This is a genomic window from Collimonas sp. GW821-FHT02H07 (assembly GCF_059421505.1).
Genome location: NZ_JBWKVC010000009.1, coordinates 170,376 through 226,996, shown reverse-complemented (window position 1 = coordinate 226,996; position 56,621 = coordinate 170,376). Strand labels below are relative to the sequence as shown.

General features: G+C 57.3%; 55 protein-coding genes, 1 tRNA gene and 1 pseudogene (1 of these 57 only partly in view). 34 read left to right on the top strand and 23 right to left on the bottom strand.

The genetic code is table 11. From position 1 onward, the window contains the following. The 16 genes and pseudogenes from AC07V8_RS15980 to AC07V8_RS15905 form a co-directional block, all read left to right on the top strand. A pseudogene (locus tag AC07V8_RS15980) lies at nt 1-309 on the top strand (hypothetical protein); the annotation flags it as partial. Nucleotides 310-312: 3 nt separating this feature from the next. Beyond that, nucleotides 313-1,206 carry a hypothetical protein gene (locus AC07V8_RS15975; RefSeq protein ID WP_494681202.1) on the top strand — a complete coding sequence of 298 codons (894 nt, stop codon included), beginning with the start codon at nt 313-315 and terminating at the stop codon, nt 1,204-1,206. 3 nt (nt 1,207-1,209) lie between these two features. Next, nucleotides 1,210-1,803, top strand: coding sequence for a phage baseplate assembly protein V (locus tag AC07V8_RS15970; protein WP_494681203.1), 594 nt, complete (start codon nt 1,210-1,212; stop codon nt 1,801-1,803). A 21-nt stretch (nt 1,804-1,824) separates the two neighbouring features. Continuing rightward, entirely contained in the window at nt 1,825-2,301 is a 477-nt protein-coding gene (locus AC07V8_RS15965; RefSeq protein WP_494721472.1) for a defense against restriction DarA-related protein, read from the top strand. Between the two features lie 129 nt (nt 2,302-2,430). Continuing rightward, the gene (locus AC07V8_RS15960; protein ID WP_494721471.1) at nt 2,431-4,104 is read left to right on the top strand and encodes a hypothetical protein; all 1,674 of its coding nucleotides are present in this window, start codon (nt 2,431-2,433) and stop codon (nt 4,102-4,104) included. Between the two features lie 27 nt (nt 4,105-4,131). Continuing rightward, the gene (locus AC07V8_RS15955) at nt 4,132-4,560 is read left to right on the top strand and encodes a hypothetical protein (protein ID WP_494679094.1); all 429 of its coding nucleotides are present in this window, start codon (nt 4,132-4,134) and stop codon (nt 4,558-4,560) included. 9 nt (nt 4,561-4,569) lie between these two features. Then, on the top strand, nt 4,570-6,189 hold the full coding sequence (locus AC07V8_RS15950; RefSeq protein WP_494679095.1) for a hypothetical protein: 1,620 nt from the start codon (nt 4,570-4,572) through the stop codon (nt 6,187-6,189). A gap of 28 nt (nt 6,190-6,217) precedes the next feature. Then, nucleotides 6,218-6,919, top strand: a complete 702-nt coding sequence (locus AC07V8_RS15945) for a hypothetical protein (protein ID WP_494679096.1) — start codon at nt 6,218-6,220, stop codon at nt 6,917-6,919. Nucleotides 6,920-7,001: 82 nt separating this feature from the next. Then, nucleotides 7,002-7,820 (top strand): hypothetical protein, encoded by an 819-nt coding sequence (locus tag AC07V8_RS15940; RefSeq protein WP_494679097.1) that lies wholly within the window; start codon nt 7,002-7,004, stop codon nt 7,818-7,820. 19 nt (nt 7,821-7,839) lie between these two features. Continuing rightward, nucleotides 7,840-8,631, top strand: a complete 792-nt coding sequence (locus tag AC07V8_RS15935) for a hypothetical protein (RefSeq protein ID WP_494679098.1) — start codon at nt 7,840-7,842, stop codon at nt 8,629-8,631. 249 nt (nt 8,632-8,880) lie between these two features. Beyond that, nucleotides 8,881-9,240, top strand: coding sequence for a holin (locus tag AC07V8_RS15930; protein WP_494679099.1), 360 nt, complete (start codon nt 8,881-8,883; stop codon nt 9,238-9,240). Then, nucleotides 9,224-9,490 (top strand): hypothetical protein, encoded by a 267-nt coding sequence (locus AC07V8_RS15925; protein ID WP_494679100.1) that lies wholly within the window; start codon nt 9,224-9,226, stop codon nt 9,488-9,490. The genes AC07V8_RS15930 and AC07V8_RS15925 overlap by 17 nt, the downstream gene beginning before the upstream one ends. Continuing rightward, on the top strand, nt 9,487-10,143 hold the full coding sequence (locus tag AC07V8_RS15920; protein WP_494679101.1) for a glycoside hydrolase family 19 protein: 657 nt from the start codon (nt 9,487-9,489) through the stop codon (nt 10,141-10,143). Before AC07V8_RS15925 ends, AC07V8_RS15920 begins: the two co-directional genes overlap by 4 nt. Beyond that, nucleotides 10,140-10,661: a hypothetical protein gene (locus AC07V8_RS15915; RefSeq protein WP_494679102.1), complete on the top strand. Its 522-nt coding sequence runs from the start codon at nt 10,140-10,142 to the stop codon at nt 10,659-10,661. Before AC07V8_RS15920 ends, AC07V8_RS15915 begins: the two co-directional genes overlap by 4 nt. A 554-nt stretch (nt 10,662-11,215) precedes the next feature. Beyond that, nucleotides 11,216-11,392: a hypothetical protein gene (locus tag AC07V8_RS15910; RefSeq protein WP_494679103.1), complete on the top strand. Its 177-nt coding sequence runs from the start codon at nt 11,216-11,218 to the stop codon at nt 11,390-11,392. A gap of 639 nt (nt 11,393-12,031) precedes the next feature. Then, the gene (locus AC07V8_RS15905) at nt 12,032-12,946 is read left to right on the top strand and encodes a hypothetical protein (protein WP_494679104.1); all 915 of its coding nucleotides are present in this window, start codon (nt 12,032-12,034) and stop codon (nt 12,944-12,946) included. Between the two features lie 161 nt (nt 12,947-13,107). On the opposite strand, the gene AC07V8_RS15900 is transcribed toward AC07V8_RS15905, so the two are convergent. The 5 genes from AC07V8_RS15900 to AC07V8_RS15880 all read right to left on the bottom strand — a co-directional run bounded on the left by AC07V8_RS15900 (nt 13,108) and on the right by AC07V8_RS15880 (nt 20,464). Further along, complete coding sequence (locus tag AC07V8_RS15900; RefSeq protein ID WP_494679105.1) at nt 13,108-14,052, bottom strand: alpha-amylase family protein; 945 nt, start codon at nt 14,050-14,052, stop codon at nt 13,108-13,110. Nucleotides 14,053-14,092: 40 nt separating this feature from the next. Continuing rightward, a complete protein-coding gene (locus AC07V8_RS15895) occupies nt 14,093-16,318 on the bottom strand; it encodes a bacteriophage N4 adsorption protein A (RefSeq protein ID WP_494679106.1) in 2,226 nt (741 codons plus the stop codon). Beyond that, entirely contained in the window at nt 16,315-18,438 is a 2,124-nt protein-coding gene (locus tag AC07V8_RS15890; RefSeq protein WP_494679107.1) for a glycosyl transferase family protein, read from the bottom strand. Before AC07V8_RS15890 ends, AC07V8_RS15895 begins: the two co-directional genes overlap by 4 nt. A gap of 62 nt (nt 18,439-18,500) precedes the next feature. Continuing rightward, complete coding sequence (gene wecB, locus AC07V8_RS15885) at nt 18,501-19,691, bottom strand: non-hydrolyzing UDP-N-acetylglucosamine 2-epimerase (protein WP_494679108.1); 1,191 nt, start codon at nt 19,689-19,691, stop codon at nt 18,501-18,503. 185 nt (nt 19,692-19,876) lie between these two features. Continuing rightward, entirely contained in the window at nt 19,877-20,464 is a 588-nt protein-coding gene (locus AC07V8_RS15880; protein ID WP_494679109.1) for a type II secretion system protein N, read from the bottom strand. A 1,052-nt stretch (nt 20,465-21,516) separates the two neighbouring features. Here AC07V8_RS15880 and AC07V8_RS15875 point away from each other — a divergent pair. From AC07V8_RS15875 to AC07V8_RS15845, 7 genes are all read left to right on the top strand, one after another. Continuing rightward, the gene (locus AC07V8_RS15875) at nt 21,517-21,777 is read left to right on the top strand and encodes a hypothetical protein (protein WP_494679110.1); all 261 of its coding nucleotides are present in this window, start codon (nt 21,517-21,519) and stop codon (nt 21,775-21,777) included. Further along, on the top strand, nt 21,774-23,432 hold the full coding sequence (locus AC07V8_RS15870) for a DUF2334 domain-containing protein (RefSeq protein WP_494679111.1): 1,659 nt from the start codon (nt 21,774-21,776) through the stop codon (nt 23,430-23,432). The genes AC07V8_RS15875 and AC07V8_RS15870 overlap by 4 nt, the downstream gene beginning before the upstream one ends. A gap of 1,164 nt (nt 23,433-24,596) precedes the next feature. Beyond that, nucleotides 24,597-24,673 (top strand) — tRNA-Arg (locus tag AC07V8_RS15865). A gap of 483 nt (nt 24,674-25,156) precedes the next feature. Next, a complete protein-coding gene (locus AC07V8_RS15860; protein ID WP_494679112.1) occupies nt 25,157-25,456 on the top strand; it encodes a hypothetical protein in 300 nt (99 codons plus the stop codon). 24 nt (nt 25,457-25,480) lie between these two features. Further along, on the top strand, nt 25,481-27,316 hold the full coding sequence (locus tag AC07V8_RS15855) for a hypothetical protein (protein ID WP_494679113.1): 1,836 nt from the start codon (nt 25,481-25,483) through the stop codon (nt 27,314-27,316). 95 nt (nt 27,317-27,411) lie between these two features. Continuing rightward, nucleotides 27,412-27,999, top strand: coding sequence for a Csu type fimbrial protein (locus tag AC07V8_RS15850; protein ID WP_494679114.1), 588 nt, complete (start codon nt 27,412-27,414; stop codon nt 27,997-27,999). 395 nt (nt 28,000-28,394) lie between these two features. After that, nucleotides 28,395-28,961: a hypothetical protein gene (locus tag AC07V8_RS15845; RefSeq protein WP_494679115.1), complete on the top strand. Its 567-nt coding sequence runs from the start codon at nt 28,395-28,397 to the stop codon at nt 28,959-28,961. Nucleotides 28,962-29,167: 206 nt separating this feature from the next. On the opposite strand, the gene AC07V8_RS15840 is transcribed toward AC07V8_RS15845, so the two are convergent. From AC07V8_RS15840 to AC07V8_RS15830, 3 genes are all read right to left on the bottom strand, one after another. Beyond that, nucleotides 29,168-30,514: a DEAD/DEAH box helicase gene (locus AC07V8_RS15840; RefSeq protein ID WP_494679116.1), complete on the bottom strand. Its 1,347-nt coding sequence runs from the start codon at nt 30,512-30,514 to the stop codon at nt 29,168-29,170. A gap of 288 nt (nt 30,515-30,802) precedes the next feature. Further along, the gene (locus AC07V8_RS15835) at nt 30,803-31,261 is read right to left on the bottom strand and encodes a VOC family protein (protein ID WP_494679117.1); all 459 of its coding nucleotides are present in this window, start codon (nt 31,259-31,261) and stop codon (nt 30,803-30,805) included. A 157-nt stretch (nt 31,262-31,418) separates the two neighbouring features. Further along, on the bottom strand, nt 31,419-32,222 hold the full coding sequence (locus AC07V8_RS15830; protein ID WP_494679118.1) for an inositol monophosphatase family protein: 804 nt from the start codon (nt 32,220-32,222) through the stop codon (nt 31,419-31,421). A 262-nt stretch (nt 32,223-32,484) separates the two neighbouring features. Here AC07V8_RS15830 and AC07V8_RS15825 point away from each other — a divergent pair, with 262 nt between their 5' ends. Continuing rightward, nucleotides 32,485-33,261, top strand: coding sequence for an RNA methyltransferase (locus AC07V8_RS15825; RefSeq protein WP_494679119.1), 777 nt, complete (start codon nt 32,485-32,487; stop codon nt 33,259-33,261). A 47-nt stretch (nt 33,262-33,308) separates the two neighbouring features. On the opposite strand, the gene lexA is transcribed toward AC07V8_RS15825, so the two are convergent. Further along, nucleotides 33,309-33,956, bottom strand: a complete 648-nt coding sequence (gene lexA / locus AC07V8_RS15820; RefSeq protein ID WP_494679120.1) for a transcriptional repressor LexA — start codon at nt 33,954-33,956, stop codon at nt 33,309-33,311. Between the two features lie 312 nt (nt 33,957-34,268). Here lexA and rpsF point away from each other — a divergent pair, with 312 nt between their 5' ends. The 4 genes from rpsF to rplI are packed head-to-tail and all read left to right on the top strand — an operon-like array spanning nt 34,269 to nt 35,815. Next, a complete protein-coding gene (gene rpsF, locus AC07V8_RS15815) occupies nt 34,269-34,637 on the top strand; it encodes a 30S ribosomal protein S6 (protein WP_038488331.1) in 369 nt (122 codons plus the stop codon). Between the two features lie 46 nt (nt 34,638-34,683). Then, the gene (gene priB, locus AC07V8_RS15810) at nt 34,684-35,001 is read left to right on the top strand and encodes a primosomal replication protein N (protein ID WP_199111001.1); all 318 of its coding nucleotides are present in this window, start codon (nt 34,684-34,686) and stop codon (nt 34,999-35,001) included. 50 nt (nt 35,002-35,051) lie between these two features. Then, entirely contained in the window at nt 35,052-35,336 is a 285-nt protein-coding gene (rpsR, locus tag AC07V8_RS15805; protein WP_038488337.1) for a 30S ribosomal protein S18, read from the top strand. Between the two features lie 26 nt (nt 35,337-35,362). Continuing rightward, entirely contained in the window at nt 35,363-35,815 is a 453-nt protein-coding gene (gene rplI / locus AC07V8_RS15800) for a 50S ribosomal protein L9 (RefSeq protein WP_211441614.1), read from the top strand. Here the strand turns inward: rplI and AC07V8_RS15795 are convergent. Next, nucleotides 35,812-35,934: a hypothetical protein gene (locus AC07V8_RS15795; protein WP_494679121.1), complete on the bottom strand. Its 123-nt coding sequence runs from the start codon at nt 35,932-35,934 to the stop codon at nt 35,812-35,814. The genes rplI and AC07V8_RS15795 overlap by 4 nt on opposite strands. Between AC07V8_RS15795 and AC07V8_RS15790 the strand changes: the two genes are divergently transcribed. The 3 genes from AC07V8_RS15790 (at nt 35,933) to AC07V8_RS15780 (ending at nt 39,234) form a co-directional block, all read left to right on the top strand. Beyond that, nucleotides 35,933-37,333, top strand: a complete 1,401-nt coding sequence (locus tag AC07V8_RS15790) for a replicative DNA helicase (RefSeq protein WP_211441613.1) — start codon at nt 35,933-35,935, stop codon at nt 37,331-37,333. The two genes, AC07V8_RS15795 and AC07V8_RS15790, sit on opposite strands and share 2 nt — an antisense overlap. Nucleotides 37,334-37,521: 188 nt before the next feature. Next, the gene (locus AC07V8_RS15785; protein ID WP_211441612.1) at nt 37,522-38,148 is read left to right on the top strand and encodes a DUF47 domain-containing protein; all 627 of its coding nucleotides are present in this window, start codon (nt 37,522-37,524) and stop codon (nt 38,146-38,148) included. A 75-nt stretch (nt 38,149-38,223) separates the two neighbouring features. Next, a complete protein-coding gene (locus tag AC07V8_RS15780) occupies nt 38,224-39,234 on the top strand; it encodes an inorganic phosphate transporter (protein WP_211441611.1) in 1,011 nt (336 codons plus the stop codon). A 120-nt stretch (nt 39,235-39,354) separates the two neighbouring features. Here the strand turns inward: AC07V8_RS15780 and AC07V8_RS15775 are convergent, their stop codons facing one another. The 6 genes from AC07V8_RS15775 to AC07V8_RS15750 form a co-directional block, all read right to left on the bottom strand. After that, on the bottom strand, nt 39,355-40,932 hold the full coding sequence (locus AC07V8_RS15775) for a DHA2 family efflux MFS transporter permease subunit (RefSeq protein ID WP_494679122.1): 1,578 nt from the start codon (nt 40,930-40,932) through the stop codon (nt 39,355-39,357). A 99-nt stretch (nt 40,933-41,031) separates the two neighbouring features. Beyond that, entirely contained in the window at nt 41,032-42,240 is a 1,209-nt protein-coding gene (locus AC07V8_RS15770) for an EmrA/EmrK family multidrug efflux transporter periplasmic adaptor subunit (protein WP_494679123.1), read from the bottom strand. Between the two features lie 40 nt (nt 42,241-42,280). Continuing rightward, nucleotides 42,281-43,795 (bottom strand): efflux transporter outer membrane subunit, encoded by a 1,515-nt coding sequence (locus AC07V8_RS15765; protein WP_494679124.1) that lies wholly within the window; start codon nt 43,793-43,795, stop codon nt 42,281-42,283. Nucleotides 43,796-43,922: 127 nt separating this feature from the next. Continuing rightward, nucleotides 43,923-44,396, bottom strand: coding sequence for a MarR family winged helix-turn-helix transcriptional regulator (locus AC07V8_RS15760; protein ID WP_494679125.1), 474 nt, complete (start codon nt 44,394-44,396; stop codon nt 43,923-43,925). Nucleotides 44,397-44,544: 148 nt separating this feature from the next. After that, nucleotides 44,545-45,945 (bottom strand): sensor histidine kinase, encoded by a 1,401-nt coding sequence (locus AC07V8_RS15755; protein ID WP_494679126.1) that lies wholly within the window; start codon nt 45,943-45,945, stop codon nt 44,545-44,547. Then, nucleotides 45,942-46,616, bottom strand: coding sequence for a response regulator (locus AC07V8_RS15750; RefSeq protein ID WP_494679127.1), 675 nt, complete (start codon nt 46,614-46,616; stop codon nt 45,942-45,944). The genes AC07V8_RS15755 and AC07V8_RS15750 overlap by 4 nt, the downstream gene beginning before the upstream one ends. A 159-nt stretch (nt 46,617-46,775) precedes the next feature. Here AC07V8_RS15750 and AC07V8_RS15745 point away from each other — a divergent pair, with 159 nt between their 5' ends. The 3 genes from AC07V8_RS15745 to AC07V8_RS15735 all read left to right on the top strand — a co-directional run bounded on the left by AC07V8_RS15745 (nt 46,776) and on the right by AC07V8_RS15735 (nt 49,702). Continuing rightward, nucleotides 46,776-47,792 (top strand): ABC transporter substrate-binding protein, encoded by a 1,017-nt coding sequence (locus AC07V8_RS15745; protein ID WP_494679128.1) that lies wholly within the window; start codon nt 46,776-46,778, stop codon nt 47,790-47,792. A gap of 133 nt (nt 47,793-47,925) precedes the next feature. Continuing rightward, a complete protein-coding gene (locus AC07V8_RS15740; RefSeq protein ID WP_494679129.1) occupies nt 47,926-48,774 on the top strand; it encodes an ABC transporter ATP-binding protein in 849 nt (282 codons plus the stop codon). A gap of 73 nt (nt 48,775-48,847) precedes the next feature. Next, nucleotides 48,848-49,702 carry an ABC transporter permease gene (locus AC07V8_RS15735; protein WP_211441605.1) on the top strand — a complete coding sequence of 285 codons (855 nt, stop codon included), beginning with the start codon at nt 48,848-48,850 and terminating at the stop codon, nt 49,700-49,702. 208 nt (nt 49,703-49,910) lie between these two features. Here the strand turns inward: AC07V8_RS15735 and AC07V8_RS15730 are convergent, their stop codons facing one another. The 7 genes from AC07V8_RS15730 to AC07V8_RS15700 all read right to left on the bottom strand — a co-directional run. Next, a complete protein-coding gene (locus tag AC07V8_RS15730) occupies nt 49,911-50,651 on the bottom strand; it encodes a metallophosphoesterase family protein (RefSeq protein WP_494679130.1) in 741 nt (246 codons plus the stop codon). 154 nt (nt 50,652-50,805) lie between these two features. After that, complete coding sequence (locus tag AC07V8_RS15725; protein WP_494679131.1) at nt 50,806-52,515, bottom strand: PhoH family protein; 1,710 nt, start codon at nt 52,513-52,515, stop codon at nt 50,806-50,808. Between the two features lie 239 nt (nt 52,516-52,754). Then, nucleotides 52,755-53,171, bottom strand: a complete 417-nt coding sequence (locus AC07V8_RS15720) for a peroxiredoxin (RefSeq protein WP_494679269.1) — start codon at nt 53,169-53,171, stop codon at nt 52,755-52,757. A gap of 118 nt (nt 53,172-53,289) precedes the next feature. Then, nucleotides 53,290-54,231, bottom strand: coding sequence for a polysaccharide deacetylase family protein (locus AC07V8_RS15715; protein ID WP_494679132.1), 942 nt, complete (start codon nt 54,229-54,231; stop codon nt 53,290-53,292). An 85-nt stretch (nt 54,232-54,316) separates the two neighbouring features. Beyond that, nucleotides 54,317-55,372 (bottom strand): bifunctional UDP-4-keto-pentose/UDP-xylose synthase, encoded by a 1,056-nt coding sequence (locus tag AC07V8_RS15710; RefSeq protein WP_211441600.1) that lies wholly within the window; start codon nt 55,370-55,372, stop codon nt 54,317-54,319. A gap of 124 nt (nt 55,373-55,496) precedes the next feature. Further along, nucleotides 55,497-56,405 (bottom strand): formyltransferase, encoded by a 909-nt coding sequence (locus AC07V8_RS15705; protein ID WP_494679133.1) that lies wholly within the window; start codon nt 56,403-56,405, stop codon nt 55,497-55,499. After that, nucleotides 56,402-56,621, bottom strand: partial view of a glycosyltransferase gene (locus AC07V8_RS15700; protein ID WP_211474049.1) — the final stretch only. 737 nt of this gene lie beyond the right edge of the window; the window shows 220 of its 957 coding nt (coding positions 738-957); its start codon lies beyond the right edge, outside the window — the gene reads right to left on this strand; the stop codon is at nt 56,402-56,404. Before AC07V8_RS15700 ends, AC07V8_RS15705 begins: the two co-directional genes overlap by 4 nt.

The window sequence follows — 56,621 nt, the reverse complement described above, 5'->3', positions numbered from 1 at the left end:
ATGTCGTCGGAAGCACGTGATCCCTGGGAGTCTTCATCGTCGTACCCACGTTTTCCTGTTCCGGACAACCTGTATCCAACGAGTGATTTTGTTGAGATCGACACGCCGTTGACGCAGAGCGAATGGGCGATTGTGCGTCCGTTGTTCATTCTCTACGTCGAGCGCGAAAACGCTGTCTACCTGGAGGCGTCGCGCTCCCTTGGCGTCGATGTCTATGGCCGCTCGGCCTCTGAAATCGCCCAGGATATCGTTCAAAGGGAGGCGGACGTGCAGCGCCTGATGTTCTGCATGCCTATCGTGACGGTGTAGGGCATGCAATTGATCCTGTCATCGGGCACGGTGCTGCGCGGCGATCTGCTGCTGAGCGCCTGTCTGCATTCTGATCTGGCGCCGGTGCCGATGACGCTGGAAGCGGTCGTCAGGGCGACAGAGGCAACGGTAGCGGGGCTCCAGCAAGGTGAAACCATCAGCATCGCCAGTGAGGGCTACGTATTTCGCATCGTCCAGGTTCAGCGCAGCAAGGTGTCGGCCAACGTCCAGGGCAGCGACCAGATGGCCGCATTACACATCGTGGCGCTGTTTGAGCCTTGTCATCAGATCGCATTCCGTCGCAAGACCGCTGTGATTAAGGAAGGGGCGACGCTAGGCAGTATCTATGGCGCGTGCGGCGCGCGCGTCAAGATCAATGCGGATTACCCGATTGCGCGCTTTGCCTGTTATGCCGGCGGTGTGCCGAGCTACGAAGTCGCCAAGGTGCTGCAGGAAGAGGGCGGTGCGATTTATACCGATGGCCGTGAAGTCACGTTCATTCGCCTGCAGGACATTTTCAAGCAAGAGCCGATTTTGCGCCTGGAGCAGGATACGACTGAGAATATCGATAGTGGCTTCATGGAGCGCCACGAGGTGCCGTCTTTCTTTTCGATTGATGCGTCCGGCGCATTCGTCTATGGCAATCGTTCCAAGGTACGCGCTATCGGCTATCAGCCAAGGACCGATGCTCGCATGCTGTGGAACATGACGCGCGCCTTGATTCAGAAAAAGATCTTGAAATCCGACTATCTCCCGACCGTCCATGCCGGCAAGGTCATTCAGATAGAGCGCATCAACTACGCCATCATCACTGCCGCACATGCCTTTGAGAGTGGAGCAGACGGCGGCGACAGCCGCCTGTATTCCAAGTTCTGGCTTGGCACGCTGGAGGAATAACGCATGCTGCCTTCCCGTATCCCCGGCATCGTCCGGTCCTATCTGGCGGTTTCGCGCGAGTGTCGTGTCGAAATTCCCGGCCTGACGGATGGCGCCGATGTGCTGCCGCTGGCGGAAATTGAGTATCCGATTGGCGACAAGAGCCGTGCGGCCAGCCATGCTACCGAGATCGAGATCCTGCCAGGTGATCTTGTCTGGCTGGCATTCGAGGGCGGCGATCCGCGCTATCCGATCATTACCGGCTTTCGCAATGCTAGGGCCGGCAATGCGATCGACTGGCGGCGCTGGCATCACGCGAACATCGAATTGACCGCGGACGGGATATTTCGTGTCAACTGCGCGCGCTATGAGATCAATGCCAGTGAAATGGTCGACGTCAAGACGCCGCAGGCGACGTTTTCCGAAAAGGTGACGTCCGTTGGCCTGCTCACGTATCAAGGCGGCTTGGCCGGATCCGGCGGCAGCGGTGGGGCGTCGGCCAAGATACAAGGCGGTATCGAGAATACCGGTGGCGAGATTGTCAGCAACGGCATTGGGGTGGAATCGCACCATCACGATGAACACGATGGCCCACCGACTGGCCGGGCAAAAGCATAATTAAATTCACTTAGGGAAGAAATGGCAAAGAACCTCATTTTCAGTTTTGACGACATGGGTAGCAAGAAAGATGCGGCGACGCGCGCAGTGGTGCGCTACTTCGCCCGTGCGGGCTCCCATATCGTCCAAGGCGACGTGTCGCCCAACATCAAGCGCTCATCCGGCGTGTCCTACCGGGAAATGGTGCTGACGTTCGCCGATAGCCAGGTGGTGACGTTTTCCATTAAGCAATCGGGGGATATATTTCAAGTGAAACTGAACGGGAAGGTTGTACCGCTCAAGCACCAGGAGGACCAGGCAGCGGCCATTGGCGAGATGGTCGGCATGATGGATACCGGCCGCTCGAAATTCCAGGCCGCCATGGCGAAGGTCCGTATTCAGCTGCCGGACAGCATACGGACGGCGGCGCCAAGAATGGAAGTTGCGTTACAAGAAAAATCGGCGGCGCTGGATGTCGCCATCGCTGCCATCACGGAGGATATTGCGGCATTGGCCTAAATCCCGCGAAGATGGAAAACCGCCAAAAATAGCACTTCATCACCGCGTAATAATGGAATTGCACATACCGCGTGGGTACTTCACCTGCGCCGACATGGGGGCAAATCTTAATTACGACAAGGGTGATCTATGCCAAAGCAACATGCGGAATATAACAACGCAAAAACAGAAAAAGTCAGTACGTTTTACACGAAATTGAAGGAAACGGCGGTCAGCAGCACCGGCGTGTTTGATTCCGCCAGCGCCGGCGCATTTATTGCCGACGCGCAGAGCTTGTCCGCATCGATTACCGGCGTGGAAGTGCCTGAGAATTTGCAGATTCTCTTCGATGAGTCGGGCGATGGTCGCGCCGGCATTGCGGGCGCCATTCTGGACGGCGCCGCCTTTTACGAAGCCGAACACGGCGTGGAGCCGACCGCTGACGTGCTGGAGTGGGCCATTCACCAAGCCTATGCGACGTCGGAAAGCGCGCGCTCGAAGTACAAGCTCGACTCGGCGTCTAACCTAGCGCACGATCCGATGTCGTTGCAGCAGAACCGCGCCGTCATTTCGATCACGGCTGCCATGGCCGAAGCCATTCCGGTGGCAAACTACCTGCCAGCCGATATTGGTTCCAATGAAGCGCCGCTGGTGATCGTCTCGCATGAAGCCGGCAGCACCTTCGGCCACTATGGTGCCGGCGACCTGATGGATGGCGTCTTGAGCGGCCGTGCCTACACCTCGGCACAGCGCACCCACCTGCTGAAGCGGACTGGCGACGACTTCGGCGGCAAGGTCACGCCGATTCAACTGACTGCCGATACCTGCGACCAGGATGCGCCGTCGGCCAAGCTACTCAAGGGCCGCACCATCATCTACATCAACGGCCTGCCAGTGGCGAAAGAGACCAGCGCCGACGCGCCAGCGTCTGCCTCGCCAATTAGCGGCTATGTCCGCCTGGGCGGCACGTTGTTTACCGTGTCCGGTTCGATGAATTCGGACACCGGTGCCGTGAAAGTGACGACTGTACCGGCCTTGCCGGCGAATACGCCGGTGATTGCCGAAGCGGTCATCGATTTCGAGAACAACAAGGGCATTATTCCGATCGTCAATACCATTGCAACGCGCTTTATTTTGCGCGCCTCGCCCTGGAAAGCCAACGCCTTTGTGTCGACCGATAGCCAAACGCAGATGGCGAACGAAATAGGCTTGAATCCCATGGGCGAATCGATGCTGGTCATTCGCAATCAATTTGCCAATGAACGCCATTACCAGGTGCTGGAGAAGGCCGCGCGGATTGGCGCCAACAACGCCATGGTGTGGGATTTCAAGTGGGATACCCAAGGTCTGGAAAAGACCCGCGCGCAGATCTGGCAGGACGGCTCCTGCATCCTTGGTGCCGCTAGTCAGCAGATGGCCGAAGACACCATGGATCACGGCATCACGCATCTGTATGTATCGAAGAAGATGGCGGCGATGCTCCTGGGCTTGCCGAGCACGTTGTTTACGCCGTCGGGCGTGACTGCACGTCCCGGCATCTATCGCGTCGGTCGCCTGTTTGGCCTATACGAGGTGTACTACTCGCCGCGCATCGTGGACGTGGATCACAAAACGACCCGCATTATCTGTATCGGTCGTTCGACCCAGGTGGCGCGTAATCCGTTTGTGTTGGGTGACGCCGTGGCGCCAATGCTGATCAACATGAATGCCGACGAAGACCAGCGCTACAAGCAGGGCTTCTATGCGCGCAACTTCACGGCGGTCAATCCGCATCTCCCGTCCGCCATGGGATGCGCTGTCATTGAAGTGATCAATCTCGACTAATCCACCCACACCGAAGGAGCTGCACAAATGGCAAACACATTACATTTGGGCGCTTCTTCCCTGACGGGGAAGAGCGTCAATACATTGGTCGAAGAGGTGTTCGGCAAATCCGAATTTCCTCTGGCTTTGCGACTTACGAATCACACACCGCGCCACCTGGTGTTTCCGGATGTCCGGGCCGAGCTGAAGCCGAATTTCAGCGCGCCAGACAACCAGAGTGAGGTCACGTTCAAGGATCATGCCCAGCTGACGCGCTTTGCGTCGGACGTGGATTCCTTGGCGGAACTGAATCAATGGGCTGAAGCGCTGGCACTGGATGCATTGGACGACGGTCAGTCTGATGAAGTGGCCATAAAGGTTCCAGCTGCCGGTAAAGGCCAGAAAAAGGCTGGTGCTGAAACGAAGCCGCCGGCGGCCACGCCAGCGGACGATGCTGCCACTGCTGACAAAAAATAAGGAATCCCTATGTCTACTGCTTTTAACCGGCAGCTTGGCTCGCAATCGGGCGTGCAATTAAATCCCTTGCGCGATATGACCGATGGCTTTGCGCCGGATAATTCCGACCAGGTGTTCGGCATCATCATGCGCGCCACGCGCGGCCGCATCGATAAGCCGTTCCGGGTCAATCGCGGCAATTTCCACAAAAAGCTTGGCCGCGGCGAGTCGTTACGTGCCTCACCGCTCAATGAAGCGCATATCCACGTCTATGAAGCTTTGCAAAAGGGCGCGGCCTCAGCGGTAGTACAGCGCCTGACGACCAATGCTGCCGTGCTGTCGACCATTGTCGTGACCCAGCCGGAAGCGCCGGCGACGGATCTTGTTTTCAGCGTAGCTACTGCCGTACCGACCGATAAGCCATTCTTGTTGTCAGTAAAGCATCTTGAATGCTACAACGATGGCGTGGTGGTCGAATTGCATGCCGATGCCGTGATGGAGAACGGTGCACCAGTCGCTAATCGTCTGGTGACGCTGCGACTGCGCGACAAAGACCGCAATGCCCTCTATGAATTTGTCGGATCGCTCAATCCGGACGCGCTGGACGACTATCAGCAAAGCGCGTATCTGCCGGATGTGGTGGAGCGCACGACCGACAACGTTGAGGTGTTGGTGGGCGGTGGCGCCCAGATTGCGCCGACCTCGAATGCCTATGGCCGGGATGCCAATGGCCGCCCCAAGTTCGCCATTTCTCCGGTGATGGCCTATTTTACCGAGGGCAGTACCGCCTACGGTGTCCCGGATTTTGCGCGGGCGCGGGATTTGCTGCAGAAGACGGAGCACGACTACGCCTATATCGTCAGTGGCGGTTCGCATGCGCCAGCGCTGCTGTCTGCCTTGGCCCAGCTGGCCTATGACACCAACCGGCAGTTTGCCTGGGACGTGCCAGGCACGCTGTCGCCGGAAGCGGCGATTGCCTTCGTGGCGCAGCTAAACTTCGATTCTCACTACTGCCAGGCGTATTGGGCGCCGTTGAAGTCAGACGACCCGCTGGGCTTGAACGGCAAAGTGGTGCTCGGCACCTCGGCGTACAACGTGGCGCGCCGGTGTTTGCGTAATGCCCAGACGGATGCCAATGGCTTTGCGCCTAAAAACTATCCGATTGCCGGCAAAAACTGGCCGCTGGATAGGACGGGCATTGTGCAGATCCATACGCCTGACGATGACTTGAGCGACCTGGCCGATGCCAAGATCAATCCCGTGATCTATGTCAAATACAACGGCGGCGGCAAGTACGTGTTCAGTGATTCGCTGACCTGCGCTAAAACGGCGGTCTCCATGAAAAAGCTGATTTCGGTGGCTGATATGTCCAGCTCGATCGATGACTGGGTCACGCGCTTTGCCAAAGAGGCGTTGCAGCTGCCGATGGAGGTGTCCGTCAAGAAGACCGATGCCTTCCTCAAAAAGCTGTTCAAGGACGCCAAGACGGCCAAATGGATCGTGCCCAGCGCCGACATGGATGGGGAAGCGTTTCAGTACGTGGTGCAGCCGAATGCTTTGCGGCCGGCGGATCGCATGGATGTGTCTTATTCCTTGAAATACGACGGCACCAATCGCCAAACGTTCGTTACCCAAACACTTTCCCGCTAATCGGGCTTTACAAAATGAAAGGAAGAAGATGAGTCATTTAGCTGCAACAGCGATTCGCAATACCTTGTTTGGCAAGGATGTTGCACACAAAAACCGGCAGACGGTGCTGGATTCGGCCTCCGATGACGAAGGCGGCAATGCCGCGGCGGACTACGCCGCGACACATATCGCACTGGGCGTCGCATCAACCATCCAGGAGTGGATTGAAACCGATGATCTGGATGAAGACGAAACCTTGGCTGATCGTCTCTTGGCGAATATGGTCGGCCTGGTGGATGCGAACAAGGACGGTGAACTGAGCGACGACGAAGCCGACGTGCTGGAGACCGCATTGGAATTCGCCTGGGACTACCTGGCCGAGAAGGGTGTCTCGGATGAGGATTGCAGCAAGCTGTTGAATGATTGGGATGAAGCAGCGGCAGACCGGATCCGGGATCTTCTGGTCGCTAGCTTGCCGGATGGCGATGATGCAACGAGTGCGGATATCGACAATTTTGTGTTTGGCGACGAGGGCAGCGACGCGGTGCTGGACGCCACCTACAAGAAGCGCATGGTGATCCGCAAGGGCAAGAAGGTGCGGATCAATAAGCGCATTGCAGGTCGCGTCCGCCTGACTGCCAAGCAGAAAGTCAGCATTCGCAAGGCACAGATGAAGGCGCACACGGCCAGCGCCACCATGCGCCGCATGAAATCGCTGCGGCTGAATCGGAAGATGGGCTTGAGCAAGTAATCGTTCTCAACTTGAATTAACACTTCAATACAGCGGGCAGCCAGGTGAATCGGCTGCCCGCAATTTTATGTCAGGCGGAAATATGGCAGCACCAGGGCAGGGTACGACGGCAGCTCAGCAAATCCTCGGTTCCCAGTGGTTAGGTCTCTCGGATCATTTGATTGCCAAGATTTATCCGGTTGACAACAAGGGACTGCGTGCGGGGCAAGAGCAAATCGAAGTGCATGCGCCGGTGACCGCCGGCGGCAATATGGAAGCGACGCTGAATTGGCAGTCACCATTTGAACAAAGCAGCCCGGATAGCAAAGCGCCAGCCTTGATTGCCATGCTGCAGTCGGGCGCACTACTGCCTGGAATGAACGATTTTTACTCGTTCTTCGGCCGGAAGTCCAAGTCAGTGTCGGGGAATGCCGATGTGGGTGCCATAGAGCGCAATATCAAAAAATTTGAAGGCCGTACCGGCATCACCAAGTTGAACTCCACGCAGATCTTTACGGGCATGCCGCCTATCAAGATCAATGTGTCGTTGGTGTTTCGTGCCTTTAGCGACCCTAAAAGGGAAGTGGCGGCACCGCTGCAGCAGCTGTGGGCCTGGGCGCTACCGCAGAAACTCAGCGGCGACAGCTTGGTCGGGCGTGCCGCCGGCGGTGGCGATGGCGTCAACGGGGCCATCAACAGCATGTTCCCGTCCGTCGCGCCGCAGCTGATCGGCTTTCAGTATAAGCAGCGGACCTTGGCGCCGATGGTGATCGAGACGATCGGTGAGCCGATTGACGCCCCTATCGATCAAGACGGTTATTACACGGAAATCACCATTCCCTTAACGCTGGCGACCCTGACTGCACTGGACCGCGACGATCTGAAGAAGATCATGGGGCCAGGCTCCTATTCATCCAATTAACTAAGGATTCTCGCATCATATGATTGCTTTCTCACCTCTCAGAACCCGCCGCCTCGCCGTCAAGCTGCGCGAGCTTTCCATTGTGAACGCCGGCGCACTGGCCGCCGTGCCGCCCGAGCGTTTCGAAGAATCGACCACGACCTTCTTGCAGATGGTCATCGCGTCAGCCGATGCACCGACGGAGCGCCACGTGACCGACCCAAAAAACTGGACGGTGCAGGAGCGCATGCTGGTCGTCGGCCACTACCTTGCCCATACAACGGGCGAGGAGGGCGGCGGCGCCAATTTCATGCTGGGCGACGGCCATTACATGGATTACTTGAACGTCAGCCGCGACACACCTGACTTTCCCATCGCCCTGGGCGGCCATGGCGGCGACGAATGGCAGATCTCGCCGGTAACGGGCGCAATGGCGGAAGCCATCGAACAGTTACACGGCCATATTCCGAAAGTCGCCGGTCAGTTGCATTGGATGCTGGGCGCCATGGCTGCGCAGCTTTTACGGGTGGGCGAGCTGGCCCCGGATCCAGCGTCGGATTCGCTGAACTACCTGGAGTGGCTGAAAAATCGTATGCAGATCATCAGTGAATATCCAGAGTCCGAATTTCTTGGGCTGTACGCGATGCGCCATCGCGGGAACAAGCTGCTGATGCACTTCTTTGAGACGGTGGAAATAGATGAGGGATTCGTGGCATTACCCCATGAGGGATCGGAGGCAGAGTCGTTGCCTCCGGCCCGATTTCCAGTTTCAGCCTGCGTCAGTGAGTTCGCGAAGAGAGTTACAGGAAAACCTGCGCAATATGGCGGTTAGCTTGAGTTTATATTCAAGCACCTCGTATCCGGAGGCGATGCGCATGGGTATCTCGGATGCACGGGATTTCCTGGAATCGAAAGCGTTTGAGACCTGGGTGAAGAATCGGGAGCTGGAGCAAAAGGTGCAGCTTGCATTAGTAGGGCGCCTAGATGGCGTTATCAAGGCGATAGGGTCACTAGGCAAGGTAATCAGTCGATAGGGGCAATGTGAGGTTCCTGCCGGCGCAGATCATTGATGGGAAGAGGCATGGCAGAACCAACAAGCACGCTAGCGGCAGTATGGATAGCAATCACGAAATACCTGTTACCGCTACTGCCTGGGGCGGTGGGGTCGGCGGTTGCCCTGAAATTTCTGGGTGACGGCTTGAACTGGTGGCAGAAGCTGTCCAGTTTCACGGCCGGCCTGGCGTGCGCCGTCTACATTGCGCCGGTGCTGATCGACTGGTTCGCGATCACTGGCGCGCGGACCCATTCCGGTATCGAATTCCTGGTGGGCTTATTTGCGCTGGCCACGGCGCGCGAAGTGTTTAAGGAAATTAACGAAGCGGACATCATCGGCACGTTGAAGCGCCGCTATTTGGGAGGGAAGAATGATCCAGCTAATTAATACGGTAGCTAACTTGATACTGCTAGCGTTTTGCCTATGGGCTGTTCTGAACAAACATCTGGAAACGCAGGTGCTGGGTACTTCCGCACTCTCCCTGGTGGCGCTCACGTCCTTTGTGAGCATCATGCGGCCGGATGCCTTTGGTTTCTGGAGTGAGCATTCTGAAGTGGTGTCGAATGTGGCTGTCGCGATTCTGGCGGTATGGTTCTGGCGCCGCTGGCATCAATGCAATTGCCTGGAGAAACGATGAATCTCTCCGCGACACAGCTCTCAACGGCATTACGCATTCCTATCGCGCGCGCGATGGACTGGACGGCACCGATCAATGCGGCAATGGCCGAGTTCGGCATCAGCACGCCGGCACGGTGTGCGGCTTTCATCGCGCAGATCGGCCACGAAAGTGCCGGGCTGTCTCGCTTATCCGAGTCGTTTGATTATTCGGTGCAGGGGCTGATTGCCACCTTTGGCAAGCGTATTGCGGTGCATGCGGCTGCTCTTGGCCGCCAACCAGGAGAAAAGATGGTGCCGCTGGAACGCCAGATCCGGATTGCCAATATCGTCTACGCCAATCGCTACGGTAATGGCGATGTCGCTTCCGGTGAAGGCTGGCGCTATCGTGGTGGCGGTCTGAAGCAGATCACGTTTCACGATAACTACGCGGCGTGTTCGGCTGCGCTGGGTGTTGATTGCGTTGCTGCCCCGCAGAGGCTTTCCATGGACAGGGTGCTCGCGGCACGCTCGGCGGGATGGTTCTGGCACTCGATTGGTGGAAATGTCTATGCCGATAGAGGGGATTTTGATGGGCTTTCGACACGGATTAATGGCGTCGGCATTACTGCTGAGAGCGTGGCCGCGCGGCGCGTGCGCTGGGTGGTGTGCAAAAGTACCTTGGGGGTCGTATGAACCTTTTGAAAGAGGTATTGCCTTGGTGGGCACGCTGGCTGGCCCTCGCTTCGGCTGCCGCTGTGCTCGGGACGATCTGCTACAACAAAGGCAAGCAGGACGAGGGTGAAAAACACATTGCCTACGTCAATCAACAGGCCGAGCGCTCAATCAAAATCGTCAAGGCACAGCAGGCTGTTGTCGCGCAGACGCAGATCAAGTATGTCGATCACATCAAGACCATTTATACCAAAGGAGAAACCATTGAAAAGCAAGTACCGGTCTACATCACACAAGCGGACAGTGCTCGCTTTGCTGTCAATGCTGGCTTTGTGCGCTTGTACGACGCCGCGTGGTCAGGTGACGATCCCGGACCTGCCGCCGATTCTGACCGAGAACCCGCCGGCATTTCGCTTGCTCAGGTCGCTGCCATCGACGCCGGCAACGCCACCAGTTGCCGGGCCTGGCGGGAGTTAGTATTGGGGCTGCGCGAAAATTACATTAATTTACAATCAGTGACAGATAAGGCTGGGCGGTAAAGAAGTAGAAGACCCGGACGTATTGGCGCGCTCATTTGCTATTTTATTTGCCACGTTCTATATTGAAAATGCTTCAGATGTATTTTCCCCGTAATGCTTTGGCTCGCTCCTGTGATAGTAGTGGGCTTTTTTTTTGGGTTCTTCAGGATTGCGGGATAGGCGGCTATAATATTCAGGAAGAAGGCGCTATCCCCGGTATCCGTATGCCATTCGCTTCATTATTTTGATGCGATTTAATGCCTTCGAGCGGAATCGCAATGCAGCCATCTGTGAGCAGCAATCTATCAGGGCGGCTGATGGCTCAAAGCCCACCAGTGGAATCTCAATCCAGGACTCAACGCGTCGCAAATCTGTATGAAATCGGACTTTTTTGCATTCAAATTTTCTGCTGAATTTTGATAAAAACATCACGTAGCAGTGCGGGTTTTTCGACATCCACTGGAAAATTTTAGCAAGATTCTTAGCCAAACATTGATTAATCCATTTTGAGCGATAGCTAGAATAAATTCCTGGGGCAGTATTGTTGGGTATACTCCCGCCCATGGAAAAACAATATGAAGTCCTCTATTGTTGCCAAGGGCGATTCTCGCAAGCTGCCAAAAGGATTGCGGGAAATGCAAGCTCTTGTCAACCGGCAGGCGTCACTGTTGTTCGACCAGCGAAAACGGATGCAACTGCAAAGCAGTTTGCAGCATGACGTGGTGGGATGCTCGCTTCACTGCGCAAATTAGCTGGATTTTCTTCCGGCGCCTCTAACCTGGTCACGTTTCTGCACTCTCAAGCCAAAGATCTCCACGGAGACCATCTCAGCTGCACCAGCTTGCTATTCCATGAAGACTTCGGGGAATTGGCGGGCTATTCCGCATTGGTAAACGATTCAATTCCCCTGACGGCAATTGAAGATAGTTGGGCCACCGATCAAGCTAAATACGACAACAGAAGAAAGGAGGTCGCGAATAAAATAATCCCCCGCATTTACGCTGTGTAGCCGTGATGCCCGTGCCGCCCATGGTCTGTGGCTATCGCCACGATCTTGTTCGGTGGCGCTAGCACGCTCCTGTTTCCGCGGATCATAGTACTTTTGGGTTGCGCCTGGGTTCTCATGCGCGCCAGAAGTGTGTGCGTCCGCGCATCGGGCAGGGGAGAAGTGCTATCTGGTCGACCAGCTTCAAGATCTATCCAGGCCTGGCGATAAATTTCGATCTATCGCCCGCAGCCGTGTAAGACGTTTTTCAAGATTTTTCTTCTTCACCAAGGCGCCAGCCGTTTCTTGGTCGAACGATGCTGCCCGATGTGGAAAGGGGCTCGCATTGGACGCGGCGGTTAATGGTTGTAAATAATAAATTCTTTCTTAATCTTATGGAATAGTAATGTATAAATTGAAATCTGTCATTGTCATTTTAGGAGCCATGCTCGGCATGGTTGCGCAGGGCGAAGCAAGCGCATGGGGATCTCGGACTCCGGCGCCGACGACAACTACTACCACCTCTACTACCGCAGTCAATTACACCAATCCGCAAATGTACGGCGTGACCATTGACGACATATCGGGATTGAGCGCGACTACCACCGCTCTGTCCAAACTGGCGAAGAAGCCGACCACCCGTATTGTGTTCGACGAATGGCAGCCTGCATCCGGCTACCGTAGCGCGACTGTGGCTATCAACAAAGTCAGTTATGTGATGGGTGAGATCCTTGACTCGTCGGCGATGGATCAATACACCGTTCAGCAATACCTGAGCCGCGCAAGCGAGTACATGGCAGCTCTTGGCGACGTGGTGAATATCTGGGAAGTCGGCAACGAAATCAATGGGGAGTGGCTGGGCAAAAACGCCGATGTGGTCGCCAAGATGGCCGGCGCTTACGATCTGGCCAAAGGGCAGGGCAGGACTGCCGCTCTGACGCTGTACTACAACCAGGACTGCTGGTCCAATCCAGCGAACGAGATGTTCACCTGGGCGAATGCGAATATTCCTGCGCGCATGAAAAGCGGGCTTGACTACGTGCTGGTCAGCTATTACGAAGAGGACTGCAACGGCTTGGTTCCTGATTGGAATGCAGTGTTTACGAAGCTGTCGGCCATGTTTCCAAACTCCAAAGTCGGATTTGGCGAAACCGGCACTACCACTACCAATAAGGCTGCCTACCTGACGCGCTACTACACCTTGAAGCCACCGGTAAAAAACTATATCGGCGGCTATTTCTGGTGGTATGGCAAAGAAGACTTGGTGCCGTACACGCAACCGCTGTGGTCGACATTGAATAACGTGTTGTCGGGCAGTTGATAGCTATCTGCTCCTGCTGCCTTGAAGGACTATCTCAGGTGCGCTCGTTTCAGCGCCTCTTACCAATAACGGTCTAACAACTTCTGTTCCAGGTTAAGGGTGCTGACTTGAGTAGTCCTTCATGGTATCTACGGGCAAGGGTCTGGCTCTGCAGATTGTCCCTAGCGATTTTCCACTGAGCCTCGGCCTCCATTTTCTGCCACGTTTCCAGGACCGGCCAGCTCATTCACCAGGTCGCGGCTCACGTAATGCGGGCCATCGAACAAGTAAACGGAAAAGCCGTCATAGGCGGCAAGTTGCGGCCTGAGTTCCGCAGCTGCGGCGGGGCGGAATCCTCCTCCCTGGTGGGGGCGAAAGGCTTCGGCGATGATGCGTACCCGTTGCTTTCCAAAGCGGGAAGCCAACACGTCTGCATAATGCCGAGCCACGCTTGCCTCGCGCGCGTGGATGCCGACGCCATCCTGAAAGAAGATGCCGACGTCTGGCGGCAGCCAAGAAGCAAGCCATTGCGACAGCGTATCGGCGCCGACATTGGCGCTGTCGTACACGCTGATCCACAGTGGCCGAGGCAAAGCTGCCAGCAGCGGACCCAGGCGGGCTGCATCGGACCAGCTCGAATCGACCTCTAGCGGGAAGAACCAGCCCGCCACATGCAGCGGCGTCGGCAACGCGGCGAGCTTGCGCGATTCTTCAATTAGCGCGGCAGCATTTGCGCGGGCGGCCGTTTCGTCGAATTTGCCCGCCAATCCGACAATCACTTTGCTCGCCCAAGGTTCAGCCGCAATCCGCTGCCAATCAGGCAAATGCGCGGCAGCGGGCCCCTCGGCGCCGGGCAGATAGTTGACGCCATCCACGGCCGTCCATTGGATGAGCAGTTCACGCGCCCCGAGCCTTTCCCAGTTTCCCATAGGATGCAGCGTCTGGTCATCGAGCTGCCACACGATTCCTCGCACCCGCGTAGGCGGATATTGCTTGAGCCTGGCTTGCAGCGGGTCCTGGCAACTGCAGAGCGTTGCCACCACAAGCATGCCTAACATGCAGCGCCGATTGACCCTGCGCAAAATTGTCCTCGACTTCACATTGCAAACGGCGAGGTGCATCTTCATAGTTCGCTTCCTTGATCAGAGGCGCCGGCGCATCGCTTGCTCAATACGAGGCGCTGAGCCGGATGAACCAGCCTTCGGCCCGCTTGTCGCCAGCAATGCGCCAGCGGTACTGCAGCGACAGGTCGAAAAAGGAGCGCGGCGCGTTATAGTAATCCTGTCGGAACCAGTAACGCATACTGGTTCCGATGCCGCTTCCGATTGCTTTTTTGTCGTGCTCAATGAGAGTCGAATCATAGTCTGCCCCCATCACGAGGTGCGGAAACAGGACCAGGGTCGACCCGCTTGCGCCAAGTCGATAACTACGCCCCAATTGCCCTTCAAGGGTGGCATAATTTTGCGGATGCTGGAAGTAGTGCCCGGCTTCCGCATACAGGTGAGTGCTCAGCCAGCTGCTTTGATCCGCGTGCAAATCCAGCCCGGCATCCGAAGAGAAGCCAGCCCGGGCAAGCCAGTCACCGCTGGTAGCATTCCCCAATGGCACCAGGCGTTCGAGCGCCAGTATGGCGTTGATCTCGCTGAACGGTTTCACGCGTGCGCCGAGTGCAGCCTGGGCCGTGGCAGATCCGGTTGGGACACCCGATCCCCCACTTAATGTTTCATTGAGCCGGCCATAGATTTCCACCAGCGCCCCATTCTGCACTCCAAACGGACGCCAATACGCTTCAGCGGCGATGTCCTTGCCATCGATCGTGCCGCCATGCGGCACCCCTGTACCTGCCGCGGCCACACCTCTATCGCTCAGTGTCGCACGCACGCCCCAGCGGCGTTCCAGGTCGGCAGTTTCGCGCCGCACATCGTAGACCTGCTGCGCATCCAGCGCAAGGCGGCCTGCTTGCGCTGCGTCGACTGTCCGGTTGAAGTACCCGATTGCCTGTTCATTATGCCCCTGGCGCGCGGCGGCGTAGGCTGCGTCGTGGCGGGCGGCATCGGTGAGCGTGCCCTGTGTCTCCGCAAGGCCGAACAGGTCGAGCGCATCTTGATTGTCTCCCGCCTGAAGGGCGAGATAGGCCAGCTCTAGCTCGGATCCTTTCTCTGGCGCGCGGGCCGCCGTTGCCAGACGTTCGCGCGCGTCTTCTTTCCGGCCGAGTCCGATCAGTGCTGCGATCTCGGTCCTGGTCGTCTTGTCCGGCGCGCTCAACACGGCAGCATAATCAGCCTGAGCAGCATCCGGGTTTCCGCGGCGTTTTCGGATATTGGCGCGCGCCAGCAGCATATCGGCATTGTTTCCAAAGTCGGCCAAGGACGTATTTGCAGCCTGTTCCGCCTCGGCCAGCAATCCCTGCGCGCTTAGCGATTGCACGAGCAATCGGCGATAGCTAAGATCGTGAGGAGACAATCGGGTCGCTTCGCCGACCTTGCTGCTCGCTAGAGCGTAGTTCTTGTCGGCGAAAGCACGATACGCTTGATCGGCAAGCAGGAATCCCGGATCAGCGGACGTTGCGCCGGGATTGATGTCGCATGCTGTGACCAAGTCAGGTCCTGACGTGCAACTGACAAGCGGGAAGCTGAACGCCAGGACGGCGTGGTTGGAAGTGGATCGGCCAAGCATGATTGTCGCCAGCGCACGCCGCGCTGCCGCATCCTTGTCCTCGTCGTCTTGCAGAGGTTCGAGCAGACGCAACGTCCGCTGTGGATCGCCATTGGCCAACGCGGCGTCGGCAGCCACCAGCCGGATGCCACGCTGCGCGGCCGGGCCTGCACTCGACAGGGCTTGATCGAAGTCCGCTTGCGCAGATTCGACAGCGCCACGCTGCTGGCGTATTGCGCCGCGCAGGAGCAGCGCTTCGCTCGATGCCGTTTCTGGCTTGATCGTGTCGGAGGCTGCCTGCTCCGCTTGCTCCAGCTCCCCGTCCGCGACCAGTGCATTGACCAGGGCGATGTGAAATGCCGGCACGGAGGGCAGATAATCCGCGGCCTTGCGCGCCTGCTCTACAGCCTGCGCGAAGTCACGGCGCTCCAGGGCTCGATAAGAAGCCGCGGAAGCGTCGAAGGCAAGCTGCGCCTGCACCGTGCGACGCGCCAACTCGGCCTTTTCCAGCAGGTCGCGAAGGCGTGCGACATCCGGCCGCAAGCGGATCGCCTCGCGCGCCTTTGCCGCCGCGACATCATATTCTCCTTGCGCAAAAGCCTTGTAGGCCTGATCGGCAATCCGATAGGCCTGGCCGCTTAGCGGCCGCTCTGCGGCACCGGCGCCGGTGGCTACAAACAAGGTGACGGCAGCAAGACTACTGCCCAGGAAATGCAGCGAAACCGGATATTTTCTCATGCGACTCCCAATGCTAATCTGAGCAGGGCCATTTGCTGTTGCACAGTTTCTTCGATAACCTCGCGCGACACCAGCCCGCGACCGACGAGATAGTCGCCAATGCGCCCATGTTGCGGAGAGATATAGTGTTGCATTGCTTGTTCCAGCGATTCCCGCGTAATCTTTCCATTCTGGATCAATAGTTCGCCAAGGAGCGACGCGCCTTTAAATTCTCTTTTGACAGTACTTGCACACATTTCGGCCAAGGCCAGGCGCAATCCAGAGACTATTTCGCTATCCCGCGCAATATGTTGCACCGGCTGTGCGCCAAAGGCTGAGGCAAGCTCCCTGAGCGCATCTTCGGCAAGAGGCTTGCCGACTGCGACAATCGGCCTGCCACTGGCGTCCTGCCCTATCGGCATCGCGCCCAACCTAACGCACATTTCGAGTGATACTGGAGCCGGCAAGGGGGCCGCGATCCTGATTTCGGCGCGCGACAGATCCGACTGGAAGGCGATTGCTTCCGCCAGGGTTTCTTCGTCGATGTAGCCGCGCGACACCAATATATGTCCGAGGGGGAGGTGCATCTCCGTGTGTTCCTGCAATCCTTTTCTCATGTCGTCCTCGGTGATTGCTTGCCAGGAAACTAGCAGTTCACCTAGGCGTTGGCGCGTGCGCATGAGCCGATCGTCGGAGGGAAAATCGTGCATGGTCTTGTCCCATGCTAGGCGCTTCCCGAACAGCAGGTGCTCTAGGAACAGCTTCCAGGCTCGAGCCACTGCTACGAAGTTAATGAAATTGGCAACCACCATGCGCGGCGCGGAAAGCAATCCATGCACAGGACCGTACAAGCGATTGACAAAATAGGCTCGCTGGGAAGCACGCAACGCCAGTGCAGTCAGGTTAGCGTAGAGCACGTAATGGAGCCATGTTTGCGATTCCAGCAGCGCCCCAGGGACGGGCTTCCAGAAGCCGAAATGGCCGGCGATCCAGAACGGCAGGAACTGCAACAGCAGCAGATAGGCAGGAACGCTAACGAGGGCGGTGACGATTCCTTTGCGGTCCCGAAACAGTAAGTATTTGTTTGCAAGCGAGCCACGCCAGCCGATTTGCGCCCATCCTTGCAGGCTGATACCCAACACCCATCGCGTTTTTTGCCGGTAGGCCGTCTTGAAATGATCGGGAAAATATTCGCGCACGCAGAGCGGCATCTTGAGCGTGACCTGGCACTCTTTTCCGAAGCCGAACCAGGTTTTGCGATTGACCGAAAAATGGACGGGAAAACGGGCGAATATGGATGTCATCCCTATGTTCGCCAGGCGCGCGCCAATGTCATAGTCTTCGGTCAGAGTGTCGGTATTGAAAGGCTGGTTTTGATTCTCGCTGGTCAGCGCCTGCAGGGCGCGCCGCGAAAAACAGGTACCGACGCCAGCCGAAGGCACCATGCCACTGATACTCTCCCTGACAACGATGTCCTTGGCATGGGATTCCGCGAACTCATCCATATAGGTTCCTGCCACCAGCTCGGACCATTTGCGTTCGAGCGACATGACTGGAAGTTGGATCATGTCCTTGCGCGGCAGTAGGTAATTGAAAAATTTTAATTCAAGAGAATGCAGCACATCTTCGCTATCATGAAGAACGACGCCGGCAAATTGATAACCGCGTTTCTTTTCATGTAGGAAAATCGCGTTGATGATCCAATTCAGGCAGTTCGGCTTGCAGGTAGGGCCCGCATGTGGCACTTCGACCCGATGCAATTGCTTGTAGCGACGGCGCATCCGCTCTACCTCTGCTATGGTGCGCGCATCGTTGACATAGGTTCCAACGAAAACCACATAGTTGTGGTAGTTGAGAACCGTCACCATATTTTCGATCATTTGGGCGATCACGTCATACTCTAGCCACGCCGGCACCATGATCGCAAGCGGCTGCTCGGCGTGCTCCTCCAGTTGCCGTTCCGTGACCGGCCGATAGGTGCGCGTCCTGGTCAGCTGACGGTATGCCTGGCGGATCCAGTACCACGCGTCGACAAACAGATCGTCAGCCGCTGACACCAGAAACAATACCGCAACAACGCAGGTGGTAAGTTCCAGCAGCGTATAGTAATCGGCGAGGAAGTGTAGCCAGTATGTTGTCATGGTGCCCGGAAAATCAATGTAGGAAGACTTTACAATCGAACCAAACCCCAAGACCCGGGACACTACATAATTACGGGATCCTCTTGATCATCCACCGCGACCTGATGCGCTGCTTCCGGCTGCGCGGCGAATTCCGATACAGTCCGGTTGAGCAAGGCTGCCACGATACGCTGCGAGGCACTGCCGTCTCCGTAGGGATTGTGGCGCTGGGCAAACGACATCCATGCGGCATCATCGTCATACAGCCGGTGGACAGCCGTAACGATGCGCTCCACGTCGGTGCCTACAAGTTCGACCGTACCTGCCAGTACCGCCTCCGGTCTTTCGGTAACGTCGCGCATCACCAGCACCGGCTTGCCCAAGGACGGCGCCTCTTCCTGCACGCCGCCGGAGTCAGTGAGAACGACATGCGCGCGCTGCATCAAACGCACGAACGAGAGGTAATCCAGAGGAGCAATCAGATGTACGTTGGGCAGATGAGACAAGGCAGCCGATACCGGTTGCTGCACATTGGGATTGAGATGCACCGGATAGACGATTTCAATGTCGGCACGCGCTGACAGCTCGGCCAGCGCCGTACAAATATTCTGAAAGCCGGATCCGAAATTTTCCCTCCGGTGGCCGGTAACCAGCAGCATCTTGCGGCCCGATTGGAGAAAAGGAAATTGCGCATCGAGCCTGTTGCGCAATTCGTCGTCAAGCGAAATCCGTGTACTGGAAGCCATCAAGGCATCGATCACCGTATTGCCGGTAATATAAATCTTGCCTGCCAGATTTTCCATGCACAGGTTTTGCTTCGATCCTCCAGTCGGTGCAAACAGCATGTCGCTGACGATGTCGACGATCCTGCGATTCATCTCTTCAGGCCAGGGCTGTTTCAAATTACCGGTGCGCAAGCCAGCCTCGACATGCGCAACTGGAATCCCGCGATGGAACGCTGCAACGGCGCCCGCCATTGCCGTCGTCGTGTCTCCGTGCACCAACACGCGATCTGGCTTTATTTGCTCGATCAAGGGATCCAGCGCCGCGAAAATGCGGGAACTCAGGCCGTTCAGTGTTTGGTTCGGCAGCATCAGGTCCAGATCGAAATCGGTCTGCAATTCGAAAACGTCCAGTACCTGGCGCAGCATGCTGCGGTGTTGCCCGGTGGTGCAGACAAGGGACTCGATTTCTGGTTCCAATGCGAGACATTTGAGTACCGGCGCCATCTTGATGGCTTCCGGGCGGGTGCCGAATATGGAAAGAATTTTCATAAATCCCCCTACTCATTGAGCAAGAATTCAGAAATGCAATGCTGCCATTGCCGAGAGAACAACTGTAATTATTTGTCATTAATTGTTACCCTGATGCCAGTCTATAGGATGGATGTAATTTTTACCAATAGAATTCTTAATAACAGGCGATGCCTGCATCGATGCCTTGCTTCGATGAAAACCGACTAGTGGTTGGCATGATGCGGCCTACCGGGTCGCGTCGCAGGCACCGCAGGTGGGGCTGGTTGAGCCGCTGGCTCCCCAGCTGGAGCCGCGGGCAGAAGCGCCGGCGCCGTAAGCGGACCGGTTAACGCCATCTCCGGCGTGGTTTCAGCGTGCTCGGGCAGGATTAGCCGTTTGAGAATGCCCCCTTCCGACACCAGCACATAGGACTTACGCACCTCCTTGAGGCTAGTCCCCGGTTGCACTTCCTGGCCAACTCGGACCACTTGCGCGGGCTGGCCCTGTGCGCTCAGGATAGCCACGCTTTCCGTGGCATTTTGCGCTACCACCACGCCCATGAGCCGGTAATTGCTGGCAACCACGCTTCCATGACCACCAAACAATCCAGCCGCCTGGGAAATATCAATCTGTGGCGCCTCTGCTTGCGGTGGTAGCACGACCGCAGGTAGCGGCGGCTTGAGTAACGTCGTGCTCCAGTATGCGGCGCAGGCGCATAGCAGCATGAATAAAGCCAGACTGATAAGCGCGGGCAGGCGCGCGCTATGGCGGCGCATACTTTTGCCGATAATTCTGTTGAAATAGCCGCCCATGCTCCTGTTGCTGCTTTCTGGTCCAGCCAACAAATTCTCGACATGCTGTAGCGGCATAGCGGCATAGCGCCAGGCTTGGAACTGTTGGCGGCGGCACGGCTGCCTGGTTCGCCTGTGCTTTTCTAGGCCGCGCTGCGGCGACGGTAGCCGTTACAGTGACGGCCGCATTCGGCGGCAAATCGAGCTATTGGTAGACGCTCGATCGTCGCCATTTCAACTGGATTGACGAAGTCGTTGCTACTCAGATTGGGCCGGTTACAGCGTGACTGCGCATCGTCAGTGTCGGCAACAAGGTCGCAACGTCCTAGCGAACACGAGAATCTGCGCATCATCGGTGCGTCCCATCAGAACAGGAACAATCAGCGCCGCGAGCACTCCCTATAAGCAGCTCCACAGCCGTAATTTCGATCAGTGTCAAGCCGTACTGCGTGACAGCCGGGTGGCAATAGCGAGTAGCGGGGAATATTGCATTACGCATTTGCCCCTGTTAAAACCAACGCAGTATATTTTCCAGTTGGCATTCTATTTTAATGCGGCAACAAGCCTGCTCGTTCCTCATCAATTTGCGAAATTCAAATGTGCGGGCGTTGTCATCATGACGAGCATACTCCGATATTTATCGTGGAGAAAAATAGATCTGTTATCCACGGAAAACAATAATATCGACAACGAATTTTGCGCGAGATGTTGCATAAAATCCTAGCTAAAATGGCACCCTCACCTATACTTTAAGCTACCATTTTGCGGCAAAAAAACGGACGTTCTCATAAGAAAGAATTGGCACGTTTTTTTACCTCATCCCGTGATTGCATCGTAGAAAGACGGATCATGATTGCTGTCAAAAAAAACTCAGATGCAGGTCGATTGGGATCCGCCTTTCTTCATTTTCTCCGTCTTGTCTTGACGCATGCGAAATCAGATAACGGCCGCGCGGGACAGTCCGCGATATCCCACAAACAAAATTTGCATTGCTAGTGTCCGGATGCGATGTCCCAGTCCGATTCAAATGGGAGGACTGGCGTTGAAGTACTCATCCTCAATGGGAGGAAATCATGAAAACCACACATAAAATGCGGTCGCACATTCTCATGGCTGGTATCGGCGCGGCGATTAGTTTCGCTGCATCCGCCAATGCAGGCGATGTCAATATTGCGCCCCCTCCGAAACCAGCTTTTGACACGGTGATCACGCCGGGCCAGGTGCCTGGCAAAGACATACAGCGCGGCCATCATCATAAGGGTGATATCAAGAAGAATAAATCGAGAGATGATGAAGAGCTCAAACAAACCGGAAAAGCAGGTGGTCAATCATGAAAAAGATTGCGACTATTCTTATGCTGATCGCCGAGCTGTTTTTTCTTAGCCCGCTGCCGGCAAGTGCGCAGGTAGTGACTACGCCGATAAAAGTACTGATTGTGTACGATGCCCCTTCCCCTGATCAGTATGAGAAGCTGGGATTTGCCTACGCCATCATGCTGCGTAATCTGATCGGACACTTCAACAGTACCGTTGACCTGGTGCCGATACAAAACTATGTTGCCGGCGAAATTGAGTCATATCAGACCACCTTCTATTTGGGCTCGTATTATAACAATCCGATCCCGGCCGCATTTCTCAACGATGTTTCCGCCACCAAAAAAACCATTGTCTGGTTCAAATACAACCTGTGGCAGTTCGCGTGGAACACGGCATACAATTTCAATACACATTACGGATTCAGCTTCAGCGGCTTACAGGGATTGAATGCGCCACCCAGCTCGACCAACCCGACACCTGGCTTCTTCGATACCGTCCTGTATAAGGGTATGTCGATGGTCAAGTACTATGCCTACGATGCTACAAGCGGGACCGTGAACGCCGATCCCGACGTCGGCGTGACCCAAATCATTAATACCACCTTGGCGCAGGCAGTGGTCAATATCAAAAACAGCGTCACTTCCGCGCAGGTGCCGTACATTGTCCGCTCCGGCAATTTCTGGTATTTCGCTGACATGCCATTGTCATACATCGGCCCACGCGACCGCTATCTGGTTCTGTGCGATATATTGCACGATATATTCGCTGACAATCAACCGGTAAGTCATAAAGCTCTGGTACGACTGGAAGATGTCGATGCATTGGTGGATTACGGCACAATGAAAACGCTGTCGGATTATTTGGTGGGCAAACACATTCCATTTTCGATTGCAACCATCCCGCATTACATGGACCCGTTAGGCGTATACAACGGCGGGGTTGCGGAAGTAGTACCGCTGTCGCAGGCCGGGACGCTCAAGAGATCGTTAAATTACGCGCTGGCACGAGGCGGAAAAATCCTGATGCATGGATATACCCATCAATACGATTCAATGCGGAACAAGAATACCGGGGTCAGCGCCGATGATTTTGAATTCTGGAATGCAGTGGCGAATACCCCGGTGGCCGAAGATTCGACGGCATGGGCATTGGGACGTCTCCAGGCGGGAAAAACAGAATTCCAAAATAATGGTTACGCGCCATTTGCCTGGGAGACCCCACACTATCAGTCATCGCCGCTGACCACTAAGGCTATACCGCAGGTATTCAAAACAACCTACCAGCGCGCCGTGTATTACACCTCTGATACTCCTAACTTCACCTTGGCCCAAGGCAAGGATTTTGCAGTTGGACAGTTTTTCCCCTACACCATCAAGCAAGATTACTACGGTCAGTGGATCGTGCCGGAAAATCTAGGGAACATTGAATATGACATCAGCAGTATCGATCCGTATTCAAACGTGGTTTATACCTGGCAAGATCTTTATCTGAATGCCCAATATGCTTTGGTGGTGAGGGATGGATTCGCATCCTTCTTCTTCCATCCATTCTGGCTGGAGTCGTCGCTGGCGCCGCTGGTTACGACCGGATTCAGCGATTTCCAAAGCATAGTCCAGGGTATTACCGGATTGGGCTACACCTGGACTGATGCCAGTACACTCGGACATCCGTAAGCCATGTATTTGCCCGCCAAAGGAGGCTGATTCCTTTGGTGGGTAATGATATTTTATCCATTGCGCTATCGTGGGCGGCGGCTCATTTTATTGTCAACAAGCGATCAAATTACCGTTGACAACAACATAGGGTCCCTCCTCGCATCTCCAAGAAATAAGGTTTATTACATCGATCAAGGAGTGTTACATAAGGCTACCGACGGTCGTTGACGTCGATCGCGCCTGATCATCATTGTGGTCTGGATTAATCCGCGTCAACATCTGATGCAATTCTGGATCACCCTTTGATCGTCGTGCCAGCAGCCACATTGCGCTTTCGTTCCACCGATAAAAACGTATATAAATGCTTGTTACATTTCCGAAGTGCTTTGGCATATCGGCCCAGGCTTTGTTATTCAAGGTACGCATCTATGACACCTCCGCAAAAGCGCATGAAATAGAGGCCTTAAATTGGTTCGAGTCCAATCGCATGGGCAAGTGGTGAATTGATCGTTTGAATCATCGAAGAGGGACTGGGATAAGAGGTCCATATTCCATGGCATCGAACGGCATGAGTTCCTATGGGGTATGGCCCTTGGTTGCCTTAAAAATACCCTTGCAACAGAAATGCATTGCCGATCAAAGGTCATTTGGACAAACGATGCAAGCGGGTTTTTTGCGGAGCAAACCATGGATTGCGGAGCGCAAGAAAAAGGGCCCTCATCGCTGAGAGCCTTTTAGTAATTGGTGCCCGAGGCCGGACTTGAACCGGCACACCCTTACGAGCGAGAGATTTTAAGTCTCTTGCGACTTTAATAGGCAGAGTTGAAGCAGCCGTGTGTCAAGAGCATGGAGATCACGTTTAGTGAGAAAAAGAGGGCGTTTTATGCTGATAGGTTGTTGAATGTTTTGCGCGACTTTTGCGCGAGTCTCCTATTTTCTTCTCTGCACAGCTCTGCTATACTCCTGCAACGGGCAATAGCCAAGCCTTTGATTTATAAGACGTTCCGATTTTATTGTCTGGTTTGGGACCAGGGGGTCCAAGGTTCGAATCCTTGTACTCCGACCAATAAGTAGAAAAGGGGCTGTCTTCGGACAGCCCCTTTTTTCATTTCCGCTTGATAAAAATCAAGCACTGCAATGAATCGATCTGACGATCGGAATCAGGCATCAAAGCGTATGAATCCGGCCGTAGCTCAACTGGATAGAGCATTCGGCTTCTACCCGAAATGTTGGGGGTTCGATTCCCTCCGGCCGGACCAGTTTGTTGTTGTAAGTCAACGACTTATGCTTGTTTCATGTTTGCTGGGGATGGTTTTGGGATATTTCCCTGAATTTGAGCCTCGGTCTTGTCCAGTTCTGCAGCGTTTGCTTGCCATTAATCTACGCTGCATAGTCCTTAAAAAATACCCCACACCATTGCCCGCGCCTATGCGATATGCCGTGCGGCTCGCACTTGGCATCCCGTCATTTATCACTATTGCAGAAATCAACGGCTGCCGGCATTGGCTTGGATTGATGCGAGATCGTCTACTACTGTTTGACAGGCCCATGTCTTGATAGCGCGGTGCTTGTTGCACGATTGATTTTTCAGATGTCAATATTGACAGGTGTAGAAAAGGGGATTTGGGGATAGCCTCAAGTAACCGAATCGGATAGATCGCATCAACGTCAGTTGCCACTCCAAGAAGTTAGTCATTTACGGCGCGTCAGGAATTTCCAACTTTGAATGAAAGTATTTCAAAATGGCTCGCAATAAAACACTTTATCTTTACAACGACGCTGAGAGAGCTCAGGAATGGGCCGTCGACTCGGATGGATTTATCAGAGAAAGCTACACGGTGGAGCAAGCTCGCAAGAGTTTTACGATTGGCCTCAGCCGCAACGCAACCATCGAATTCGGAGTGGGCGACGCGGCTTATCTGACAGCGACGCATGCGTACATCACCGGCAGCTGGACCTCTCATGCAGATACCTCTAACGAAATAAACTGTGTCGCCCCACAAAGCGCAGTGAATGTGACTTCAAGTTGCACGCCAGAATAATTCTGGCAATGGCTTCCCTTGTGCGTGGAAAATCATTGGGGGGGCGACGCTTTTCGTGCCGGGGCGAAGACCGCTTCAATTGATATGCAATTGTTCTTCACCGGGATCGGCAATCAATTCAAGGAGAGCGCTCAAGTGCTTGAAAAGAAAGTGTCGTCACTGTTGGTTGTCGTTATTTTGATTCTTGCAGCTTGCGGTGGCAGCGACGACGGATCGGTGCCAGTAACGCCGATAGCAACCACGACAGCTGCAGGGAAGGCGGTAGACGGTTATTTGAACGGCGCTTCGGTTCTCTGTGATGCCAATAACAATGATGTAGCCGATGCGGGTGAAGCAGTTGTCGCTACGGATGGCCAAGGCAATTTTGCGTTTGCACCCGCATGCTCGAGCACGATAGTGGTGAGCGGCGGAACCAGCATCGACACCGGCTTGCCATTCGCGGGGACTCTGAAGGCGCCGGCCGGCAGCGTAGTAGCTACGCCGCTGACTACCCTGATGGCGAACTCCGGCATGACCGTTTCCCAGGTTGCCATTGCCTTGAACCTGCCGGCTGGTACTGACGTCAGTAAGATTGATCCGATGACCAATGCTGATCTCCATAAAAAGACTTTGGCAATGCAGCAAATCGTCCAGCAAATCGCTGATACGCTTGGGGCTCTGGCGCAAGACTCCAGTCCGGCGACCATCCAGGAAATTTACTCGCAAGTGGCAAAGGCGGTCGTGACAACGCTGACGGCAAATCCTGCCACTGCTCTGGTTGGCGGCGGCAACAGCGTCGATGCTTTGCTTGTGTCCGGCGTGGTGCGGCAGTCGATAAAAAATATTGCTGCCACCAATGACGCCTCACTGGCGGCAGCCAAGACTGGTCTAGGCGGCTTTAGTGCGAACAGCGTGGCTGTACTTATCTCGAGCGCTGTCGCCGGCCAGGCAACGGCATTGACTACAGCCAGCGACGCGAACCTGCTCAGCCAAACGCAGTCGCTTCAGTCCAATCCTACGATCGCAAACGCTGCATATGGGGTCGCAAGCTTGCTGAGTAGCGCTGTCGCCAGCAGGGTGGATTTAACGACGTTGGGGCGCGCGCTCGCGCTGCTGAATGACAACAATGCGGCGGCAGGCGCCGCGGTGTTGTCGGCTATTGCGGCGCAGGCCCAGCTTGCCGGGATTCCCGTTCCGGTAGTCGGCATCAGCGACTGGTCGCAGCCTTCCAACTACCTTGCGATTCAAAAAGACAGTATCGCCATCAACGGCAATCCCTATACCTTGGATCAGTTCTTGAGCGGTGTGACGCTGCCCGGCAAGCCGACGTCTGCCGATACGCTCAGCTTGGCATATACGGTCGTGGGCAATCCGATCCCCAAGAGTGCCGGCGGCGTCATGACGACGCGCGTGAGCCTGGGTGCAGAGATGACCGACACCGGCAGTAGCGGGCTGGTATTGCAATTAATTGTGGATCAAGCTGACCTGTCGCTGGATGGCAATCGTCAATTGTCTATTTCGGTGCCGGCAGGCGCCAGCATGTATGTGTTTGTCAAGACGGGCGGCAGTGCCGGCGCCAATTTTGCATTTACCAAAATTTCAGAAAACCAGTTCATTGAGATCGCGAACAATAATTTGACAGTCAATACGGGTACGGTGCTGAAGCACATACTCAGTCAACTAGGCGGACAATCGGGGGCGGTCCTTGCGGGCCTGAAAAATCTCAGCGGGACATTTAACATGAAATTTGTTGTATCCAACCTGAACGTCAGGAGCGAGACGGACAAATCTGCTGTGAAAGGCTTATCTGTTCTGGTCACAGGATCCGGCCAGCCCGCGGTGAGTGGCCTTGGCATTCAGGGGATTTTCACCATCCCATAAGCATGGGATTTCATGGCGAGCCGTATTGGAAGGCTGCGTACTTTCAATAAGCCATCAAGCGGTACTTGCAAAAGAGTGTCGCTGGGAAAAGCGACATGCGTAATTACAAGGTCTGGAGCGAATGGGTAGGACCCAACAAAATGTCAATCGGGAGAGCAGCTATGAAAAAATGTGTGCGGAACGGTATTTTCATCATCGCAGCGGCAATTGTTTGTAGTAGTGCGTCAGCGGGTACCGGCACCGCCACCATGACCAATACGGTCACCATTGCTAATAACTGCAGCATTTCAACGCTCGGCTTCACAACGACCTATGACCCGATCGTCACCAATGCCACGGCCAACCAGACCGCTACCGCCAGCGTTGCCACGACCTGCACCACAGGCGACAACCCTGTCATTACGCTCGGACAAGGCGCTAATGCCAATACCGGATCCACTAACGCAGTACCGTTGAGGCGACTCTCCAGCGGCGGAGGTACGCCGACATATCTCAATTACGGTTTATTTTCAGACAGCGGGTATACCGTGACATGGGGGAATACAGCGGCAACCTCGCCGGCCGCCGTTACTGCAAACGGCTCCCCCACGGCAATCACCATTTACGCCAGCGTTCCGGCAGGTCAGATTTCGGCAATTGCCGCCACCTATACCGATATTGTCGTCGCCACGGTCACTTTTTAAGACGGATGAAAGCGGCGCCTTAAATTGGTTCGAGTCCAATCGTGCCGGCATCGCGCGACCTGCGCTAACCCAGTTCCGCGCGCCGTCCTTCTTGGCGTGCAGGTTCGAGCGTGCGCGGTACGATGCTGTATCGTTTGCCGACAACAGCGACAGTAAAATTTCTGAAAAAGAAATCGCATCAGCTGGCCACCACGCGCATGAGCGAAAGGTGATGCGATGCGCCGCGCGTCAAAGTGCGCGCCGGTAAATCTTCAAGCAAGTTAGGTGCACGCTTAGGGCGGCTCGTTTCTGGTCGACATTATGATTGTGTTATTGGCATCTCTCTGGTGTCAAATATCCGGCGCTGCATATCCGCCGCGGCGCCTTCATGATCATCTGTCATTGAGGAGAATTGCATGCATGCTTTAGCCAATCCGTTCGCAACCATCAAATCGGGTACTTCACATCGCACCGGGAATGATTACAAGAACACCCTGCGCGCCAGTCTTTTTCCTATGGCATTGGCGCCGATCGTCTTTGCGCTGGGTCTCGGCGCTGTGCCTGCCATGGCAACACCGGAATATGTCGATGCCGTTGATTATCCCGGCCAGGAGCAGGGCTGGGACGCATTCCATGGCCTTGAGCGGCGCCTGGTGAGGGATTTCGACGACGTCTGCGGCGACACCTTCTGCGAAGGCGAATTCAGCAACCTGCAGGCTTTGCGCTACCGCTGTTCGGTACGGCAGGCCGACAGCCTCATCGGTGAATGCATCTGGACTTTTGCTGGCAGCAATGCAGCGATCGATAGCGCTACCGGCAAGGTGATGGTAGATGCGCGGACCTGGGCATGTCGTACGCCACTGGCGCCGCAAACCCCGATAGCGACGTTCTACAGTGCGTTGTCGGTTGCAAGGCCGATGCAGGCGACGCTGCCGGCCACGACAACGACCATCCACGAGGGCTTGTCGAATTGCTTGAATTGATCGAACTAAAATATCCGGGCGTTGTATCCGCGGCGGATGGCGTTCAGGATGGGGGGAGGAACTGTATGGCCGGCTTCGCCGGAGGTCGGGGTTGATCAGGTCTGGACTGCAGGTCAGGCCCGATCGTCATGCATTATCTTTTATGCGGGATGCTGCCGGTGGCGCTGCTGACAGCGGCGCCACCGGTTTGCCTGGATTCAGCCGGTTTAACGGCCGCGTCCGCCGGAGCGGCGTGGGGCCGCCGGGCGTGCCTGTGAACCGTTGCCGCCACCGTGGCCGCGCGATGGCCCCTGGGCCGGCTTGGCGCCGCCTGGCGTGCCGCCGGGCGAACGGCCGCGTCCACCGCCACCTCCGCCGGCACGTTGACCGCCGCCGCCGCTGCGCAGCTGGATAGGCTGGGCGCGGGCGTTAGGATCCGGCTCGAAGCCGGCAATCACTTCTTTCGGCAGTTCGCGCTTGATCAGCTTCTCGATGTCTTTCAACATCTGGTGTTCGTCCACGCATACCAGCGACACAGCTTCGCCGGTGGCGCCGGCACGGCCGGTACGGCCGATCCGGTGCACATAGTCTTCCGGCACGTTAGGCAGGTCGTAATTGACCACGTGCGGCAACTGGTCGATATCGATGCCGCGGGCGGCGATGTCGGTCGCTACCAGCACTTGCAGGCTGCCGTCCTTGAACTCGGCCAGCGCGCGGGTGCGGGCAGACTGGCTCTTGTTGCCGTGGATCGCCATGCCGCTGATGCCGTCTTTTTCCAGCTGCTCGACCAGCTTGTTGGCGCCGTGCTTGGTGCGGGTAAACACCAGCACCTGCGACCATTGATGGGTCTTGATCAGATGCGCCAGCAACGGGTGCTTGCGGTCGCGGTCCACCGGATGGATCTTTTGCTGGATCACTTCCACGGTCGAATTGCGGCGCGCCACTTCGATCATGGCCGGCGAGTTCAGCAAATTGTCGGCGAGGATCTTGATCTCGTCCGAGAAGGTGGCGGAGAACAGCAGGTTCTGGCGCTTCTTCGGCAGCACCGCAAGAATCTTCTTGATGTCGCGGATGAAGCCCATGTCCAGCATGCGGTCAGCTTCGTCGAGAATCAGGATTTCCACGTGGTTCAGATTGACGGTGCCTTGCTGCATGTGATCCAGCAGGCGGCCCGGGGTGCACACCAGGATATCGACGCCATGCTTGAGTAGCTTGATTTGCGGATTGATGCCGACGCCGCCGAAAATCACGGCCGAGGTCAGCTTCAGGTATTTGCCGTACAGGCGCACGCTTTCCTCGACCTGGGCTGCCAGCTCGCGGGTCGGGGTCAGCACCAGCGCGCGGATCGGACGCTGGCTGCCGGTCGGATTGGTGGCCGAGGTCGACAGGCGGTGCAGCACCGGCAAGGTGAAGCCGGCGGTCTTGCCGGTGCCGGTCTGGGCGCCGGCCAGCAAATCGCCGCCGGCCAGCACTGCAGGAATCGCCTGCGTCTGGATTGGGGTAGGGGTGGTGTATCCGTGTTCGGTTACGGCACGAACGATGGCTTCGGACAAGCCGAGTTCAGAAAAAGACATGACAACTCAATAGAATAATATCGGCCTGTCGCCTTTTGTAAGGCGCCAGTCGCAGGCAAACGGGATTAGAGGAGATTGGAGCCACCCTGACCGAGGAATACGCTCCCGGGTCCGATAACATCCTTGACAGCAGTATTTGACTGGAGAATTTGCTGTGTCGCCGCAGAGTATAACAACGGCGCGCTACAGGCAAGCGTTTCCGCTGTATTCAGCGGGGAGCGGCGCAAAATGACCGCCGGCGCGCCGCTTGCAGAGCAAGGCGGGGCACGTCTGGCAGTCGGTAGGAACTTATTTCATTGCAGCCGCGGCACGTTCACGCAACTCTTCTTCCGAGTAATCGGCGATATGGGTGCTGACGGTCCAGACGTGGCCGAACGGATCCCTGAGGGTAGCGGAGCGGTCGCCATAGAACTGATCTTGCAGTGCCCTGACTTCTATCCCGCCGGCAGCAATTGCCTGGGGATAGGTGACATCGACATTGTCGACGTAAAGCACGATGCTCATGCTCGCTGCGCCAAGCGACTTGGGGCTGCGGATCAGCATTTCCGGACACTCATCCGCCAGCATGATGCGCGCGTTGCCGATCTGAATTTCCGCGTGGCCGATTTTTTTGTCGGGGCCTTCCATGCGCAGTATTTCTACTGCATTGAATGCTTTTTTATAGAATTCGAGTGCTGCGGCTGCGCCGTCGATAGAGAGGTAGGGAGTGACGCTGGTGTAGCCGTCGGGGATAGCTTTGACTGCCATGTTGCTCTCCTGTGGGTTGAGAAATGGTCGTTAAAAGTGTCCAATGATGTCGTTGCGCATGCATTGTAGTCTCTCAGCCGCGCAGTTGAACTGACAAAAGTATCAGTTTCCAGAATGACAGCAAGAACCAGCATTTCTTGCTGTCATCGGCAAGTTCTTATTTTGTGGCGTATGGCGACAGCAGGCTGACCATTTGTGCGAACACCTTAGGGCTGCCGGCCAGTACGTCGCCCTTGTACAGGTAATCGGACTCACCGGTGAAGTCGCCGATGATGCCGCCAGATTCGCTGATCAGCAAGGAGCCGGCAGCGATGTCCCAAGGTTTCAGGCCTTTTTCAAAGAAGCCGTCCAGGCGACCGGCCGCCAGATAGGCCAGGTCGAGTGCAGCGGAGCCGGGACGGCGCAGGCCGGCGCAGCTTTGGGTCATCACGCGGAACATCTTGATGTACTCGTCCATGACCGGGCCGTCGGTTACTCGGAACGGAAAGCCGGTGCCGATCAGGGCGTCAGCGATCTTGTCGCGCTTGCCGACGCGGATCCGCTTGTCGTTCAGGTAGGCGCCGGAGCCTTTGGTGGCGGTGAACAGATCGTTGCGGGTTGGATCGTAGACCACGGCCTGGGTGATCTGGCCGCGATGCTGCAAGGCGATAGAGACGCAATACTGCGGGAAGCCGTGGATGAAGTTGGTGGTGCCGTCGAGCGGATCGATGATCCAGACGTTTTCGTTGTCGTCGTGCAAGTTGGCGGAAGCGCCCGATTCTTCGGCCAGGATGGCGTGATCGGGATAGGCATTCTTCAATACGTCAATAATCGCGGCTTCGGCAGCCTGGTCGACTTCGGTGACGAAATCGTTGTGCTGCTTTTTGGTGACTTTCAGCAAATCGAGGTCGAAAGAGGCGCGCGAGATAACCGCGGCGCCGCGACGTGCGGCCTTGATGGCCGTATTGAGCATTGGATGCATGATCGGGTTCCGTTAAAATGGCGGCACTGTGCCAACCGGGAACAGAACCGCCTATTGATTGATAATAATGAACGATGCGGACTTTCCGGCGGCTATTGACGCTTATTTTGATAAATAAGCAGCTTTTAGTCGCAGAAATCTGCGTTATGGCGCTATTTTAAACCTAGATTGCATAATTGACCGCTTACTTTTACCCGAAAGGCCAGATGAACACAGATTTTCTTTCGTTTGATAGCGCTCGTCGCTTGAGTGGAGAGCACAAATGAACACGGCGAAAATCAATACGTCTCTTTTTCAGCGGCTGCGCTTCGTGCTGGTCGAAACCAGCAGTCCCGGCAATGTCGGCGCTGCCGCTCGCGCGATCAAAACCATGGGATTTTCCGAGCTGGTCCTGGTCAATCCGCGTTTCCCTGACGTCTTGCAGCGCGAAGAAGCCGTAGCCTTCGCCAGCGGCGCACAGGATATCCTGGCCTCGGCGCGAATCGTCGACAGCGTTGAGCAAGCCTTGGAGGGTTGTAATTTCGCGGCCGCCCTGAGCGCCCGCTTGCGCGAATTCTCGCCGCCCCTGACTGCGCCGCGCGCGCTGGCGGCGCAGCTCGCAGGCGACGTCAGCCTCAATGCCGCGGTGTTGTTTGGCAGCGAGCGTTATGGCTTGCCCAATGAAGTGGTGGAGAAGTGCAATGTCTTGCTGAATATCCCTGCCAATCCGGAATACTCGTCGCTGAATCTGGCGCAGGCGGTGCAGGTGCTGGCCTATGAATGCCGGGTTGCCGCCAGTGAAGATTTGTCGCCCGCAGGCGCCGGCGAGATTGGTTTCCAGGGCAATGCGGCCAGTCTGAGCGACATCGACGGCATGTTTGCGCATCTGGAGCAGGCTTTGATCGAAATTGAATTTCTCGATCCCGCCAGCCCGAAAAAATTGATGCCGCGCCTGAAGCGGCTGTTTTCGCGAACCCAGCTGGAAACCGAAGAGGTTAACATCCTGCGCGGCATCGCCAGCCAGATATTGACCAAGCGGCGCCGGCTCGACCGCTCCTGACGGCGGTCTGCCGTTGCGGCAGGCCCGGCCGTGTTTCTGGTTGCTCCTTAGTTCCAGCTACGCAGCAGGCCGACCGCCAGGCCTTCCAGGGCGAAGTCTTCCTGGGCGTTGACCACGATGGGCTCAAAATCGGGATTTTCGGGAAGCAGCTGGATCACCGAACCGGATTTCTGATAGCGCTTGACGGTGACGTCGTCGCCCAGCCGGGCCACGACGATCTGGCCGTTTCTTGCGCTGTCGACTTTCTTTACCGCCAGCAAGTCGCCATCCAGGATGCCGGCGTCGCGCATCGACATGCCGCGAACCTTCAGCAGATAGTCCGGCTTGGCGCTGAACAGGGCGGGGTCGACGTTGTAGCTGGCCTGGATGTGCTCCTGCGCCAGGATGGGCGAGCCGGCGGCGACGCGGCCGACCAGCGGCAGGCTGAGCTGCATCAGGGACGGGTGGGGCAGCGCCAGTTGCGTGCCCTGGCTGCGCAGCGTGGTTTCCGTCAGGCGGATGCCGCGCGAGGTGCCTGGGGCGATCACGATGGCGCCCTTGCGCGCCAGCGCCTGCAAATGTTCTTCTGCCGCATTCGCCGAACGGAAGCCGAGTTCGGTCGCGATTTCCGCACGCGTCGGTGGAAAGCCGGTGTTTTCGATGGCGTCCTTGATCAGGTCGAGGATTTGCTGTTGGCGGGCGGTCAGTTTAATCATAAGTGTTTGAAGGCTAGGTTTGACAGCCGAGGCTATCCAATTCAGATAGAGGCACAAAGCGACAAGAGCGACATAAAAGCGTTGTACTACATTTGTGCTGTGTATATCAACAGTCTGTATTTTTGTACAGTATTTGTGCAAATGCAAGATAAATTGATGCGGATTAGCCACTTCCTTATGTTTGTGCGGCCGCGAGCGCCTGAAAACATTGAGTTTTGTTGCAATTGCGCGTACTATTGCTGGTTTTCCTCTTCCCACACTCGTCTTGACGCCGAGGTGGGCGATTCTTCAATCAGTCCAAAAGGAGCTTACATGCGTCATTATGAAATCGTATTTATCGTCCATCCAGATCAAAGCGAGCAAGTGCCTGCAATGATCGAACGCTACAAAGGTATCGTCACCACACGTGGCGGCACTGTGCATCGCGTGGAAGACTGGGGCCGTCGTCAACTGGCATACCTGATCCAGAAACTGGCAAAAGCGCATTACGTTTGCCTGAACATCGAGTGCGACAGCGAAACTCTGGCTGAAATCGAAACCGGCTTCAAGTTCAATGATGCAGTATTGCGTCATCTGACCGTCAAGCTGAAGAAGGCCGAAACCGGTCCTTCGCCAATGATGAAGGCTGTGCAGAAGGAAGATGCTGCCAAGAGCCATCGCACTGAAGCGCCGGCAGCCTGATTTATCTGCCCCGCCAGCATTCTTATAGCCATCGAGTCCGTCAGGAGTGAGCCAAGCCAATAACGTGTTTCAGCTGGTTGCCGAAATTGCCGAACGTGAAGTCATACGTTATACACCGGCAGGCATTCCGATCGTATCTGCAAATCTGCAGCACCGTTCGGAGCCGATTGAAGCAGGAATCAAGCGTTTGATCGAATTCGAAATCGCCGCGCTAGCCGTCGGCGAGATTTCGGGAAGATTCAGTCAGGCGCCATTGGGGGGCACCTTCTGGTTTACCGGTTTTATGGCGCGTAAGAGCCGCAATGGCAGGAGTCTGGTATTTCACATCACGGATTTCGCTGCAATGGAAGCAGACGGTTCCTAGGGAACATAGCGGAAATTGCAGATTCATTATTTTAGATACAGGAGCCAAAAATGGCATTCGGTAAAAAGTTCGATAAAAGCAAACTGAAAAACAAGCGTCAACAACAAAACCCGCTGTTCAAGCGCAAGAAATTCTGCCGTTTCACCGCTGCACACGTTGCCAGCGTTGACTACAAGGATGTCGACACGCTCAAGGATTTTGTTCAGGAAAACGGCAAGATCATGCCAGCACGTCTGACCGGCACCAAGGCAATCTATCAACGTCAAGTGGACACTGCGATCAAGCGCGCACGTTTCCTGGCGCTGCTGCCATACACCGATCTGCACAACGCTTAATTGACGACTTGAAATAGGAGAAAAATATGCAAGTTATTCTGTTGGAAAAAGTCGTTAATCTCGGCAACCTGGGTGAAGTTGTTCGCGTCAAGGACGGTTACGCACGTAACTTCCTGATCCCGCAACGCATGGCGCGTCGTGCTACCACTACCGCCATCGCTGAATTCGAAGCGAAGCGCGCTGACCTGGAAACAGCGGCAGCAGCCAAGCTGGCTGTGGCGCAAGGCCAAGGCGAAAAACTGAACGGTCTGACTGTTCAGATCTCGCAAAAGTCGGGCGTTGACGGCCGTCTGTTCGGTTCCGTGACCAACTTCGACATCGCTGAAGCGCTGACCAAGCAAGGCTTCCCAGTTGAAAAAGCACAAGTTCGCCTGCCGAACGGCCCGCTGAAGACCACTGGCGAACACGCTGTTGCGGTTGCTCTGCACACCGACGTCGTGGTTGACATCGTCATCGCAGTGATCGGCGAACACGTTTAATACGCTGTTGGCAAAAAAATCATTGCACTTAAAAAAGCCGGGTTTTCCCGGCTTTTTTTACGCCCTTTTTCTGGCAGTGCAGCAAGACGCTTATAAGAAGCAGGTATAATTCGCGCCATGAAAGCACCTTCTAAAGCACCGTCCGATCCGCAGTTAGATTCCCTCCGCGTACCACCCCATTCGATCGAAGCAGAACAGTCCGTTTTAGGCGGATTGCTGCTGGATAATGCGGCGTGGGACAAGATCGCGGACTTCGTCAATGCCGACGATTTCTATCGCTACGATCATCGGATCATCTTCCAGCACATGGTCAAGCTGATCAACGGCAGCAGGCCTGCCGACGTGATCACGGTCTATGAATCGCTGAGCGGCACTGGCAAGGCGGAAGAAGTCGGCGGCCTGAGCTACCTCAATGCGCTGGCGCAAAATACGCCATCGGCGGCCAACATCCGCCGCTACGCCGAGATCGTGCGCGATCGCGGCGTCTTGCGCAAACTGATTACTGTCGCCGACGAAATTTCCGGCCAGGCTTTCAGCCCGCAAGGCAAGGAAGTCAAGCAGATGCTGGACGAGGCGGAATCGAAGATTTTCGCGATCGCCGAAGAGGGGGCGCGCGGCGCCCAGGGCTTCCAGGAAATCCAGCCGCTGCTGACGCAGGTGGTGGAGCGCATCGATGAGCTCTACAACCGCGACAACCAGAGCGATATCACCGGCGTTTCGACCGGCTTCATTGATCTCGACAAGATGACTTCCGGCCTGCAAAAGGGCGACCTGGTGATCGTGGCGGGACGGCCGTCCATGGGCAAGACCGCGTTCTCGGTCAACATCGGCGAGAACGTGGCGATCGACAGCGGCTTGCCGGTGGCGATCTTTTCAATGGAAATGGGCGGCGCCCAGCTCGCCATGCGTATGCTGGGTTCGGTCGGCAAGCTCGACCAGCATCGCCTGCGCACCGGCCGCCTCAACGACGAGGACTGGCCGCGCCTGACTCACGCAATCCAGAAGATGAACGATGCCCAGCTGTTCATCGATGAAACCCCGGCGCTCAGCTCGATCGAACTGCGCGCCCGCGCGCGCCGCCTGTCGCGCCAGTGCGGCACGCTGGGACTGATCATTATCGACTACCTGCAGCTGATGTCAGCCAATAACGCCGGTGAAAACCGCGCCACTGAAATTTCTGAAATCTCGCGTAACCTGAAGGGCCTGGCCAAAGAGCTGCAGTGCCCGGTGATCGCGCTGTCGCAGCTGAACCGCTCGCTGGAACAACGCCCCAACAAACGCCCGGTCATGTCCGACTTGCGCGAATCCGGCGCTATCGAGCAGGATGCCGACGTCATCCTGTTCATTTACCGCGACGAGGTATACAACCCCGATTCGCAGGAAAAGGGCACTGCGGAAATTATTATCGGCAAGCAGCGTAACGGTCCGATCGGCAGCGTGCGCCTCAGCTTCCTCGGGCAATACACCAAGTTCGACAACTATGTCGGCAATCTGGACGCGCCGTACGGCGGCGATTGATTACTGCTGCTGATTTTGTTGCATTAACGAAAAATTTACAAAAACCTGCTAAGCGCTGGTTGAGCGAGCCTGATATATTTCAGTTTCGTGACATTGTTTGCTTTAAATTAATATCCTTGGTTTAAATGTAAACGTAGTTGTAATTGTAGTTTTAGATTTAGCTTAACCCTCAACAGAGAGAATAAAACATGTTTGGACGATTGATGCCCACCGAGGGCAAATTCTTTGAGCTCTTTAATCAGCATGCAGAGCTATGCGTCAAGGGCGCCAAAGAAATGGTGGCGTTGATGACTAATTTCGACGATCTGGAAATCCGCGTGCACGCGATCGAAGGCATCGAGAAGCAGGCCGACCAGGTCACGCATCACGCGATCGACATGCTGCACAAGACCTTCATTACGCCCATCGACCGCGACGACATCCACCAGCTGATCACCCGCATGGATGACATTCTCGATCTTCTGGAAGATGCGGCACAGACCATCTCGCTGTACGACATCAAGGCCATCACGCCTGAGGCCAAGCGCCTGGCCGAGCTGTGCCTGGGCTGCGCCGAGAAGGTCAAGGCCGCGGTAGGCTTGCTGCACAATATGGACAACTCGCGCGAGATCCTGGCGATCTGCGTCGAGATCGACCGCCTGGAATCGGATGCCGACCACGTGATGCGCGCCGCCATGTCGAAACTGTTCCGTGACGAGCCTGATGTGCGCACCCTGATCAAGCTCAAGGCAATTTACGAAATCCTGGAAACAGTGACCGACCGCTGTGAAGATGTGGCCAACATCATCGAAGGCATCATCGTCGAAAATGCCTGATGCAGAGTAGGGCGACGGCGGCCGCTGGCCGCTGCCGCATCGACGTAATCCTAAAAAAAACCACTCTGGCTACTCATGCACACTCTTCAAATCAGTATTTACGCTCTCGTTTTTCTCATTGCACTGGCGCTGGTGTTCGACTTCATGAACGGCTTCCATGATGCCGCCAATGCGATCGCTACCGTGGTTTCCACCGGCGTCCTCAAGCCGCAGCAGGCGGTGGCTATGGCCGCGCTGTTCAACTTCATCGCGATTGCGGTATTCCAGCTGCACGTCGCCGCTACCGTCGGCAAGGGCACCATCGATCCCAATGTGGTTGACCATTACGTCGTCTTCGGCGCCCTGGTCGGGGCCATCTGCTGGAACATCCTGACCTGGTACTACGGCATTCCATCGTCTTCCTCGCATGCCTTGATCGGCGGCCTGGTCGGCGCCGCGGTGGCCAAGGCCGGCACCGGATCGCTGATTTCGGCCGGCTTGATCAAGACGATTGCTTTCATCGTGCTGTCGCCGCTGCTGGGCTTCGTGTTCGGCTCCATCATGATGGTCCTGGTGTCGTGGATTTTCGTGCGTTCGACGCCGCGCAAGGTCGATAAATGGTTCCGCCGCCTGCAGCTGGTGTCAGCTTCCATGTATAGCCTGGGTCACGGCGGCAACGATGCGCAAAAGACCATCGGCATCATCTGGATGCTGTTGATCGCCACCGGATTTTCGCAAGCCAGCGATGCCCTGCCGCCATGGTGGGTGATCATTTCGTGCTATAGCGCGATCAGCCTCGGCACCTTGTTCGGCGGCTGGCGCATCGTCAAGACCATGGGCCAGAAAATCACCAAGCTGAAACCGGTAGGCGGCTTCTGCGCCGAGACCGGTGGCGCCATCACGTTGTTCCTGGCGACCATGCTCGGCGTGCCGGTGTCGACTACCCACACCATCACCGGCGCCATCGTCGGCGTCGGCGCCGCGCGCCGTGTTTCTGCGGTGCGCTGGGGCGTTGCCGGCAATATCGTCTGGGCTTGGGTGCTGACGATTCCAGCTTCGGCTTTCATGGCAGCGATAGCCTGGTGGATCGGCAAGCATATCTTGTAATTGATAGACAGGGCTGGCTGGGTGAAGCGGCCTTCCAAAGCAAAACGGGCGGTGCATAGTGAATATGCGCCGCCCGTTTTTTTATCGGCCCCGCTATCGGGGCTGCCCTGCGTTTATGGCTTAGTGTGCGCCGCCGGCATCCACCGGCAGGCTGGAACGCTGCGGCTTGGTCAGCCACACCAGCGCAATCAGCATCAGGAACAGCACCGCCGAGATCCAGAAGATATCGGTCGCCCCCTGGGTGGCGGCCTTGACCGAAATCAGGCGGTCTATGGTGGCCCACGCAGCCGGTTCCGGCATCCCCTGGGCCGTCAGGCTATGCACCGCCTCGGTAAATGCCGGACTGTGCGGGCCGGTGAACTCCGTCAGCTGCGAATGGTGCAGGGAAGTGCGGCGGTCCCACAAGGTGCTGGTGATCGAGGTGCCCATGCCGCCGAACATGATCCGCACGAAGTTGGACAGGCCCGCGGCCGAAGGAATCTTGTCCGGCGGCTGGCCTGACAGGATGATCGAGGTCAGCGGAATGAAGAACATGGCCATCGCCGCACCCTGGATGATGGTCGGGATCATCAGCGTGAAGGTATCGACGTTCTCGGTGAACTGTGAACGCAGGTAGAACACGATCGCAAAGATGAAAAAGGCGGTGCTGGCGACCCAGCGCGCATCGATCTTGGGCAGCATCTTGCCGATGAAGGGCGACAGGATGATCGCAAAGATTCCCACCGGCGCCATCACTTCGCCGGCCAGCGTTGCGGTATAGCCGAGCGTGGTCTGCAGCCACAAGGGCAGGATCACCAGGCCGCCGAACATCAGGCCGTAGCCGACCGAGATGGCGATCACGCCGCCGCTGAAATTGCGGCCCTTGAACAGCCTGAGGTCGACCACCGGGTGGTCGTCGCCGAGTTCCCAGATGATGAAGTAGATAAAGGCAACCAGCGCCACCGCGCCCAGGATCACGATGGTGGAAGAGTTGAACCAGTCGAGCTCCTTGCCCTTGTCCAGCATGATCTGCAGCGAACCGACCCAGACCACCAGCAAGGCCAAGCCGACTTTGTCGATCGGCAGCTTGTAGGTGGCGGATTCGCGTTTGTGGTAGATCGACCAGGTGGCCCAGGCGGCAAACACCCCGACCGGTATGTTGATGTAGAAAATCCACGGCCAGGTGTAGTTGTCCGAGATCCAGCCGCCCAGCAGCGGCCCCATGACTGGCGCCACCAGCGTGGTCATGCCCCAGAATGATAGCGCCATCCCGCTCTTGGACGGGGTGTAACTGGACAGCAGCAGCGATTGCGACAAGGGAATCATCGGTCCGGCGACGGCGCCTTGCAGCACGCGGGCGGCGATCAGCACTTCCATGCTGGGCGCCAGGCCGCACAGGATCGAAGACAGCACGAACAGGATGATCGAGGTAACGAACAGGCGCACCTGGCCGAAGCGCTGGGTCAGCCAGCCGGTCAGCGGCACCGAGATGGCGTTGGCCACCGCGAACGAGGTGATGACCCAGGTTCCTTGCTGCGGCGAGACGCCGAGATCGCCGGAAATGGCAGGGATGGAAACGTTGGCAATCGACGAATCGAGCACGTTCATGAACACGGCGAGCGACAAGGCTACTGTACCCATGACTAGCTTGCCGCCGGTCAGCGGCGGCAGCGGTTGCGAAGGCGGCCGCGGTGGCGGCGCTGGTTTTGGGGAACTCATGAAGGCATTCCGATAAGGGTTATTGCATATCCGCTGCCGTCAGCGCAGCCGCCAGGACGGCGGCAGGCGCGACGGCATCCGCCGGCAAACTGCAGGGTGTCAGTGCGCTGCCGCTGCATTGTTGTTGGCAGCGATGATGCTGGCGATACGTGCATCGGCCTCCTGGCCGCTCTTGTCGAATACATCGGTGGTGTAGGCCGGTGCGGTGCGCGCGGTGCCTGCAGTGAGCGAAGTGCCTTCGGTTTGTGCGATGTCAACGTTGGCGTCCATCGATACGCCTATGCGCAGCGGATGGGTCTCCAGGTCTTTCGGATCCAGCGAGATGCGCACTGGAATGCGCTGCACGATCTTGATCCAGTTGCCGCTGGCGTTTTGCGCCGGCAGCAGGGCGAAAGCAGAGCCGGTGCCGGCTGCCAGGCCGACCACCTTGCCGTGATACTCGATCTTGGAACCGTACAGATCGGATTTCAAGGTCACCGGCTGGCCGATACGCATATTATTGATCTGCACTTCCTTGAAGTTGGCATCGACCCACAAGGCGTTCAGCGGCACGATCGACAGCAGCGGGCTGCCGGCGGCGACGCGCTGGCCAACCTGCACCGAGCGCTTGGCGACATAGCCGGTGGTCGGCGCCAGCAGGGTAGTGCGGGCCAGATTGATATAGGCATTGCGCAGCTGAGCGGCGGCGTTCTGCACGTTCGGATGCTGCTCAACCGAGGTGCGGTCGGTCAGCACCTTGTTGGAGGCCAGTTGCTCGCGCGCCGATTGCAAGGCTGCTTCCGCGCCCTGTACCGCAACCTTGGCGTGATCCAGTTCCTCCTTGGAGACGGCGCCGGTGCTGATCAACTGCTGGCGGCGCGTGAGGTCGGCGCGGGCGCGTTCCAGTTCTGCGCTGCGGGCAGTGACGGCGGACGCCAGGGTGTTATTGTTGACGAACAGCGTGCGCACCTGGCGCACGGTCTGGGCTAGCTGGGCTTCGGCCTGGTCCAGCGCAACCTTGGCGTCGGCCTTGTCCAGTTCCACCAGCGGCTTGCCGGCCTGCACCAGTTCGGTATCGTCGGCATTGATCGCCAGCACCGTGCCGCCGACCTGCGGCGTCACTTGCACCACATTGCCGCCGACGTATGCGTCGTCAGTGTTCTCGTAGTGGCGGGCGTAGATGAACCACCAGATGCCGTAGGCGATCAGGATAATGATCAGGGCAATGGTGACGCCGATCAGCAAGCCGCGGCGCTTGCCATTGCCGTTGCTGGCAGCGGCAGCCGGCTGCGCTGTTGCTTCTTGTTGGTTTTGATTTGATGTTGTCATGGCGCGGATTTCGCAATAAGTGAACGGTTGTTTTGGTTAATCAGTTAACAGCGCTGGCTTGCGGATTGCTGGCGGCGGCCGTCGCGGCAGGGCCCAGGCCGGCGGCGTCCGCGTCAAAGCCGCCACCGAGCGACTTGATCAGGTTGACGCGCAGGTCGGCCCGGCGCGCGCGCGTATCCAGCTCAAGCTTGCGCTGCGCCAGCCAGCCGATCTGGCTGCTCACCACCTGCAGCATGTTGGCGGTGCCGACCTGTTGCCGCTGCTCGGCCAGCTTCATGCCGCGCTCGGCTGCATCTACCGCGGTCTGCTGATTCTTGCCTTGCTCTTCCGCGGCGCGCAGCGACTGCACGCTGTCCGCCACTTCGTGGAAGGCATCGTTCAGCGCCTGGTTGTAGGTTGCCACCGCGCCGTCATAGGCGGCGACCCGCCCCTTGAGCTGGGCGCGCAGGGCGCCGCCTTCAAAGATCGGCAGATGGATGGCAGGGCCGCCGCCAACCACCTTGCTGCTGTGGTTCAGGAATTGCGAAAAGCTCAGGCTGGAAAAACCGATCATCGCCGACAGGTTGATGTCCGGATAGAACTCGGTCTTGGCTACCTTGATATCGCTTTGCGCCGCTTCTACCTGCCAGCGCGCCGCCAGCACATCCGGCCGCCGTCCCATCAGGCCCAGCGGCAGCTGGTCGGGCAGGGCGATGGCGCTGTCGGCCGGCAGCGCCGGCTGGGCAATCGCCAGGCCACGGTCCGGACCTTGGCCCATCAATGCTGCGATCTGGTTGCGGGTCAGGCCGATCGCTTCCTGCCACTGCGAGCGTTCAGCACGCAGGCCGGCCACTTGCTGGCGGCTCTGCTGGTTGTCGCTCTGAGTGTCGAGGCCAGCGGCAAAGCGCTGCTGGGTCAGCTTGTCCAGCTTGTCGCGCAATGCCAGCTGCTGGTTGGTCAAGTCCAGCTGGGCATACTGGCGCCCCAATTGCAGCCATGCTTTCGAGATGGCCGCGGTCAGCACCAGCCGCGCGGCGTAATGTTCCGCTTCCGCCGCCTTGCGCTGCGAGATGGCGGAGCGCAGCTGCTCGCTGTGCTTGCCCCAGAAATCCAGGTCGTAGCTAAAGTTCAGCGCCGTCTCATAGTCGGTCACGTACATGCCGCCGAATGGCGGCGGGTAAATGCTGTTCTCGGAAAAGCGTTCCCGCGTCGCCGACAAGCTGGCGCCGACTTGCGGCTTGCTGGTGGCGCCGGCCGCTTCCACCATCGCGCGCGAGGCGGCGATGCGGGCGGACGCCGCCTGCAGGTTCGGGTTGGTGGCCAGCGCTTCATCGACCAGTTGCTGTAGCTGGCTGCCGCCGATCGTGCTTACCCAGGAGCTGCTTGGCCACGCGCCACCCTGGCCCGGCAGGGAAGAAGCGGATGCATAGTCATCCGCGCTGTTCGAATGCGCGCTGCTGTGAATGCCGCTGAAGTTGGCGCAGGCCGCCAGCAGCAACACGGCAGCGCTGATGGCAAGGCGTTGCGTTGCGAGTTTCGGCAGGCGGCGCCTGGATGAAGATGAAAGAGGGTTCATGTCGATGTTGATTTGACGAGTTGATTTAGCGGCGACGGATAAATGACAATAAGGAATAACAACAGGGAACGACACAGGCGTTTGCTGCTTGTTTAAAAATAATACCGTATGGATAGTTCTTGCATAGTCAATGTGTTTTCTCTGTTGGCGTGTTGCTTGCCAGCAGGCGCCGCAGCATTGATTTCAAAAAGCCGATTTCTTCCGGGCTGAAATCCGAAAAGTGCTTGTTCAGTACGCCGCAAAATGCTTTCGGCATTTTTTTCGACAGCTCCAGGCCGTCGGCGGTCAGGTGCAGCTTGATCAGGCGCCTGTCGTGCGCGCAGGGTACGCGTGTGATCAGGTCGCGTGCCGCCAGGCGATCGATCATGCGTTTGGTCGATGCTGCGTCGGTATACGTCTCACGCGCCAAGTCGGCGGCAGTCGAGTATTTACCGGTTGACAGCATCAACAGAATCGCACCCTGGGCATGGGTAATGCCATATTCCGCCAGCGATTCATCCGAACTCTTGACCAGCATGGCGCGCGAGCGCGCCAGCAGATAGCCGATGCTTTCTTCTATCTGGTAGTTTTCCACGGTGAATATGGCTGCTCGCTTGCTCACGGATTGCTTGCTTTTCTTTGCTGACACATTAACTATTTGTTATTTATTTACCGCTTATTCGGGTAAATACTTGGATAAACATTCGTTGCCTAGGCAATAATGTACTGCAAAATAAATTTCTCTGCTGGCAATGTCCTAGAACTGTTGCTCAAGTTGTGTTTGCATTGCCGGACTCTGCGCAGGCCGGCAGATGCACCAGCACGGTCAGGCCGCTTTGCTGGCCGGAGGCCGCCAGCGTTACCGTGCCTTGCGCGGCGATCACGATTTCCTTGACGATGGCAAGGCCCAGGCCGGTGCCTTCCTGGCCCGGGGCGGCGTTGCGGAAGAAGCGTTCGAACACGCGGTCGCGCACTTCGGCCGGAATGCCGGGGCCGTTGTCGCTGACGCGGATGGCGACCTGTTCATGGCTGGCGGCAATGCTCACGGTGACCTTGCCGTGCGCCGGGGTGTAGCGGATGGCGTTGTCGACCAGGTTCATCATCATGGCGTTGAACAAGCCCTCGTTACCCATGACCCAGGCCTGCTCAAGCGCGGTGTCGAGGCCCAGGTCGATATTCTTGCGCTGCGCCAGGTCGACAATCTCTTCCAATACCGTGGCGGCCACCGCAATCAGGTTCACCGGATGGCGCAGGAAAGCGGTGGTGTTGGATGCTTCCGCCTGCGACAGCAGCAGCAGCTTGTTGGTCAGCTCGGTCATGTTGTGGCTGCTTTCCTGCAGCGCCAGCAGCACTTCGCCGCGCCGCTGCTCGTCGGTCAGGCGGCGGGCAAACTGGATCTGCGAATCGATCAAGGTCAGCGGCGTACGCAGCTGATGGGCGGCGTCGGCGATAAAGCGCTTTTGCGCGGCGACCTGGGTGTTGAGGCGCTGGATGGTCTGGTTGATGGCTTCGACGATGGGGCGCAGCTCCAGCTGCAACTGGCCGGCCTTGATCGGCGACAGCGAGGTGGCCTCGCGCAAGGCCAACTGGTCCTTCAGATGCATCAGCGGCCGCAGCTCCATGGTCAGGCCGATCACCACCAGGGCGATGGCCAGCAACAGCATGGCGATCTGGCCATGCAGGGCAGGGCGCCACAGATCGGCCAGCATCTGGTCGTGGGCGCGCGTGGTCTGCCCTACCAGCACGGCGATCTTGCGCAGCTGGCCGGCGTTGTAGAGGGTCCGTACCTGGCTCACCACGCGCAGCGCCTGGCCGTGATAATCGATGTTGTTGAATGCCGGCGCCGTTACCGGAAAGCGCAAGGCCGGCGGGAAATCGGGGCGTCCGGCCAGCAGGCTGTCATGATCGGTGATGACCTGGTAAAACACCTGGTCCTGTTCGGGCGAGACCAGCAGCTCCAGTGCCGCCGGCGGCACGCTGGCGTGCGGCACGCCGTCCAGCCACTGGATTTCGCCGGCGATCACCTGGGCCGCGGCCAGCAAGGCATGGTCCTGGATCAGGTCCGCAGTCTGGCGCGCGCTGCGGTACGACAGCGTGGCGCTGATGGCGACGAATAACGTCAGCGGAATCAGCAACCACAACAGTAAGCGCAGGCGCAGGCTGATGATCAAGTGAGGTCTTTCTGTTTGAGCAGATAGCCGAGCCCGCGCAAGGTCATGATGGCGGCCTGGCAGTGTTCCATTTTCTTGCGCAAGCGATGGATATAGATTTCGATGGCGTCCGCGCTCGGTTCGTCATCCAACCCGAACACGCCGTCCATCAGGGCCGTCTTCGAGACGGTCTTGCCTTGCTTGAGCATCAGGATTTCCAGCACGTCGTGCTCGCGGGCGGGCAGCGCCAGCAACTGGCCGGCGATCGAGAATTGCCGGGTGTTGCTGTCGTAGTGGAGGTCGGCGCAATGCATTTCCGCCGTCTTGTCGGACGTCTGGCGGCGGATCAGGGCCTTGATCCTGGCGACCAGTTCGCGTACTTCAAACGGCTTGACCAGGTAATCGTCGGCGCCGGCGCCCAGGCAATCGACCTTTTCGTCGATCGAGCCGCTGGCGGTCAGGATCATCACCGGCACGTTGTTGTGGCGCTGGCGCAGCCGCCGCAAGACGCTCTTGCCGTTCATTTTCGGTAGTTGCAGGTCAAGCAGGACGACATCGTAGCTTTCGCTTTGCAGCAGGCTGTCGGCCATTTCGCCATCGGTGGCGAGGTCGATGGTGAACTTGTCTTCCTTGAGTATCTTGCTGAGCCACAGTGCAAGCGGCGGATTGTCTTCGATCAGGAGTAATTTCATGGATGCTGGCTAGGTTATGTTGCACTGCAATCTAAATTGTACCGATTTGGAAAGCTGGATGAAAGTTATCGCATCCTAGAATACGCTCAAGATTGGAACAATGGCAGCCTGTCATATGTATCCAGCGATTATCCCAAAAAAACAAATGGAGACAACGCAATGCATACCCTCATCCGCGGTTCATTGATTTCTGCTGTGCTGCTGTCCGGCGCGGTACTTGGCGCCAGCCAGGCCGTCGCGGCAGATTCAGGAAAAATCACCATCATGGTCGGCGGCATCACCAAGATGATCTATCTGCCGGCCAAGCTGACTGAACAGCTCGGCTATTTCAAGGAAGAAGGACTGGACGTCGAGCTGCAATCGCAACCGGCCGGCGTCGATGCGGAAAACGAATTGCTGGCCGGCGCGGTGCAGGCGGTGGTCGGCTTCTACGACCACTCCATCGATCTGCAAAGCAAGGGTAAGGAAGTGACAGCGATCACGATCTTCGGCCAGGTTCCCGGCGAAGTCGAAATGGTCTCGACCAAGGCTGCCGCTACCATCAAGAGCATGGCCGACGTCAAGGGCAAGACCCTGGGCGTGACCGGGCTCGGTTCTTCCACCAACTTCCTGACTCAGTACCTGGCGGCCAAGAACGGCATCACCTCCAACCAGTATTCGGTGCTGCCGGTCGGCGCCGACAATACCTTCATCGTGGCGATCAAGCAGGGCCGCATCGATGCCGGCATGACCACCGAACCGACAGTTTCGCAGCTGCTGAAAACCGGCGAAGCGTCGGTGCTGGTCGACATGCGCACCGTCGAAGGCACGGTCAAGGCGCTTGGCGGCTTGTACCCGGCCTCCAGCCTGTATGTGCAGCGGCCATGGCTGAACACGCACAAGGTGGAAGCGGCCAAACTGGCGCGCGCTTTTGTCAAGACGCTGAAATTCATCAACACCCACAGCGCTGCCGAGATCGCCGACAAGATGCCGAAGGACTACTACGGCAACAACAAGCCGATGTACGTGCAGGCGCTGCAGAATTCCCTGCCGATGTTTTCCGCCGACGGAACCATGCCGGCCGGCGGCCCGGAAACCGTATTGCAGGTTCTGTCCGGATTCAATCCGAACGTCAAGGGCAAGCACATCGACCTGGCTAAAACCTATACCAACGAGTTCGTCAGCCCAGCCAAATAAACGCGACGCTGAATGTGAAGACCGGCTTCTCCTGCGCTTAGGCGCGGGCGGACCGGCAAACGGACGGCGCTGGCCGACGCGATGTTCGCGTGCGGCGGGAGTCCTGCCGTCCGGAATTAACAAGGAAACTGAAATGACCCAAACAGCATACGCCTCGGCTGCGTCAGCCTCACCCGTCAAGCTGGCGACGCCGGAACCGTCGCGCGATACGCCAGCCATCGAACTGCGCAATGTCTCCTGCCGCTTCATCTCGCCGGACGGCAAGGCGACCGTGGCCTTGCGCGACTTCACCATGAGCGTGGCGCGCGGTGAATTCGTCGCGGTGGTCGGTCCTACCGGCTGCGGCAAATCGACCACCCTGAGCATGATCACCGGTCTGCTCAAGCCGACGGTAGGCGAGGTGCGCATCATGGGCGAGCCGGTCAACGGCATCGATCCGCGCATCGGCTTTGTATTCCAGAACGATGCGGTGTTCCCGTGGCGCAGCGTGCTGCACAACGTCGCGGCGGGGCCGCTGTTCCGCGGCAAGCCGAAGGATGCTGCGTATGCCTTGGCGGAAGAATGGATACGCCGCGTCGGCCTGGAAAAATTCGGCAATCACTATCCGCACCAGTTGTCCGGCGGCATGCGCAAGCGCGTAGCGCTGGCCCAGACGTTCATCAACAGCCCTGAAATCCTGCTGATGGACGAGCCGTTCAGCGCGCTCGACATGCAGACTCGTACCCTGATGCAGGATGAGCTGCTGCAGCTGTGGTCCTCGCAAGCTGGTTCGGTAGTGTTCGTCACCCACGACCTGGAAGAAGCGATTGCGCTGGCCGACAAGGTCTATGTGCTGACCGCGCGCCCGGCCACCTTGAAGAGCGTGTATGAAATCGACTTGCCGCGGCCGCGCGTGATGTCCGAGGTGCGCTACGAACAGCGCTTCATCGATATCTCGCGCAAGATCTGGGCCGATCTGCGCGAAGAAGTGCATATCAGCTGAATCGTTTTATCCCATTTCACAGTGTCGCCTGCCGCTCTGGATTCCAGGGCAGGCGGCAGCAAAGAGGCAAACCATGAATCAAGCACAAACCGTCGACAAGCTCAGCGCCGCCAGCCTGGCTACCGTCGAACAAGAAGCACAACGAAAAATCAAGCAGCGCTACTGGCTGGTGATGTCCCTGCGCGTCGGCATCCTGATCCTGACACTGGGCGGCTGGGAGCTGGCGGCAAGGCTGCAATGGATAGACCCGTTTTTCTTTTCGCAACCTTCGCTGATCGTGATCCAGATCTACGATTGGATCAAGGACGGTACGTCGCAAGGACCGCTCTGGACTCAGGTGCTGGTGACGCTGGAAGAAACCGTGCTGGGCTTCCTGATCGGCTCGGTGGCGGGCGTGGTGTGCGGCATCCTGCTGGGCCGCAACAAACTGCTGTCGGATGTCTTCAGCATCTATATCCAGGTTGCCAATTCGATTCCGCGGGTGGTGCTGGGCTCGATTTTTGTGATCGCACTGGGCCTGGGCATGGCCTCCAAAGTGGCGCTGGCGGTGGTGATGGTGTTCTTCGTGGTGTTCGGCAATGCCTTCCAGGGCGTGCGTGAAGCCGACCGTTACATGATTGCAAATGCACAAATCCTTGGCGCATCGCCGCGCCAGGTCACCATGTCGGTCGTGATCCCGTCAGCGCTGAGCTGGATCCTGGCGAGTCTGCATGTCAGCTTCGGTTTTGCGCTGGTCGGCGCCGTGGTGGGCGAATTCCTCGGCTCCAAGCAGGGCATCGGCTTGCTGATTTCGACCGCGCAGGGCGCTTTCAACGCCAGCGGCGTGTTCGCCGCCATGATCGTGCTGGCTGTGGTGGCTCTGGCGGCAGATTATTTGCTGACTACGCTAGAAAAACGTTTGCTGAAATGGCGTCCTGTGGCATTCTAGTTTCCAAGTGCAATTTAGTGGCTTAAGGTTGCGGCGCATCGTAAGATGCGCCGTTTTTTTTTGTGGCTATTGCTTGCCGCTGCAGTCGTCATGCGAGTCAATCCCATTCGCCTTTTCGTTCTTGGGATGTGCGGCGGCCTTATGGCTTTGCTGGTCCGGCTTGCTTGTATCCCGCGATGGCGGATAGTCCGCGTTCCTGGCCGGCGGCTCAGGATGCCGCTCTTCCCGTAAGCAGCCAGCGAGCCCAGTCGTCCCGGCCGTTCCTTGCGGCCTCGGCTGCGGCTTTGTGATGGTCGTAGCCGACGCAGTGGTGGCCGACGCGCCAGCCATGCATGTCTTTTTCGCAAATCGCATAACGCGCATGCGGGCTGCCGTTTTCGACGACATGAAACCAGGGCTGGTCGTCATCGTAGGCTTGCAGGCCTACGCTGCCTGGGTTCACCACCAGCCGTCCGCCGGAAACGGCGCAGCTGCGCGGCTTGTGGCTGTGGCCGCAGATCATCAGCTGCTGGCTGACGCCGGCGGCGTGCGCTTCGATCTGTGCCGCCGGGGCCATGTGGCAGCCATGCTGATCGACTTCTTCCAGGAAATAAATCAGATCGCTGGCCGGCGTGCCGTGGCACATGTAAACGTCGTCGGCGACTGCCAGCGTGCCGGGTAATTCCTTGAGCCAGTCGCGCTGCGCCTGGGTCGTGTTTTCAAAGGCGAACTGGTCGGTCGGATGTCCGGTTTTGGTCGCGCAGGAGAGCAGCTGGCGCTCGTGGTTGCCGGCGATGGTGGGCAGGCCCAGCGACATCAGCAGATCGGCCGTGGCGGCCGGCGCCAGCGGGCCGGACAGGATGTCGCCGGCATTGACGACCAGGTCCGCGCCTTGCCGCCTGATATCCGCCAGGACGGCCTCCAGCGCCCAGATATTGGCGTGGATATCGGAAAGAATGGCGATTTTCATGATGGTATTCCTTGGCTGATGAAGTGGATATCACATCATCAAATAAAAACGGGTGTAATTCAATCAGAGCGCTCGCCGCCCGCATCGAATTACACCCGTTTGCCTGAACTAGCGACGCATCGCTGCGCCGCTTTCAAGCGTGGTTAAAGCACGATTACAGCACGTCGCTAGCGTGGTCAGCCAGACGCGAACGCTCGCCGCGCGCCAAGGTGACATGGCCGCTGTGCGACCAGCCCTTGAAGCGATCGACCACATAAGTCAGGCCGCTGGAACCCTCGGTCAGGTACGGCGTATCGATCTGCGCGATATTGCCCAGGCAGATGATCTTGGTGCCCGGACCGGCACGCGTCACCAGCGTCTTCATCTGCTTCGGCGTCAGGTTTTGCGCTTCGTCGATGATCAGGAACTTGTTGACGAAGGTGCGGCCGCGCATGAAGTTGAGCGACTTGATCTTGATGCGCGAACGTATCAGATCCTGGGTGGCGGCGCGACCCCATTCGCCGGCATCGGAATCGGATTTGTTGAGCACTTCCAGATTGTCGTCGAAGGCGCCCATCCACGGCCCCATCTTCTCTTCTTCGGTGCCTGGCAGGAAACCGATATCTTCACCGACCGGCACCGTGACGCGGGTCACGATGATTTCGTTGTAGGTCTTGGTTTCCAGCACCTGCGCCAAGCCGGCCGCCAGCGCCAGCAGGGTTTTGCCGGTGCCGGCCTGGCCCAGCAGGGTGACGAAGTCGCAGTCCGGATTCATCAACAGGTTGAGCGCAAAATTCTGCTCGCGGTTGCGGGCGGTAATGCCCCACACGCTGTTCTTGGCGTGACCGTAGTCGCGCAAGGTTTGCAGCACCGCGGTCTTGCCGTTGATCTGCGTGACCTGGCCGTAGAACGCCGGTTCGCCGTTTTTCGGTTCGATGAAAACGAACTGGTTGACCAGCAGGGTCGGCACCAGCGGTCCGCTCAGGCGGTAGTAGGTGTAACCGGTGCCATGCTTGTTTTCTTGCCAGGATTCGATGCCCTTGCCGTGCTTGATCCAGAAATCGTCCGGCAATTGCTGGATGCCCGAGTACAGCAGGTCGGTATCTTCCAGCACGTGGTCATTGAAGTAGTCTTCCGCCGGCAAGCCCATGGCGCGCGCCTTGATGCGCATGTTGATGTCTTTCGACACCAGCACCACCGCGCGTCCCGGGGTTTCCGCTTCCAGTCCGCGCACCACGCCGAGGATCTGGTTGTCGGCTTTCCCGACCGGCAAGCCTTCCGGCAGGTCGGCGTTTTGCAGCTTGGTCTGGAAGAACAGACGGCCCTTGGCATCCTTGTTGCCAAGTTTTGACAAGGGGATGCCGTGGTCGATCTGGTCGTCGCCGATATCGCCGACCAGCGCGTCCAGCGAACGCGATACCTGGCGGGCGTTGCGGGCGACTTCCGACATGCCCTTCTTGTGGTTGTCCAGCTCTTCCAGGGTCACCATCGGCAGATAGATGTCATGCTCTTCAAAGCGGAACAGCGAGCTTGGATCATGCATCAGCACGTTGGTGTCCAGCACGAACAATTTGCTGACGCCGGATTTGTCGGCGGCGCGGCTGGTGCTCGATTTCGGGCGGATATGGCCGTCGGCAGGCTTGGTGGGCTTGTCGGCGACGCTGCGGCCATTTTCCGCCGGCGCCTTGGTCTTGCGGCTTTCTACCGGCTTGACGGCGGGCTTGGCGACGGACTTGTCGCGCGCTTGTGGTGCAACTTCCTTGTTGCGGGTAATCGGTTCAACAATGGCGATACGTGGTTTGACGGCTTTGCCGGCTTCCGCTTTTGGGTAATCTTGAACGGACAGTAAAGCAGCGGGTTTGGTCGGTAATTTTGGTAAGGGCATCAGAACCTCGCTTTAAAGATGAAAAAAGGTTCGCTTGGGTGGCAACGCGAACTGGACCAAACAGATGAAGCTACGGCTGGAACAACAATATTGGTAAGGAACATCAGCGATCACTCACGATAAACAGGCCAATACGGCAGGCCCGGCCGGTAAATTACAAATTAAAAAGTAAAAAAGCCGTTTGGGAAGGCCCTCGGGCATTTTCCTCAAACGGCTTAACAAAATAATTTTTTGTGAATTCAATGACTTACAAACTCCAATACTTCCTCAACATGCGCAGGCACCTTCACTCCACGCCATTCTTTCACCAATGTGCCGGCGGCGTCAATCACAAACGTGCTGCGCTCGATGCCGCGTACTTGCTTGCCGTACATGTTTTTCATTTTCATGACGTTGAACATGGCGCATAGCGTTTCATCCGGATCGGCAATCAGCTCGAAGGGGAGATCCAGCTTGGCTTTGAAACCGTCGTGCGAGCGAATGCTGTCGCGGCTGACGCCGAATATGACAGTATTGTGACCTTGGAATTCCTGGTGCAGGTCGCGGAACTGGATGGCTTCGGTAGTGCAGCCTGGCGTGTTGTCTTTAGGGTAAAAATACAACACTATTTTCTTGCCATGATAGTCCGACAACTTGAATGTCTGTGCACCTGTCATGGCTGCAGAGAAGTCGGGCACCGTCATGTTGATGATGGAAGGATGGTCTGCCACTTTCTTGTCCTGTTCACTAAAGATTATGATGAATCGGTTGCCAATCAAGGGCTTGATCCGCTGGTCAGGTTTCCTGCATGATCATTTCGCCTGAACGTCCGGGCAACTCCGCCCACGTGAGCGGTGCGACGGGTAACACCTGGTCCTTGACGTGCCGATAGTAATCTTCCATCGAGACCAGATCGTAGCCTTGCGCCTGCCAGCCCTGCAGCAACCGCTCGAATATGGGGGCGAGTTTTTGCCCTTCAAGCTCTGCGTGCAGAGTAAATACATGATCGCGCGACGTGGCTGTCAACGCCAGGATGTGATCGGCGATATTCGCCGGCGTCAGCTCGACGCCGTTGAAGCTGCGGCCCAGCAGTTCGTCCAGCGTCGGCAGGGTGGTCGGCAGCTGGATGCATGCCAGCGTCTTGCCATCGACCTGCAGGCGATGCGGCCCGGCGGCCTGGTCGGCCAGCGCGCCGTCGTCGGTGAGCATGGCGCGGCCGTCGGAGGCGTAGGCCATGCCGAATTTTTCCAGCTGTTCGAATGCGTAGGGATTCATCTGCCAGCCGGCGGCGCCATGGGTCAGCGGCGCCCGGCCGAAGATCTGGCGAAAGCGGTCGAACGAGCGTTGCATCTGCTGGCTGGTCCAGTCGGCGTCGCGTTGCCGCACATGGTCTTGCCAGACGCGGTGGTCCCAGGTGTGGATGCCGCACTCGAAACCGGCGGCGTCCACTGCCTGCATGTATGTGGCGCAGGTCTTGCCGATATCCGGCGCCGGCAGAAGAACGCCATACATCAAGGTCTTGAGGCCGTAGTGCTCGACCACCGAGGTGCGCGATACTTTCTGGAAGAAGCCGGGACGGAACACCTGCTTCAAGGCCCAGCCGGTATGGTCGTAGCCGAGTGAAAATAGAAAAGTGGCGCGCGCCTGGTATTTGCTTAGCAGGCGCACCAGGTTGGGTACCCCTTCACGGGTGCCGCGATAGGTGTCGGCGTCGATTTTTAGGGTGAGGAGAGGCAAGTTGTCTGGTCTGGCTGTAGTAAGGAAAAACAGCGTCCGGGCAAGACATGAGCACGTCGTGTCTTGCCCGGACCTTGGGTAAAACTTAGTCCATCAGGGCGCGTGCTTCGGCCACCTGGCCACGGTACGCATCGAAAATATTGCGCAGGGTGTCGGCCATGGTGGTGGTCGGCTGCCAGTTCAGTTCGTCGCAAGTGTTGGTGATTTTCGGCACACGGTTCTGCACGTCCTGGTAGCCCTTGCCGTAGTAGGCGGCGGAAGTCGTCTCGACCAGCTTGACCTTCTTGGCGGAGTCGGCGTACTCAGGGTATTCCGCTGCCAGCTTCAGCATCATGTCGGCCAGGTCGCGGATCGAATAGTTGTTGACCGGATTGCCGATGTTATAGATCTTGCCGCTGGCGACGCCGTCCTTGTTGGCGATGATCTTGATCAGGGCATCGATGCCGTCGTCGATATAAGTGAACGCACGTTTTTGCTGGCCGCCGTCGACCAGCGAGATGTTCTCGCCGCGCACGATGTGGCCGAAGAATTGCGTTACAACGCGCGAGCTGCCTTCTTTCGGCGTGTGGATCGAATCGAGGCCGGCGCCGATCCAGTTGAACGGACGGAACAGGGTGAAGTTCAAGCCTTCTTCCATGCCGTAGCCCCAGATCACGCGGTCCATCAGCTGCTTGGCGCAGGAGTAGATCCAGCGCGGCTTGTTGATCGGGCCGCAGATCAGTTCGGACTGCTCAGGATCGAACTCTTCGTCGTGGCACATGCCGTACACTTCCGAAGTCGACGGAAACACCAGGTGCTTACCGTACTTGGCCGCGGAGCGCACGATCGGCAGGTTGGCTTCAAAATCCAATTCGAAGACGCGCAGCGGCTGCTTGACGTAGGTCGACGGCGTGGCGATCGCCACCAGCGGCAGGATCACATCGCACTTCTTGACGTGGTACTCGACCCATTCCTTGTTGATGGTGATGTCGCCTTCGAAAAAGTGCATGCGCGACTTGTATTCTTCGTTGTCCAGCAGGTCGCGGATGCGGTCGGTCATCATGTCCATGCCGTAGACATGCCAGTCGGTGGTTTCCAGGATGCGCTTGGAGAGGTGATGGCCGATAAAACCGTTGACGCCGAGGATAAGGACTTTTTTCATAATATTCTATTGTTGTTAGAGTAGCATTCCGCGCGGTGGAACCGCGGCGAAACATGAAGCGTTGCGATTCCCGGAGGGCAGAGCGGCGGCAAAGGCCGTCTTGCCCGCAAAACCACGCAGCCGTTTATAAAAGGATGTTTTTCAGTGCTTCCGGCGTGACCGCCTGGCCATTCAGCAGCAATTGGTTAATCAACAACGCCCGGCCATCGCCGCAGACGCCAACAATGTGATTATCCACTACCGCCAAGCCTTGAGGCAAATTTACCAGCGCGTCGGCAGCGAAGTTGGCGGGAAAGCTTGCTTTCCCAACAATGAAGGTGTGGCCTTTGGCAATGCTCCAGGCGCCGGGATAGGGCGGCGCCACCGCACGGTACAGGTTGTATACCTGCTGCGCCGGCTGGCTCCAGTCGATTTCGCCGTCGGCCGGCTTGCGGCCGCCGAAATAGCTGCCTTGCGCCAGGTCGTTGGGCAGCCTGGGAGTATTACCTGCAAGTATAAGCGGCAATGCATTCCATAGCGTCTGTTCTGCCGCCACAACAACCTTGCCGAATACTTCATACGCCGTATCGTCGGGCAGAATCGGCACTGCCGTCTGCGCCACGATGGCGCCGGCGTCAGGTTTTGCCGCCATTTCATGCAAGGTGGCGCCGGTTTCGGTTTCGCCATGCAGGACTGCCCAGTTGATCGGCACGCGGCCGCGATACTTCGGCAGCAAGGAGCCATGCATATTGAAGGCGCCGTGCCTGGCCAAGGCCAGCAGATTGACCGGCAGCATGTGGCGGTAATAGAAACTGAAAATGAAATCGGGGGCCAGAGCAGCCACCTGGGCCAGCAGTTCCGGTGTAGACGGGTTGTCCGGCGCAACCGCCGGAATGCCGTGCTGGCGGCACAGCGAAGCCACCGACTCGAACCAGATGGTTTCCTGCGGATTGTCTTCGTGGGTGACCACCAGCGCCACTTCGACGCCGCGCGCCAGCAGGACCTTCAAGCAGCGTACGCCGACATTGTGATAGGCAAAGACGACGGCTTTCATGAGGCTTGCTTATCCTCTGCAGAAGACTGCTCCAGCATGGCTTGCACCACGTAGCGCGGACGCGCGCGCACTTGCTGATAGATGCGGCCGACATATTCGCCGACCAGGCCGATGCCGAACAGGATCATGCCCATCAGGAAGAAGGCAAACGCAAACAGCGTGAACACACCCTGCACTTCAGCGCCGAACAGGAAGCGGCGCACCACCAGCACCACG

What these genes read in the sequence shown, in the direction of transcription:
- AC07V8_RS15750 (WP_494679127.1), bottom strand. Translation starts at nt 46,616, where the DNA reads ATGAAATTACTCCTGATCGAAGACAATCCGCCGCTTGCACTGTGGCTC.
- AC07V8_RS15920 (WP_494679101.1), top strand. Translation starts at nt 9,487, where the DNA reads ATGAATCTCTCCGCGACACAGCTCTCAACGGCATTACGCATTCCTATC.
- AC07V8_RS15720 (WP_494679269.1), bottom strand. Translation starts at nt 53,171, where the DNA reads ATGACAGGTGCACAGACATTCAAGTTGTCGGACTATCATGGCAAGAAA.
- AC07V8_RS15705 (WP_494679133.1), bottom strand. Translation starts at nt 56,405, where the DNA reads ATGAAAGCCGTCGTCTTTGCCTATCACAATGTCGGCGTACGCTGCTTG.
- AC07V8_RS15790 (WP_211441613.1), top strand. Translation starts at nt 35,933, where the DNA reads ATGAAAGCACCTTCTAAAGCACCGTCCGATCCGCAGTTAGATTCCCTC.
- AC07V8_RS15765 (WP_494679124.1), bottom strand. Translation starts at nt 43,795, where the DNA reads ATGAACCCTCTTTCATCTTCATCCAGGCGCCGCCTGCCGAAACTCGCA.
- AC07V8_RS15845 (WP_494679115.1), top strand. Translation starts at nt 28,395, where the DNA reads ATGCATGCTTTAGCCAATCCGTTCGCAACCATCAAATCGGGTACTTCA.
- AC07V8_RS15955 (WP_494679094.1), top strand. Translation starts at nt 4,132, where the DNA reads ATGGCAAACACATTACATTTGGGCGCTTCTTCCCTGACGGGGAAGAGC.
- AC07V8_RS15965 (WP_494721472.1), top strand. Translation starts at nt 1,825, where the DNA reads ATGGCAAAGAACCTCATTTTCAGTTTTGACGACATGGGTAGCAAGAAA.
- AC07V8_RS15785 (WP_211441612.1), top strand. Translation starts at nt 37,522, where the DNA reads ATGTTTGGACGATTGATGCCCACCGAGGGCAAATTCTTTGAGCTCTTT.
- AC07V8_RS15960 (WP_494721471.1), top strand. Translation starts at nt 2,431, where the DNA reads ATGCCAAAGCAACATGCGGAATATAACAACGCAAAAACAGAAAAAGTC.
- AC07V8_RS15795 (WP_494679121.1), bottom strand. Translation starts at nt 35,934, where the DNA reads ATGGCGCGAATTATACCTGCTTCTTATAAGCGTCTTGCTGCACTGCCA.
- AC07V8_RS15880 (WP_494679109.1), bottom strand. Translation starts at nt 20,464, where the DNA reads ATGGGCGGCTATTTCAACAGAATTATCGGCAAAAGTATGCGCCGCCAT.
- AC07V8_RS15770 (WP_494679123.1), bottom strand. Translation starts at nt 42,240, where the DNA reads ATGACAACATCAAATCAAAACCAACAAGAAGCAACAGCGCAGCCGGCT.
- AC07V8_RS15830 (WP_494679118.1), bottom strand. Translation starts at nt 32,222, where the DNA reads ATGCATCCAATGCTCAATACGGCCATCAAGGCCGCACGTCGCGGCGCC.
- AC07V8_RS15950 (WP_494679095.1), top strand. Translation starts at nt 4,570, where the DNA reads ATGTCTACTGCTTTTAACCGGCAGCTTGGCTCGCAATCGGGCGTGCAA.
- AC07V8_RS15945 (WP_494679096.1), top strand. Translation starts at nt 6,218, where the DNA reads ATGAGTCATTTAGCTGCAACAGCGATTCGCAATACCTTGTTTGGCAAG.
- AC07V8_RS15940 (WP_494679097.1), top strand. Translation starts at nt 7,002, where the DNA reads ATGGCAGCACCAGGGCAGGGTACGACGGCAGCTCAGCAAATCCTCGGT.
- AC07V8_RS15935 (WP_494679098.1), top strand. Translation starts at nt 7,840, where the DNA reads ATGATTGCTTTCTCACCTCTCAGAACCCGCCGCCTCGCCGTCAAGCTG.
- AC07V8_RS15915 (WP_494679102.1), top strand. Translation starts at nt 10,140, where the DNA reads ATGAACCTTTTGAAAGAGGTATTGCCTTGGTGGGCACGCTGGCTGGCC.
- AC07V8_RS15910 (WP_494679103.1), top strand. Translation starts at nt 11,216, where the DNA reads ATGAAGTCCTCTATTGTTGCCAAGGGCGATTCTCGCAAGCTGCCAAAA.
- AC07V8_RS15900 (WP_494679105.1), bottom strand. Translation starts at nt 14,052, where the DNA reads ATGAAGATGCACCTCGCCGTTTGCAATGTGAAGTCGAGGACAATTTTG.
- AC07V8_RS15725 (WP_494679131.1), bottom strand. Translation starts at nt 52,515, where the DNA reads ATGCCCTTACCAAAATTACCGACCAAACCCGCTGCTTTACTGTCCGTT.
- AC07V8_RS15840 (WP_494679116.1), bottom strand. Translation starts at nt 30,514, where the DNA reads ATGTCTTTTTCTGAACTCGGCTTGTCCGAAGCCATCGTTCGTGCCGTA.
- AC07V8_RS15825 (WP_494679119.1), top strand. Translation starts at nt 32,485, where the DNA reads ATGAACACGGCGAAAATCAATACGTCTCTTTTTCAGCGGCTGCGCTTC.
- AC07V8_RS15925 (WP_494679100.1), top strand. Translation starts at nt 9,224, where the DNA reads ATGATCCAGCTAATTAATACGGTAGCTAACTTGATACTGCTAGCGTTT.
- AC07V8_RS15875 (WP_494679110.1), top strand. Translation starts at nt 21,517, where the DNA reads ATGAAAACCACACATAAAATGCGGTCGCACATTCTCATGGCTGGTATC.
- AC07V8_RS15975 (WP_494681202.1), top strand. Translation starts at nt 313, where the DNA reads ATGCAATTGATCCTGTCATCGGGCACGGTGCTGCGCGGCGATCTGCTG.
- AC07V8_RS15835 (WP_494679117.1), bottom strand. Translation starts at nt 31,261, where the DNA reads ATGGCAGTCAAAGCTATCCCCGACGGCTACACCAGCGTCACTCCCTAC.
- AC07V8_RS15850 (WP_494679114.1), top strand. Translation starts at nt 27,412, where the DNA reads ATGCGTAATTACAAGGTCTGGAGCGAATGGGTAGGACCCAACAAAATG.
- AC07V8_RS15710 (WP_211441600.1), bottom strand. Translation starts at nt 55,372, where the DNA reads ATGAAAAAAGTCCTTATCCTCGGCGTCAACGGTTTTATCGGCCATCAC.
- wecB (WP_494679108.1), bottom strand. Translation starts at nt 19,691, where the DNA reads ATGAAAATTCTTTCCATATTCGGCACCCGCCCGGAAGCCATCAAGATG.
- lexA (WP_494679120.1), bottom strand. Translation starts at nt 33,956, where the DNA reads ATGATTAAACTGACCGCCCGCCAACAGCAAATCCTCGACCTGATCAAG.
- AC07V8_RS15730 (WP_494679130.1), bottom strand. Translation starts at nt 50,651, where the DNA reads ATGAAAATCGCCATTCTTTCCGATATCCACGCCAATATCTGGGCGCTG.
- AC07V8_RS15860 (WP_494679112.1), top strand. Translation starts at nt 25,157, where the DNA reads ATGGCTCGCAATAAAACACTTTATCTTTACAACGACGCTGAGAGAGCT.
- AC07V8_RS15930 (WP_494679099.1), top strand. Translation starts at nt 8,881, where the DNA reads ATGGCAGAACCAACAAGCACGCTAGCGGCAGTATGGATAGCAATCACG.
- AC07V8_RS15905 (WP_494679104.1), top strand. Translation starts at nt 12,032, where the DNA reads ATGTATAAATTGAAATCTGTCATTGTCATTTTAGGAGCCATGCTCGGC.
- rpsR (WP_038488337.1), top strand. Translation starts at nt 35,052, where the DNA reads ATGGCATTCGGTAAAAAGTTCGATAAAAGCAAACTGAAAAACAAGCGT.
- AC07V8_RS15745 (WP_494679128.1), top strand. Translation starts at nt 46,776, where the DNA reads ATGCATACCCTCATCCGCGGTTCATTGATTTCTGCTGTGCTGCTGTCC.
- AC07V8_RS15775 (WP_494679122.1), bottom strand. Translation starts at nt 40,932, where the DNA reads ATGAGTTCCCCAAAACCAGCGCCGCCACCGCGGCCGCCTTCGCAACCG.
- AC07V8_RS15740 (WP_494679129.1), top strand. Translation starts at nt 47,926, where the DNA reads ATGACCCAAACAGCATACGCCTCGGCTGCGTCAGCCTCACCCGTCAAG.
- AC07V8_RS15970 (WP_494681203.1), top strand. Translation starts at nt 1,210, where the DNA reads ATGCTGCCTTCCCGTATCCCCGGCATCGTCCGGTCCTATCTGGCGGTT.
- rpsF (WP_038488331.1), top strand. Translation starts at nt 34,269, where the DNA reads ATGCGTCATTATGAAATCGTATTTATCGTCCATCCAGATCAAAGCGAG.
- AC07V8_RS15890 (WP_494679107.1), bottom strand. Translation starts at nt 18,438, where the DNA reads ATGACAACATACTGGCTACACTTCCTCGCCGATTACTATACGCTGCTG.
- AC07V8_RS15780 (WP_211441611.1), top strand. Translation starts at nt 38,224, where the DNA reads ATGCACACTCTTCAAATCAGTATTTACGCTCTCGTTTTTCTCATTGCA.
- AC07V8_RS15895 (WP_494679106.1), bottom strand. Translation starts at nt 16,318, where the DNA reads ATGAGAAAATATCCGGTTTCGCTGCATTTCCTGGGCAGTAGTCTTGCT.
- AC07V8_RS15870 (WP_494679111.1), top strand. Translation starts at nt 21,774, where the DNA reads ATGAAAAAGATTGCGACTATTCTTATGCTGATCGCCGAGCTGTTTTTT.
- rplI (WP_211441614.1), top strand. Translation starts at nt 35,363, where the DNA reads ATGCAAGTTATTCTGTTGGAAAAAGTCGTTAATCTCGGCAACCTGGGT.
- AC07V8_RS15735 (WP_211441605.1), top strand. Translation starts at nt 48,848, where the DNA reads ATGAATCAAGCACAAACCGTCGACAAGCTCAGCGCCGCCAGCCTGGCT.